This is a genomic window from Rhizobium sp. 3T7 (assembly GCF_020166565.1).
Taxonomy (GTDB): Bacteria; Pseudomonadota; Alphaproteobacteria; order Rhizobiales; family Rhizobiaceae; genus Rhizobium.
In genome coordinates this window covers 57,672-113,514 of record NZ_JAIQXS010000008.1, presented here as the reverse complement: position 1 = coordinate 113,514, position 55,843 = coordinate 57,672, and the positions used below count along the sequence as shown (strand labels likewise).

The following is a 55,843-nucleotide window of genomic DNA, read 5'->3' as shown; positions in this document are numbered from 1 at the left end:
CGTAGCCGATGGCCTTCTCGCGATTGTCGGGTGAGGCGGCAACAAGGCCGTTGAAGTAATCGGTCGTCGTATCGTCGAAGCGGATGACGTTGAAGCGGTCGTCGGGGTTGAGCTTCGAGATGGCGAGCGCCAGGCTTTCCTTCGCCTGCGCGATCGACGGGCCGGACATGGAGCCGGAATTGTCGATGACGAAGACGACTTCGCGCTTGGCTGCCGGCGACGATGTATCGGGCGTTGCCGGCGGTGTGACGAAGGCGAGCAGGTAGGTCTTGCCGTTGATGACCTCGCGGAAAAGCCCGGCACTTGGCGTCTTGCCAGGCGCGGCCTTCCAGATGAGTTCGAAGTCCTTGTCGGCCGGAACGCTCTCTCCCGTAAGCGAGATCGTGCGGCTCTGGTCGCCGTCCTGCTTGATGTCGACGTCATGGAAGGAAGATTTCACGTCGCCCAGCGGAAAGCCGGCCTTGAGGTCGACGGTGAGCGCAACGGGGTTAATCTTGGCGTTCTCACGCGCATCGAGAACCGGCGCCTCGATCTTCTCTCGGTTTTCCACCGGGTCGGTCGGGACCGCGAAGCCGGCCCCATTGTTGAATTCCACGGTCTGGACGATCGGCGCCGGATTGTAGCGAGGGGCGACGACCATCGGGAAGCGCAGCGAGAACTCGCCGCCGGACTGGTGGACAGCCTGCTGGTACTCGATCTGCACGACAATCGTTTCGCCGGGGCCGATGTTGGCGACCTGGTTGGTGAAGATGTTGGGTCGCTGCTGCTCGACAAGGGCGGCCTTCTTGCCTTCCGCCTTTGCCTGCTCGTAGATCTCGCGCGCCTCCTGGCGCGGCTTGATCTGGCCCTCGATGAAGCGCTCGCCGATCTGCATCTTCAGCACGTCGACGGCTGAGTTTTCCGGAAGCGGAAAGACGTATGTGCCCTCGACCCAACCCTTGCTCGGGTTCTGGAAGCGCTGCGTGACCTTGACGCGGGCGATGGGGCCGGAGACGTCCATCTGCACATCGGTCTTCAGGCGCGGTGCCTCGACAAAGAAGCCGGGTTCCTTGGCGGGAAAGAGGAGGGAGCCGCTGTTGACGTCGTTTGGCCGAACGAGGCCGGCGAGCTGCTCGACCTTTTGCTGGCTTTCTTCGGCGTAAACCGTCGTGACGAGCCCGAATGTCATAAGGATCGACGCGGCGAAAGCCACGAATGCAACCAGCAATGAGATGGATACGCGACTGGCGCGAAGGCGCCTTATGACAAACTCGTCTTCCAAAAACATGGTATGCCCTCAATAACCAATGTCGGATGCACCAAGATGCGGCTTCGATCTCGGCGCGCTCGCGACCGAATTGCGGCATGCCGCGGCATTTGTTGCGGCCAATTCGTGGCAAAGCCTGAAAAAGGCGAAGTTTTTGATTTCAGGGCGTAAATCGGGTTCTCTTCAGAAATCGATTCAAGTGCTTCGCAAAATGATTCATCGGGCCGAGTGGGCGATGTCGCGAATCGACAATCGCATGAGCCAACCGATCACGAAGAATCATTGGCACCATCACGCCTTTGCGCTTGAAATGCCTGCTCACATTGGACATAGAGCTTAACGCAGAATTCCGGTCCCGGCTTTCTGCCCAAATCAACCGTATAGGACCGATATCATGGCCTTTCTTGCCGATGCTCTTTCCCGTGTGAAGCCTTCAGCCACCATCGCCGTTTCCCAGAAAGCGCGCGAGCTGAAAGCGAAAGGACGCGATGTGATTGGCCTCGGCGCCGGCGAGCCGGATTTCGATACGCCAGATAATATCAAGAAGGCGGCCATCGACGCGATCAACCGCGGCGAGACAAAGTACACGCCAGTTTCCGGTATCCCTGAACTGCGCAAGGCGATTGCCGCGAAGTTCAAGCGCGAGAACGGCCTGGAATACTCCTGGGAGCAGACGATTGTCGGCACCGGCGGCAAGCAGATCCTCTTCAATGCCTTCATGGCGACGCTGAACCCGGGCGATGAAGTCGTCATCCCGGCGCCGTACTGGGTGTCCTACCCGGAAATGGTGTCGCTGTGCGGCGGCACCCCTGTCATCGTCTCGGCGACGCAGGAAAACAACTTCAAGCTCCAGGCCGCCGATCTCGACAAGGCGATCACGCCGAAGACGAAGTGGTTCGTCTTCAACTCACCGTCCAACCCGTCGGGCGCTGCCTATACGCATGCCGAACTCAAGGCACTGACGGACGTGTTGCTGAAGCATCCGCATGTCTGGGTGCTGACCGACGACATGTACGAGCATCTGACCTATGGCGACTTCAAGTTCGTCACGCCTGTCGAAGTCGAGCCGAAGCTCTACGATCGCACGCTGACGATGAACGGCGTCTCCAAGGCCTACGCGATGACCGGCTGGCGTATCGGCTATGCGGCAGGTCCGATCCAGCTCATCAAGGCGATGGACATGATCCAGGGGCAGCAAACCTCGGGTGCGACGTCGATCGCCCAGTGGGCTGCCGTCGAAGCGCTGAACGGCACGCAGGATTTCATTCCCCAGAACAAGAAGATCTTCGAAGGCCGCCGCGACCTCGTCGTGTCGATGCTGAACCAGGCCAAGGGCATCACCTGCCCGTCTCCGGAAGGTGCGTTCTACGTCTATCCGTCCTGCGCCGGCCTGATCGGCAAGACCGCACCCTCTGGCAAGGTCATCGAGACGGACGAGGACTTCGTGTCCGAGTTGCTTGAAAGCGAAGGTGTAGCCGTCGTTCACGGCTCGGCCTTCGGCCTTGGCCCGAACTTCCGCATCTCCTATGCGACCTCGGAAGCGCTGCTTGAGGAAGCCTGCAAGCGCATCCAGCGCTTCTGCGGCGCCTGCAAGTAAGCAATTCAGGAACGACTGCGTGAGCCCGCCGGAAACGGCGGGTTTTTGTTGGTCGGACGTTGCCAAGGCGCTGAGATGAAAAGTCTACCGAATTCCCGGTCACAAGTGCCATGTTGCGTACCCAGTACCGCAAGGCGAGGGCCGGCCCGCTGGGATCGCTTCAACCAACCAAGGGTCCCAAATGTGCGACAAGTGTCCCTTGGTCATTCCTTGATCGGCGTTGCATGGGAAGACTTCCCGGCCCGCGCGTGCGCTTCTTGCTCAAGGCGCATCGCTCTCAGTCGAGCGGTCTTCTCATCTCTGGCGGTCGCGACGGCGTCGATTTTCAATGCTTCCTGCGTGCGGGACAACATCTGTGTCTGTGTCAATCCGAACGCCGCTTCTGCGCGTTCGCGGCTTTTGCTCCATGGTTCATGCATCCGATGGTCCTCGTTGTAGGGTTGGTTTTCGGTACGGGCTTTGGTGTAGGAAAAAGGAAACTGCGATCGATCTGCTATTGGAAATCCGACAGTTTCAGGACGATCAAATTCTCTCGTTTAGAGCCATAGACGCGTTTGGCGACATCTAGAATTCGGGTTCGAAGCCCGTCAAATCCCGCGAGATAGTCGCGTTCCGATGTTGCTGCCGGGCAAGGTCCCTTCGTCAGCACGTCAATATCCATCGAGAAACGAATCTCGAACATACCATCATGGCCGAGGAAGCGGATGCGCCTGGCGGTTTCGTCATAGCTTCTGGCGCGGTTGGGAAATGCGATTGCCATAGTGCTCTTCTTATTCCTCCGGAACGCGTTGTCGAATGGCGGCCGCTCGTTAGCCGCAACGCTCGGTTGTACTGGCATCCTTGGCCAAGGCTGTTTCAATTTCCTGCGAAGGCACACTCAATCGCTGCCTGGTGCCGCTATCCGTTGCAATCGCCGGTATTTCGAGATGGGTATTGGTTCTCCTGAAGGCGCAGAATGATAGGCCTTCGATCTCTTCTTCGTCGACAATCAGCCGATAGGTCCCCGCTTCCAACGGGACTACCAGCGAGCTCAGAACGAAGGGGTGAGCAAACGTTATTTCAGTTTCTCTGGTGCGCTCTGCCATGGTGACCTCGAATGAAAGGGCCCTCGGTAATGAATTGTGGGTTCACAACGGCTGCTCCTACCAAAGGACACCGCGGAACGTGACATAGGCGATGAATGCCAGGCTGACTGCCGGGGTCGACTTGATAAGAAAATCGACATAGCGGAAGCGCAGAGCTTCCCGCATCACATTTTCCATAAACTGTATGCTGGAGGCGGAAGACATGCTGTCCTCCTTCGTTGGGGCTGGAACGCTTCTGATCGTCCGCACCCGGCAGCGCCCGTTTCAGATGCTGCCGATACCATAAAGATGGTGCGCGCGTATACGAATTGCAAGGTGCGATCTCCTGGCCGTAGCGACAGAACGATCGGACAGGTTCCACAGAATCAAAGTCCCAATGCCGACAGCATCAGGAACGTCGCGAAGAGGATGAAATGCGTCATGCCTTCGATGGCATTGGTTTCACCGTCGTTGAGGTTGATGGCTGCCGCAATCAGGGTGATCGCCACCATGACAGTCTGGACCGGTGTCATGGCCATGATGAAGGGTTGACCGGTATAAAGCGCGATCGCCTCCATCACCGGAACCGTGAGGATGACAGTCGATAGTGAAGCACCCATGGCGATATTGACGGTCGCCTGCATGCGGTTGCGCAGCGCTGCACGCAGCGCCGTCAGGATTTCGGGCGCCGCGGAAATCGCTGCGACGACGATGGCGGTCAGGGCAACGGGAGCGTCGGTATCCCGCAGGCCCTCCGTCATGAAGGTGGACATGAACTCCGCAAGGAGGCCGATGATGACCACGCCGATCAGGATCGTGGCGATCGAGGCGGCCGTGGAATCCTCGGTCGAATGCTCCTGCGGATCGGTCTTCTTCCGCTCGCTGCGAGGATAGGCATAGCTGAAGAAGTAGCTATGCTGACCCACCTGCATACGCAGGAAGAGGCCGTAGAGGGCGACCATAGCCAGGATGGTGAAGGCGGAGTAGTAGTGCCACTTATGCGCCGGCACGAATTCCGGAACGATCATCGAGATGCCCATGGCAGTGAGGATCATAACGCCATAGGTCTTTCCCGAGTTGTCATTGTATGGCTGCTCTCCGTGTTTCAAGCCACCGAGCAGGGCGGCGAGGCCAAGGATGCCGTTGATGTCGAGCATCAGGGCTGCATAGATCGTGTCGCGAACGAGCGTGGGGGAGCTTTCGCCACTCATCATGATCGCGAGGATGATCACTTCCACGGCAACGGCCGACAGTGTCAGGATCATCGTGCCATAGGGATCGCCAACCTTGATTGCCAGGATCTCCGCATGATGGGCGACGCGAACCGAGGCAACGACGATGGTGGCGACAAGCGCTGCGGCCGCGATGAGCGATATGCCGCGGCCCATCTCAAGAACCGTATGCTCCGACAGGTACGCGAAAGCGGCGACGACCATCGCCAATACCAAGAACATTTCGTCTTTCAGTCGCGACACAATTTTCACGGAAAGCTCCGATCTTGATTCATCTGGAAAGTCTAAAGCGATGATTTTGCATGGCAAGCGAGCATGCGGAGAGGTGCGTTTGCAGTCTTGAGAATTTAATGGAATACTAACGCATCGGTCAGCCGGAAGCATATCGCGGCGCCCACTCGTCTCTTGCAACGCGGCCCGCGCAGAACTGGATGCAATCCGGTCAGTGTTCGGGCGCGAACAAGAAGAGGAGTGAAATGCATGGTCAAGGTGGTCTACGAGGTCGTTCCTCACGACGGGGGCTGGGCCTACCGGTTGGGCAATGTCTATTCCGAAGCATTTCCCACACACTCCGAAGCACTCGAAGCAGCCCGTATCGTTGCGGCCGAACAGCAGGTTGGCGGTGATTCCGCGGAGATCAGCTGGCAGGATGATAAGGGCAAATGGCATGAGGAGTATGCCGAAGGCGGGGACCGGCCGGAGACCGAGGTTGTCGACGGCACCTGGAAAAGCCATTCCAGCGAAGCCTCGCCCCGCGCATGAGCCTGCGTTTATCATGCATGCGATGATCAGCCCGGGCGTTTGCGCGCCGTTCCGCTCACGTAATTCATCAGGCCGTCTACCAGCGCGTCGAACGTGACACGGTAGCGGCGCGCCGTTTTGATCCCCGCATGCATGACGACCCAGGTGTCGAGAGGTATCCGGAAAAGCTCCGGCAGGACGGGCAACAGATCCGGGTCCCGTGCCGCAAGGCCCGTCTGGCAGATCCCAATCCCCAGGCCGGCGCGAATTGCCGAGATCTGCGCGAGCGGGTTATCACTTTTAAAAGCGAAGGCGAGCCCGTCCGGCAATGGAAAGCGCGCCATCATGGTCCGGATATAGGCCGTTTGCCGGTCGAAGCCGACAAGGCGGTGTCCTGCGAGGTCAGCGATCTCCTCCGGCATGCCATGTTGCTCGATGTAGCGACGATGGGCGTGAAAGCCGAGCGGTATTTCTCCGATGCGGCGGCCGAGTAGCTGATCCTGAGCCGGCTCTGCCATCCTACGGCGATATCCGCCTCCCGATTGAGTAGATCCTCGATGGCGTCCGACGCCGAGAGCTCGATGTTGAGGTCGCGATGGGCCGCCATTAGTGGCGCGAGGATCGGTGGCAGAACCTCGACACCGATGACCTCGCTGGCACTTATCCGGACTGTGCCAGCGACCCGCTCTCGATGTCCCGATGCAGTTCGCAGCAGGGCGGCGGATGTCGCCGCGAGCGTTTCCGCGTAGGGCTTCAATTCGAGCGCCGCATCGGTCGGCAATAGACCGTTCGGCGAGCGGACGAAGAGCTGCGAGCCGATTGCGTCCTCGAGCGCATCGATGTGCCGCCCGACCGTCGGCTGCGTCAGGCCCAGTTCACGGGCCGCCGCCGAAAGCGATCCTTGCTCCAGGACGGTCAACAGCGTTCGGTAGACATGCCAGTCCGGTTCTCTGTTCATGCATTCATGTATATCTGCGCAACGAATTTCGTCAATTTTGTTTGTGTCGGAACATAGGCATGATCGGCTTCAGTCGAAATTGACGGAGACCATCATGACGGAACAGTACGGACGGGTTGCTCTGGTGCTCGGTGCAACGGGTGGGATCGGAGGCGAGGTCGCGCGCAAGCTCGCCGCACGCGGCTGGCAGGTGAGGGCGCTGAACCGGGATGCAGCCAAGGCCCGCGCGAAAGCGCCGAATTTCGAGTGGCTCCCGGGCGATGCGATGAACGCCACCGATCTGATGACGGCGGCGCAAGGTGCCAGCCTTATCATTCACGCCGTCAATCCGCCGGGCTACCGCGATTGGGAAAAGCTCGTCCTCCCGATGCTCGACAACACCGTCGCAGCCGCGAGTTCGGTCGGCGCATGCATCGTTCTGCCGGGCACAGTCTATAATTTTGGACCGGATGCCTTTCCGGTCCTTCGGGAAGACAGCCCGCAGCATCCCGTGACGAAAAAGGGAGCGATCCGTGTCGAAATGGAACGACGCCTAGAGACTGCCTCGCGAACCGGCGCGCGGGTCATCATTGTCCGTGCTGGCGATTTTTTCGGACCGGGGGCTGCCAGTAGCTGGTTCTCACAAGGCATGGTCACGCCGGGAAAGCTGCTGACCACCGTCAAGAATCCAGCGCGGTGCGGCGTCGGGCACCAATGGGCCTATCTGCCTGATGTTGCCGAAGCGATGGTCCGTCTCGTCGAATGCGGTGATCGCCTGCCATCCTTTGCCGTCTATCACATGGACGGCTTTTGGGATGCCGATGGTTGTCAGATGGTGGCTGCTATCAAACGGGTGGCGGGCAGCACCATAAAGACGCAGGCCTTTCCCTGGTGGATCGTGCCGCTGGCCGCTCCATTCGTCACTTTCATGCGTGAACTGAAGGAGATGCGCTACCTCTGGCGGGAGCCGCTGCGGATGTCGAATGAACGATTGATCACCGAGCTCGGCAGCGAACCCCATACGCCGATCGACGAAGCTGTTCGCGCGTCGTTGGTCTCGCTCGGCTGCCTGCCGACAGCTGGTCAGGAGGGCGAAGCACGCGTTTCGGTACAGGCTGTTCACTAGCTCAAAGCAGCGGCGCACTGGGCGAACGATGCGCCTAGTCCCGCTGTAATTCAGCTAGCGCGATGCGCGCCACAGCGAGTGGACTTTCGGCCAGTGCCGTCGATCCATCGCTAAGAAACCAGGCGGCTGACAGGCCCGAATAGGCGGCAATCCATTGGAGCAGTCGCTTCGGCTCAAGGCCAGCCTCGGAGGCGACAAGTCGAAGCTGTCTCTGCAGACGACCGGGAGCGCTTATTGTCGGAAGGTCTTCGTTGGCGAAGATATTGGCGTAATCAAAGCCGCGTTCGCCGATCAAGCCTTTTGGATCAATCGCCAACCAGCCGTGCCGTTCGAAATCGAGGATGTTGCTGTGGTGAATGTCGCCGTGCAGGACGACGGGATCGCGCGGATCGGAAAGCAGTGTTCTGGCAATCAGGTTGCACTGACCCAGTATGTGGCCATGAACCTCTGCCGCCGACGCAAGGTCGCGAAACCAGCGGGTAAGCGCAATGAGCTCCGGCCGGGGCTTTTCGCGTGGGGTGTGAAGCTTTGCGACTGTGCTGCAAATAATGCGGGTTGCCGCATCGTCCGCACCGTCTATCGCCATTGGCAGAAGCGAGCGGTGGCCCATCGCGCGCTCGAGCAGAACGGCCTCGCCGTCGTGCGCGTAGACCCTTGCCGCGCCGATGCCGTCCCACCATTGCATCAGGGCGCCACCCGCCCGCTCAGCCCAGTCCTTGGATATTTTCAGCATCGCAGGTCTGCCGTCCCACAGAACGGGCAGGAGATGGCTGGAATGGGTGATGATCGGTTCGCCGTCGATCGTCAGTCGCCAGCGCTTGATGTGCGATTCGAACATGGTGACATGCTAACCAGGCGCTGAAAAAAGAAAATCCCGCCAGATGGCGGGATCTCCGTTGGTAGGTGTAGGCTCAGGCGGCTTTTTCTTGCGTTGGATAGTCTACGTATCCGGCAGCACCGCCACCATAAAGCGTTGCCTGGTCAAGGCCGGCAAGCGGCGTGTTGTCCTTGAGGCGCTGAACGAGGTCCGGATTGGAGATGAACGGTTTGCCGAACGCAACGAGGTCGGCGCGGCCGCTTTCCACGGCGTCGATCGCCATGTCGCGGTCATAGCCGTTATTGACCATCCAGTTCGCCATGCCGCCAGCCTTCTCGTAGGCGTTGCGGAGCGCCTTGTAGTCGAAGGGCTTGTCGCCTTGCTGATAGTTGCGATCACCGCCGGTCGCGCCCTCGACGACGTGGATGTAGGTGAGGTCATACTTTGCCAGACCTTTGACCACATAAGTGAAGATCGATTGTGCATCCGGGTCGGACGAATCGTTTGCCGGCGTCACGGGTGAAATGCGGATGCCGGTGCGGCGGGCGCCGATCTCGGCCGTGATCGCATCAACGACTTCAAAGAGGAAGCGTGCGCGGTTCTCGACCGAGCCACCGTACTGATCCGTCCGGTCGTTGATACCGGAGCGCAGGAACTGGTCAATCAGATAACCATTTGCAGCGTGGATCTCGACGCCGTCGAAGCCGGCTTCAATCGCGGCGCGCGCGGCCTTCCGATAGTCTTCAACGATGCCTGGGATTTCCGAAGTTTCGAGGGCGCGCGGTTCGGACGTCGGCACGAAGCTTCCTGTGCCATCCGGGTTGACGAGATAGGTCTTGGATTTTGCGGCGGTATTCGTCGAGGAGACCGGCTTTCCGCCGTCCGGCTGCAGCGTCGTGTGCGAGATACGGCCGACATGCCACATCTGAACGACAATCCTGCTGCCCGCCGCATGCACGGCATCGGTCACACGCTTCCAGCCCTCGATCGCTTCCTTGGAATAGAGGCCGGGAACATCTGCGTAACCCTGGCCCTGATGCGTAATGGCCGTTGCCTCAGTGACGATCAGCCCAGCCCCTGACCGCTGGCGGTAGTATTCGACGTTGAGGTCGTTGGGAACGGCGCCCGGCGAGCGGTTACGCGTAAGCGGCGCCATCACGATGTGGTTCTTGATGGCGATATCGCCAACCGTTGTCGGTTCGAAAAGCTTGCTCATGGGAGTCCTTTCTTGGGTTCTGGTCTTGGGTGCTGGAAAATCACTCGGCCGTGGCGGACGCGCCTGCCGTTCGACCAAGGGATAGGGGAGGGTGGTCCTAACGCGCCCGATCAACGGACGGGGCGCGCTGGTGGTGCGAGTTGCGCAGGAGCCTGTGTTAGAAAGCGGTCCTGTCGCTCTGCGTTCAACGCAGCGAGCATGAGCGCGCTCAGGCAGTGCATCGCAAAGCCGACCGGGCACCTACAGATCCTTCGACAGTTGCTTCAAGAAAGCCGCGATGGTCTCCTCGTTGCGTTTGTAGAAGATCCACTGGCCGATGCGTCTTGTCGTCACGAGGCCGGCGCGGCTCAAGGTCCCGAGATGTGCCGAGACGGTCGACTGCGAAAGGCCGCAGCGCTCGAACTGGCTTGCGCATATGCCCATCTCAAGCGGGTGCTCCTGCGAGGAAAAGTGCTCCTCGGGGTTCTTCAACCAGCTTAAGATCTCCATCCGTGTCGGGTGGGCTATCGCCTTCAGGATCTCGTCTTTTTCCATCGCCGTTCATCGAATTATAAATCGTCTTCAGGCGATATATGGATTTACCATTCTCGATATGCAAGTCACGACGGCGTGAATTGTTGCATTTCCCGGCCTGGCTAAATTTTGGGCAAAAAAAGAGGGCCACCGAAAGATCGGGGCCCTTTAAAGGTGTGAAGGTCAATAAACCTCCAGAGGGGAACAGCTAACGCGGTGGCACTGGGAGAGAAGCCACCAAATGCATCAGCTGAGTGGGATATGATGCTTTGAGAGGCAGATTTCAATGCATGTTTGCGCATGCCTGCTATGCGCTGCACAATTTTCTGCTGCGGTGCGAAAAAATCGGGCAAAAAAAGAGGGCCACCGAAAGATCGGGGCCCTTGTAGGTGTGAAGGTCAAAACCTCCAGAGGGGAACAGCTAATGCGGTGGAACTGGGAGGAAAAGCCACCGTGTGCATCAGCTGTAAGCGATATGGTGTTTTAATAAGCAGACGGCAACCCCAATTTATGCATGCCAGACATGCATGCATTGCACGGCTTGTATTTCCGGGCCGAGCAACTAGAAGTTCCAGTTGCGCGCCTTGCTGACAATGAAGTCGCGGAATGCCTTCAGCTTCGCCGCATTCTTCATCTCGTCGGGATAGCAGAAGTAGGTGTCGAACGACGGCACGTCTGCGTTGATCGGCAGCTGGATGAGGCCAGGGTCGCGTCCGACGATGTAGTCGGGCATGCAGGCGATGCCCATTCCGAGCAGGCAGGCGCGCTTGATCGAGGTTTGGCTGTTGATCTGCAGATGCGGGATGCGCTTGTTGTCGGACGAGCGTCCGGCGACCTCAAGCCAGTTGACGTCAAGCAGGTAGCTCGGTGCGGGTTCGCCGAATGTGATGATGCGATGGTTGTCGAGGTCTTCGACCGTCTGTGGCTCGCCATGGCGGTTGATATAGGAGGGGGCCGCATAGACGTGCATGTGAACGGTGAACAGCTTGCGCTGGATCAGATCGGATTGAACCGGTTGCCGCAGGCGGATGGCGCAATCCGCGTAGCGCATGTTGACGTCCACTTCCTCGTTGTCGAGGATCAGTTGGATCTGGACGTCCGGATAGAGCTGCATGAACTCCTGGATCTTGTCCGTCAGCCACCCTTGGCCGAGACCGACCGTGGTGGTGACGCGCAGCTTTCCGGTCGGCGTTTCCGTCGTTTCGGTCAGCTGCATCTTCACCGTTTCCAGCTTCAGCAGCACGTCGTGAGCGGTCCGATAAAGCAGTTCACCCTGTTCCGTCAGGATCAGGCCGCGCGCATGGCGGTGGAAAAGCTTGGTGCCGACATCCTGCTCGAGCGCGCTGACCTGACGGCTGATCGCAGACTGGGACAGATGCAGTTTATCCGCCGCATGCGTGAACGAACCCGCTTCGGCAGCCGCGTGAAAGATACGCAGCTTGTCCCAATCCAATGGCATTCCCCCACCCCTCATAGCCGATCCTACTCCGCGGCAACGGCGACGGGCATATGGCCCGTCAGATATCGTTCGGCTTCGAGAGCTGCCATGCATCCCAGACCGGCGGCGGTAATCGCCTGGCGGAACGTATCGTCGGTCACGTCACCTGCGGCATAAACGCCCTCCAGGCTGGTTGCCGTCGAATCCGGCGCGGTCCAGAGATAGCCGTTGTCCTTCAGCTTCAGCTTACCCTTGAAAAGCTCGGTCGCCGGCGCGTGGCCGATCGCAACAAAGACGCCGTCAACAGCGACCTCGGTCGTCGCACCGGTCCGCGTGTCACGCAGCCTAGCGCCTGTAACGGACGGCGGCATCGGCGGCTTGGCCGGCGTGCCGGTGATCTCGGCAACCTCGGTGTTCCAGAGCACTTTGACATTCTCCTTCGAGAACAGACGTTCCTGAAGGATTTTTTCCGAACGGAAGCTGTCGCGACGATGCACGACCGTCACCGACTTCGCGATGTTGGACAGATAGAGGGCTTCCTCGACGGCGCTGTTGCCACCGCCAACGACGATCACATCCTTGTTTCGGTAGAAGAAGCCGTCGCAGGTCGCACAGGCCGAGACGCCGAAGCCCTGGAAATGCTGCTCGCTTTCGATGCCCAGCCACTTGGCCTTGGCGCCGGTTGCGATGATCAGCGTATCGGCCGTCCAGACCTGGCCGCTATCCGTGCGCGCCACGAACGGGCGCTGGTTCATTTCGACTTCGGTGACGATGTCGTTGACGATTTCTGCGCCGACATGCTTTGCCTGCTGCAGCATCTGGTCCATCAGCCAGGGCCCCTGGATGGGATCGGCAAAGCCTGGATAATTCTCCACGTCAGTCGTGATCATCAGCTGTCCGCCTTGCTCCATCCCGGCGATCAGCACGGGCTTCAGCATTGCACGGGCTGCATAGACGGCAGCCGTGTAGCCGGCAGGGCCGGAGCCGATAATGAGCACCTTGGTATGGCGGGCGGACATGGGTATTTCCTTTCGACTGTCGGGAGCGGCGGCTAGAAAGCGAATAGGGCCGTTTCCATTCGCCATTTATGAACGTCCAGTGCTTTTATTCAAGGGCAGCCTTGCGTTACCAACAAGGCTTTGTCGACACACTGTGTAACAATCCATCGCTTAGGTGAAACTTTCTTGCGTATTGCGCCGCTTTATATAGAAGCTGGCAGCCACGAATTAAAGGAAGGACAGGATCGTGCTTCGCGCCGAACTCGATGCCATCGATATAAAGATATTGCGTGAGCTGCAGGCGGACGGCCGCATGACCAATGTCGAGCTTGCCGACCGCGTCGGCATTTCGGCGCCACCTTGCCTGCGCCGCGTGCGAAAGCTCGAAGAGACTGGCGTCATCGAAGGCTACCATGCGATGCTGAATAGCCCGAAGCTCGGCTTCGATCTCGTCGCCTTCTGCATGGTCGGCCTCAAGCATCAGTCGGAAGCCAATCTCAAGGCGTTCGCCGCCGCGACGGCGCAGTGGCCGCTGGTTCGTCAGGCCTGGATGGTTTCCGGAGACAGCGACTTCCTCCTCCATTGTGTTGCAGAGAACCTGACGGGGTTCCAGGACTTCGTCATCGAGGTGCTGACGGCCAACGAGCACGTGGATACGGTGCGCACGATGCTGACAATCCGGCAGGTCAAACGCGTGGGCCTGGTCGAAGTCTGAGCGGCCAACGAGCAAGCGATGCTCTATGAATGGAACGGCTTATGCCTTAAGGAAGGCGCTTTGCTAGCCGATCGCCGCGGATGAAGATACGAAGATCATTCCATGACCAAATTGCCCATTTCCGCGTTCATCATTTGCCTGAACGAAGAAACGTATCTCGGCAATTGCATCGAGAGCTTGGATAGGTGCGCGGAGATTGTTGTGGTCGACTCCGGTTCGACGGATGGCACGGTCGCTCTGTTGCAGTCTTACATCGACCGGGGATGGCCGATCCGGCTGTTTCACGAGAAGTGGCGTGGTTATGCCGGGCAGAAACAATTCGCGCTCGATCGGTGCACTCAGCCATGGCGCTTGAATGTCGATGCCGATGAGCGGCTCGATGCGTCCCTGCGAAAGCTTCTGCCGGAGCTGATTGCCGCTTCTGAGGATATTGTCGGATGGCGCGTGGCGCGTCGTCCCTACCTCATCGGTTACGGATACACGCCTGAATATGTTCACGAGAGAAAGAATCTACGGCTCATCCGCAAGGGCAGAGGTGCCTATGATCTCGCGCAAGCCGTTCATGAAGGCATCGTGCCGACCGGGCGCGTGGAGGATGCGAAGACAGGTAGCCTCCTTCACTACAGGCCACTGGTCATTGATGAACAAATCCTGAAAGAAAACAAATACTCGACCCTGAAGGCTGACCAGCACTTCGACCTGGGCGAGGGGACGACGTTCGTCAGGCTTCTTTTCAGTCCGCCAATTTATTTCCTACGGCTGTATTTCCACAACGGTTTATGGCGCTGTGGGCCGTCGGGCTTTATCGAGGCTATGACCGGCGCTGTGTACGCCTTTCTCACCCAAGCGAAGCTGTATCAACGTCAGGTCGCGCAGCGGCACCCGAGCTTTGATGACGCAGGAAGACATTAAGGTCCAACCGCGATGAAAGTGATGCATATTCATTTCGGCAAGGAGGGCGGAGCGGAGCGCTTCTTTGTCAACCTCGTCAATGCGCTCCACGAGCGCGGGATCGAGCAGCGCGCGCTCATTCGGCCCGATCGCAGCTGGCGCAAGGACATAGAAAAATGCGGCGAGGTTTACGAGGGTACATTCCGGCGCATTTCGCTCTCGCGTTTTGTCTTGTCGGCGCGCATGCGCGCCATCCTTAATGAATTTCAGCCTGATGTGATCATGTCGTGGCAATTGCGCGCGAGCCGCTTCATGCCGCGGTACAAGAACGCTCGGCGCATTTCGCGGCTCGGTGACTATCCGGAACACCTCGGCTACTATCGCAATTCCGAAACGCTCATCTGCATCACGCCTGATATTGCCAGGCGAGTGCGCGAACTTGGTTGGACGCGTGGCGTCGAGGTGATTGCCAACTTTACGCGTTCCGCTCCCAGTGCGCCGATCGCCAGGGAAGCGCTGCAGACGCCCGCGGACGCTTTCGTTGTGATCGGCATGGGGCGCTTTGTAAAGCGGAAGGGCTTCGACGTTCTTATAAAGGCGATTGCAAGAACGCAGGGCGCGTTCCTGTGGTTGCTGGGCGACGGACCGGAGCGGGAGAACCTTGAAAAACTCACCGACGATCTCGGCCTTGGAGACCGCGTGCGGTTTGCTGGGTGGCAGACCAACGCCTATGCCTATCTTGCCTCCGCGGATGTCTTTACGGTCACCTCGCTTCACGAACCGCTTGGCAATGTGTGCCTCGAGGGCTGGGGGGCAGGGAAACCTACCATCGGCTCTCGCGCCGAGGGGCCGAGCTGGGTGATGACCGATGGCAAGGATGCGTTGATGGTCGAATGCGGCGACGTCGAGGGGCTTGCCGATGCGATCGCGCGTGTTCGCGACGAGCCGGCCTTGCGCTCCTCGTTGATCGAAGGCGGCCAAGACACGCTCATGAGCCGGTTCTCCGAGGATGCGATCACGCAAGCCTACATCCGCTTGTTTGAAACCGGGAAAAGCGAACCGTGAGGGTGATGCATTTTCATTTTGGCAAAGATGGGGGAGCCGAACGCTTCTTCGTGCATCTTGTCAATGCTTTGGCCCGGCGCAATGTCGAGCAGAGCGCTGTTATCCGGCCCAGTCGGATCTGGCGCAAGGATTTGCCGGCCTCGGTCAGGGTTTCCGAAAGCAATTTTCGTAACATTTCGCTGGATCGGATTCTTTTGCCGCTGAGAGTTGCTCGCGATGCGCGACGGATTCGACCGGATGCGATCATGGCCTGGGCACCTCGTGCGAGCGAGCTGATGCCTGACTACAAAGGATGCATTAAGATCTCCAGGCTCGGGGACTATCCAACCAATCTGAGGTACTTCAAAAATTCCGACATTCTCGTCTGCAATACGCCCGGCATCGCCGAACATGTGCGCGAGCTGGGTTGGACGCGGGGCGTAGAGGTGATCTCGAACTTCACGAGCACCGGACAGGTTACCCCGGTCGACCGCAAAGCGTTCAACACACCAGCGGATGCGCCTGTTGTGATGTCGATGGGCCGTTTCGTACCGCGCAAGGAGTTTGCGCTGCTGACTTCGGCGGTTGCGACGATTCCCGGTGTCTATTTGTGGCTCGCCGGCGAAGGCGAGGAGATGGAGAACGTCAAGAAGGTCGCGGCGGATCTTGGTGTGACGGACAGGGTGCGGTTTCTCGGTTGGCAGAAGGATACGCGGCCTTTCGTGGCGGCTGCCGATATTTTTGTCATGCCGTCAAACCACGAGCCGCTTGGCAATGTCATCCTGGAGGCATGGGCGCAGAGCAAGCCGGTCGTTTCCAGTCGCTCCGAAGGCCCCTCGTGGTTCATGCGGGATGGCGACAACGGGCTGCTGGTTGAAATCGGCGATACCGATGGTTTTGCGCAAGCCATCGAGCGGCTGATCAACGACCCGACGCTTGCTAAAAAGGTTACCGCGGGCGGTCGCGAGACGCTGATGAAGCAGTTCTCCGAAGACGCGGTTGCCAATGCCTATCTTGAGCTCTTCAAGCGCAAACCTGATGCTGCCGCCTACACCGACCGGTAGACGGCGCTGAGCTTGCGCGCTTCCCCTTCAATAGTGAAGGCATTCATCACGTGGGTGCGCGCGCGAACCGATGCGAGCTGTCGGCGGCTTTCGTCGTCCATGAAGAGACCGCAGGATTGAACCATTGCATCGAGATCGTCGCGCGGGACAATGGCGCCGGTTTCCTTGTCGCCGGTCACTAGCAATTCCGGAAACGCACCGACGTCAGTGGCGACCACGGGGACAGCGCTTGCCATTGCTTCGAGCGGCGTCAGGCCAAAACCTTCCCAACGCTGCGGAGCGATAAAAAGATCGAGCGTACGATACCAGTCGTTGATATTGGTGTGCTCACCGACAAAGAGAATGCGATCGATCAAGCTGGCGGCAGCGACACGCGCCTTCAGTTCCTTCTCGTACTCGACGTGCTGGGCGGTTGCGCGCCCGGCAATAATGGCGATCCAGTCCGGTCGAGCTGGCAGCAGGCGGATCATGCTGTCGACGAAAAGGTCCGTGCCCTTTTGGTGGCGAACCCGGCCGAAACAGCCGGCAATCTTCATCGTCGCGTTGAGACCAAGCATCTGTTTGGCTATTGCCTTGTCATCTGCCGGAGAGAAGCGGGCCGTGTCTATTCCGTGCACAACAACGGTGTTCGGCACTTCGAGATAGTCGGCCGTTTTGCCGCTTGTTGCGATCACGGCGTCCATTTTCGAAATCAGCCATTTCGTCCAGCCCGTGTGGCGGCGCTGAGAAGCCGAGGTGAAGACGATCTTTAACGGCATGCGCAAGACATCGCGCATCACAATGGCCGGAAGCATCTCGATGTTGCGGCGAGCGTGCCATATGCGGAAAGGCAGGCCGCGGGGCGTACGCCAAAGCTTCGGCAGGTCACGAAAGCGAATGTGCGGCAAGGATGCCGGAAGACCCGGTCCGAGAGCCGCAATCTTCTCGCCGAGTGCGCGCTGGACCGGGATCAGCTGAATGATGGTCGAGGTGACGCCGGAGAGCCGCTTCTTGAAGTTCGGCGCAATAATCTCGACGTCACTGACATTGACGATAGCCGGTTGGCCGCGACCTTCCACGGGTTAATCAGCCCCAAGAAATGGAAAGAACTTCGTAAGCCTTGGAGCCGCCGGGTGCATTGACCTCGATGGAGTCGCCGACTTCCTTGCCGATCAGCGCACGCGCGATCGGAGAGGAAATCGAAATGCGGCCGGCCTTAACATCGGCTTCCTGGTCGCCGACGATCTGGTAAGTCTTTTCTTCTTCCGTGTCCTCGTCGACGAGCTTCACCTTGGCGCCAAACTTAATCTTGTCGCCAGACATCTTGGACAGATCGATGACTTCGGCCCGTGCGGTCAGGTCTTCAAGCTCGCTGATGCGGCCTTCGTTGTGGCTCTGCGCTTCCTTTGCTGCATGGTATTCAGCGTTCTCGGAAAGGTCGCCGTGCGCGCGCGCCTCTGCGATCGCTTCGATGATTCGCGGGCGCTCTTCCTGCTGACGCCAGCGCAGCTCTTCCTGCAGCTTGACGAAACCACCCTGTGTCATCGGTACCTTATCAACCATTTTTCTGTCCTTCACTCCCTGCGTCTGCTTAGCTGCAGACACAAAAGAAAACAGGTCCCGAAGGGGAACTTCGGAACCGTGCAACAATCCTAGTTACTCGGCTTATAGCAGATCGCTACCGGCGATTTCCATAAAATTCGTATTCACTGGCAGCAGCCGGTCCGCCCGCACATCCTGATAGCGCAGGCAAGAGGCGGATCAAGCATGGCGGATCGCAGAAGGGGATTCTAGCCGCTAGGGAACGAAATGAGGGTTGGCGGGCAGGTTCGGTGGATCGTAGGAGCTTGCATCCTTGCGCTCTTTGACCGAGATATGGATCAGCGCATCGTCCGGAATGAAACGCCGGTCGCTCAAAGGGAAATAGATCGCACTCCGGCTGCCGTGTTTGCGCCAGGAGTTTTCCGGTACCCGCCGCGGGATACATTCAAGGACTTTCCACCCGGCGCTCATGGAATCATGGAGGGGAACGGTGGCGTCCAGCGGCACATATTTCTTCCCGCTTTTTCCAAGCACGATGTCGTTGACGGTGCGGCTGCGATAGAGGAGCCCGGCGGGCTTCGTTTCCTTGATCATCCAGGCGAGGGGGATTTTGACCGCCCCGCTCTGTGCTTCTGGATAGCCGCCGCCGATATCGCCATGCACGCCGGCAAACCACACTTCCTCGAAGTTCTGCCTTGCCGGCACCTTTGGGCGGAATGGGCGCCCCCAATACTCTTGATCCGGCATCCAGAGTTCCGGCTGGAACATCGTTCGCCGTTCATCGATCGCGACGGCGTGGCGCACCCACTCGACGCTCGGATTTTTGCGGGTGAAAGGGTGGGTCTTGAATTGCGGATGCCATTTGCCGGCCTCGATCACCGAGGCCACTGTGTCGAAGAGGCCCAGCAGCTTGATCGGCGGGCGGTCGTTTCTGAGGGTGCGCTCATAGAGACGCATGGCAGCGAAGGCCGACGGGGCATCCTCGCCGCCATCTTCTGCCGCGCCGCCAAGCTGCTCCTCCTGCGCGGGAATCCCTTTATAAGTCCTGTAGGCATAGTCGAGCAAATTGAGATGATACCGGCTCGTCAGGCCGAAGGCATGGATGAAGCCCGCCAGGACGCGCGCCGAATAGGCACCGCGGCTGAAGCCGAAGATGTAGATGCGGTCGCGATCCGGATGTCGTCCGTCCGCGTCAGGCGGGCCGCGATCGTAGTTCTCCACAAGGAAGCGGTAGGCCTCCTTGACGTTCTGATCGAGACCCCAGCCGGTCGCAAGCCCGAAAACCTCGTAGGATTTGCGAAGCAGTCTCGACCAGGCATTGGTCGCGCCGAACGTGCCGATGCCCGGATCGTAATAGACGATCTGCTCGTCCGAGCGTTTCAAGGTGCCGAATAGCCTGAGGACATTGGTCCGGTCGGCCGAAATCTCGTTCGACGTGCCGTCAAACAGAATGACAATGTTCTTTGCCATCAACCGCTCCGGATGCGCCGCCGCAAAGGTAGCATCCGGGCGGTCTTACCGCAACTTTCGGTCGTTTTAGCTTAGAAGTAGCTCTGCAGCGGACGAACTTCCAGGTTGCCGGCCCGCAGTGCCTTGATCGCCTGCGCGGCGGCCTCGGCTCCGGCCATCGTCGTGTAGTAGGGCACCTTCTGCATGAGGGTAGCCCGGCGCAGCGACTTCGAGTCGGAGATTGCCTTGTTGCCGTCGGTCGTGTTGATCACGAGCTGGACCTGGCGGTTGCGGATGGCGTCTTCGATGTGTGGGCGCCCTTCCAGGACCTTGTTGATTTTCGTCGAATCGATGCCGTTTTCAGCCAGAAAACGCTGCGTGCCGCCGGTTGCGAGAACCTTGAAGCCTTCGCCGACCAGAACGCGGATGGCCGGCAGGACGCGCGGCTTGTCCTCGTCGCGGACGGAAACGAAGACAGTGCCTTCACGCGGCAGTTCGACGCCGGCACCGAGCTGCGACTTGGCGAAGGCCAGTGCGAAATCGGTGTCGAGACCGATGACTTCGCCGGTCGAGCGCATTTCCGGGCCGAGCAGCGTGTCGACACCCGGGAAGCGAGCGAACGGGAAGACGGCTTCCTTGACGGCGATGTGCTTCAGCGTGCGTGGATCCGGCTTTTCGCCGTAAGCGGCAAAGGTCGCGTCGAGCTTCTCGCCGGCCATGACACGCGCGGCGATCTTGGCGATCGGCGCGCCGATGGTCTTGGCGACGAAGGGCACGGTGCGCGAGGCGCGCGGGTTGACTTCAAGCACGTAGACGGTGCCGTCCTTGATGGCGAACTGCACGTTCATCAGGCCACCGACGTTCAGAGCCTTTGCCATTGCCTTGGCCTGGCGCTCCAGCTCGTCGATCAGTTCCTTCGAGAGAGAACGCGGCGGCAGCGAGCAGGCGCTGTCGCCGGAGTGAATGCCGGCCTCCTCGATATGCTCCATGATGCCGGCGACGTAGACGTCGTCGCCATCGCAAAGGCAGTCTACGTCGACTTCGATGGCGTTGGTTAGGTAGCTGTCGAAGAGCAGTGGGTTCTTGCCAAGCAGCGTGTTGATCTGGCCGGTCTTGTCGTTCGGGTAGCGCTGCTTGATATCCTCAGGCACCAGCTCCGGAACGGTGTCGAGTAGGTAGGTCTGCAGCTGGCTCTCGGCGTGGATGATCTGCATGGCGCGGCCGCCGAGAACATAGGATGGACGCACGACCAGCGGGAAGCCGATCTCAGCGGCGACGAGGCGGGCCTGCTCGACCGAATAGGCAATGCCGTTGTTCGGCTGGTTGAGGTCGAGCTTCATCAGGAGTTTCTGGAAGCGGTCGCGGTCTTCGGCAAGGTCGATCATGTCAGGCGCGGTGCCGAGGATCGGGATGCCGTTCTTTTCGAGTGCTTCGGCAAGCTTCAACGGTGTCTGGCCGCCGAACTGGACGATGACGCCGACGACTTCGCCCTTTTCCTGCTCCGCGCGCAGGATTTCGATGACGTCTTCGGCCGTCAGCGGCTCGAAATAGAGGCGATCGGAGGTGTCGTAATCGGTCGAGACCGTTTCCGGGTTGCAGTTGATCATAATCGCTTCGTAGCCGGCATCCTTCAGCGCGAAGGCGGCATGGCAGCAGCAATAGTCGAATTCGATGCCCTGGCCGATGCGGTTCGGACCGCCGCCGAGGATGACGACCTTCTTGCGGTCGGAAACCTGGGCTTCGGAGCGTGCTGCGCCGACGAAGGGGGTCTCGTAAGTCGAGTACATGTACGCGGTCGGCGAAGCGAACTCGGCAGCGCAGGTGTCGATGCGCTTGAAGACCGGACGGACGTTCAGGCGATTGCGCAGCTCAGCGACTTCCTTCGGGCGCTTTCCGGTCAGCGTTGCGAGGCGGGCGTCGGAGAAGCCCATCGCCTTCAGGGTGCGCAGGTTTGCAGCGTCGGTCGGAAGGCCATGCTCGCGGATACGCGCTTCCATGTCGACGATCGCCTTGAACTGGGCGATGAACCAGGGGTCGATCTTCGAGCCTTCGTGCACTTCTTCCGGGCTCATGCCCATGCGCAGCGCCTGGGCAACCATGCGCAGGCGATCCGGCGTTGGCGTACCGATGGCGGCGCGAATGGCGTTCTGGCTGGATTCACCTTCCTCGACATCCGGAATTTCGATCTCGTCGAGGCCGGTCAGGCCGGTTTCGAGACCGCGCAGCGCCTTCTGCAGCGATTCCGCGAAGGTGCGGCCGATCGCCATGACTTCGCCGACGGACTTCATCGCGGTCGTGAGCACAGGCGAGGCGCCCGGGAATTTCTCGAAAGCAAAGCGTGGGATCTTGGTAACGACGTAGTCGATCGACGGCTCGAACGAGGCCGGCGTCGCGCCGCCTGTGATGTCGTTTTCCAGTTCGTCCAGCGTGTAGCCGATCGCGAGCTTGGCGGCGACCTTGGCGATCGGGAAACCGGTGGCCTTCGAGGCCAGCGCCGACGAGCGCGAGACGCGCGGGTTCATTTCGATGACGACGAGGCGACCGTCCTTCGGGTTGACGGCGAACTGGACGTTCGAGCCGCCGGTCTCGACGCCGATCTCGCGCAGCACCGCGATCGAGGCGTTGCGCATGATCTGGTATTCCTTGTCCGTCAGCGTCAGTGCGGGGGCGACAGTGATGGAGTCGCCGGTGTGAACGCCCATCGGATCGATGTTCTCGATCGAGCAGATGATGATGCAGTTGTCCGCCTTGTCGCGGACGACCTCCATTTCATACTCTTTCCAGCCGAGCACGGATTCTTCGATCAGCACTTCAGTGGTCGGCGAAGCATCGAGGCCGCCGGAGACGATCTCGAAGAATTCCGAGCGGTTGTAGGCAATGCCACCGCCGGTGCCGCCAAGCGTAAAGGAGGGGCGGATGATGGCTGGCAGGCCGACGTGATCGAGCGCCTGGGCGGCGATCGCCATTGCGTGACTCATGTAGCGCTGCTTACGGTCACTTTCGCCGAGGTTCCAGTGATTCTCCAGTTCGTCCAGTGCCTTGTCGAGGTCGGTGCCGGAGAGGCTTCCCTTCAGCTTGTTACGCTCGGCCTCATGCGTCTTGCGATCGGTATCCTTGATATCGGTGGCGTTCGCCAGCATCGAGCGCGGTGTTTCCAGGCCGATGCGGGCCATGGCCTCGCGGAAGAGCGCGCGGTCTTCGGCCATATCGATTGCAGCGGGCTTCGCGCCGATCATCTCGACATTATAGCGGTCAAGGACGCCCATGCGCTTCAGCGACAGCGCTGTGTTCAGTGCCGTTTGGCCGCCCATGGTCGGCAGCAGCGCGTCGGGGCGCTCCTTGGCGATGATCTTGGCGACAACTTCAGGAGTGATCGGCTCGACGTAGGTGGCATCGGCGAGGCCCGGGTCGGTCATGATCGTTGCCGGATTGGAGTTGACGAGGATGACGCGGTAGCCTTCCTCCTTCAGCGCCTTGCAGGCCTGGGTGCCGGAGTAGTCGAATTCGCAAGCCTGGCCAATGACGATCGGTCCCGCGCCGATGATGAGGATCGATTTGATATCTTGGCGCTTGGGCATCGTCTTTTTCCGTTTCCTAGCTGCGCAGAAAGCCGGCCAGGGTGGGAGGCACCGGCCGGGTCGCGCATGTGATGGTCTTTTCAGGCTAGAAGCGGCTTATAGGCAAATGTATTTGTAAACGGAACCCCATAAATTGCGGAATCGACAGGAATTGGCGGAGCTTGTGAAGGCCTAGTCAATGTCCGGTACGACAAGCGTCCTGATCTCGCCCCGGCGGGCGGGACTGGAGATTGCTTCTACGGCGTCATTGAAGCCGATCCGGCGGGAGATCAGCGGCTCGACCTTGATGGTCCCCGATGCGATGAAATCGGCCGCGCGCTGGTGAGTGAACGGGTTGAGGAAGGAGTTCACCAGCTTGATCTCGCGGAAGAGGAGGTCGAAGGGCTCGACCCCGATCGTCATGCCCCGGGGCATGACGCCGAGGATGACGACGGTGCCGCCGCGCCGCGCAAGGCGGGGTGCCTGCTCGATCGTTTCGGCAACGCCCGCGCATTCGATGACGACGTCGGCGCCGCCCGGCAACAAACCGTCTGCCGCGATCAAGCGTGCCACGATATCGCCGGTCGAGGGATCCGCACTCGCGGTCGCTCCGAGCTTTTCGGCAAGCGTCCGCTTCTCCTCAGTGCGGGTAACGAGCACAACCTTGGTCGCTCCTGAAAGCCGGGCCAACTGCACGATGAGCAAGCCGATCACGCCGCCGCCGAGGACGACGACCGAGGCGCCTGTTCGGATTTCGGCAAGGTCGACGCCGTGGATGCAGCAGGCGAGGGGTTCGCAGAAGGCTCCGTGGAGGGGATCCAGTGCCGAGGGCAGTTCGAAGGCCTGCTGCTGCGGAATGCAGACATATTCGGCAAAACCGCCGTCGCGATGGATGCCAATCGCCTGCAGGTTATGGCAGAGATTGACGCGGCCGCGCCGACATTCGGGGCAGCGGCCGCAGGCAATGTTCGGATCACCGGTCACGCGCATGCCTGAACGAAAGCCGCTCACACCGTCGCCTACCTTTTCGATGATGCCTGTAAATTCGTGGCCGAGCGTAACGGGTGGCTTGGAAGGAAACTCTCCAAGGAACAGGTGGCGGTCGGTGCCGCAAATGCCGCAGGCCTCGATGCGAACAAGCAATTCGCCAACACCGGGTTCCGGACGCTCTACCTCGCGCAGGGCCAGCTTTCCTGTCGCTTCGAGCCGTACCGCCTTCATCGTTCGTCTCTCCTCCTCAGACTTCTTCGTGCAAGCAGGCCCGAATGGCGATATCTCGTCAAGTGGCTGCGCGTGTCGCGCTTGGTAAGCATTTATTTGCCCTGCATTTGCGAAAATATCATCGGGCCGACCTTCTTGGCGGTGCCGGTTCGTGAAAATTAATAAATAGCGCGCTTTCTATTTATCATTGCAAACCAGCAGGGCGGTTTGCTTGCAGGGGCGTCTTGAATTGACAATGTCTCAGCGTGATAAAAAGCTTGCGAGGCAGAGAACGTGGACTTTGGAGTTGCTATCGCACCTCAAGGTCCGGATGACGGCGGACGTTTGGCTCTATCTCGCCGTAGCAGTCTATTTCGTGATTGGCGTCGTGTTGCTGATCGCCGATGGCCACGCCGAGATGATGTCCTTTGGGCTGTATTTCGACCAATGGACCTATCTGTTCCTGTTCTTTATGCCTTTGATGGCGATCATCTTCGACTATGCATGGATTTTCTTTCGCTTCGACGATAGGCGAGCGCTGGCCGTGCGAAGAGCATTTTCGCCTCAGCGTTTGGCCCATCTCTTCTCGGGCATGGCGTTGCTGATGGCGCTGATGATTTTTCAGGGCACGTTCACATCGATCAAGAATCTGGCGCCGATCATTCGCGGCGGCTTTCTCTACGATCAACGGCTCGCGGATCTCGATGCCCTGCTGTCGTTCGGCCCCGATCCCTGGAAGGTCCTGCTCTCGATCGCTGGCCACGACGCCATCATCAAGATCGTGGATTGGAACTACAGCGTCTTGTGGTTCGTGGTCTGCTTCGGAACGCTCTTCTACGTGGCAACCTCGCCGCGAGCAGCGTCGATACGTGTCCGCTATATCAGCATGCTCATGCTCGTCTGGGTGGTCTGCGGAAATATTCTTGCCGGCATCTTCATATCGGCCGGGCCTGTCTTTTATGGCGCGGTGACCGGTGATGAGCGGCGCTTTGCGGAGCTGGCCACTTTTCTGACCTTGCCCGATGGTCCTACAGCCGCCAATCTGTTTCAAAGCTATCTTTGGTCGCTTCACGCGCACAGCACGTCCGGGTTCGGCTCGGGCATTTCGGCCTTTCCCAGCGTACATGTGGGGCTGATTGCCTTGAACGCATTCTTCGCGGCGGAGGTCTCACGCAGGCTGGGTATCATCGCCTTTTGTTACACCGCATTCGTAATGGCGAGCTCCGTCTATCTCGGCTGGCACTACGCAGTCGACGGCTATGCTTCGTTGCTGGTCGTTGGGATCTGCCATTTTGCTCTTAGAAGGCTGCTTGAGCGCAAGCCAGGATCGGTCGCAACCGCGCTTCACGGTGCGGTCGCAACCGCTTGACCGTTTGAATAGCGAAGGCCGATTCCTCCGTCGTCGGCGGCCACAAGCGCTCTCCCGGGTAGCTGGAATTTCCCAACCGCCGAGATATATACATAGCGACCGAAGGTTTAGCCCGGGGGAACCGTCATGGAATGGAAAGGCCGGCGCCAGTCCGACAACATCGAGGATCGTCGCAGCGATCCTTCCATGGGCGGATTGGGCAGAGGAGGAGGCTTCAGTTTTCCATCCGGCGGCGGCATGGGTCGACGTGGCGGCGGGCTGAGCATCGGCACCATCATCTTCCTCGTCGTCATCTATTTTGTCTTCAAAGCCATGGGCATCGACCTGCTGCAGATCATGGATGGCGGCATGACAACAGGCGGACCGGGTTACGAGCAGAGCGAATCGGGAAGCCAGACGCCCGCCAATGATGAAATGACTGCATTCGTTCGTACAGTGCTTGCCGAGACTGAAGACACCTGGAATGGGATCTTCCAGTCTCAGGGGCTTCAGTATGAGGAGCCTCGCCTCGTTCTCTTCTCCGGACAGACGCAGTCTAAATGCGGTTTTGCCTCGGCAGCGACCGGGCCGTTCTACTGCCCGAGCGACCACAAGGTCTACCTCGACACGGCCTTCTTCAACCAGCTAAGCCGCCAGTTCGGCGCCTCCGGCGATTTTGCCGAAGCCTATGTGGTGGCCCATGAGGTCGGCCATCATGTTCAGAATTTGCTGGGCATCCTGCCGAAATTCAATCAGGCGCGTCAGCGCATGAGTGAGGCGGACGCCAACAAGATGTCGGTTCGCGTCGAACTGCAAGCCGACTGCTTTGCCGGCATCTGGGGCAAATTCACCGAGCAGAAGGGCATTCTCGAGGCCGGCGATCTGGAGGAGGCGTTGAATGCAGCCCAGCAGATCGGCGACGACACCTTGCAGAAGCGCAGCCAGGGCTATGTGGTGCCGGAAAGCTTCAACCACGGCACCTCGCAGCAGCGGGCCCGATGGTTCAAACGCGGCTTCGACAGCGGGCAGTTGTCCGCCTGCGATACGTTCTCAGGGCCGATCTGAAACAGCCTCTTCTGAGCTGGCCGCCGCTCGGGGGCATTCGTCGATTTCGTCAGGCGCGAGCAGCGCAAAGGCCGCACAGGTCTGCCTTTGTTCCGGTTCTCGATCAACATAAGTCGTGAGCCTATCAAAAGATTTGAAATGTTCACGGATTGTTTCGCTAATGTACGTGAGCTATGTAACATGACCGGCGACGAGATCGTCTTTTCAGAAAACAACCTACTGTAGAGATGTCTGATGCTCGATCCGAAATTCGTTCGTCGCGGCCTCTTCCTCGTCTTCATGATCCTGTTTCTCGACGTGATCGGGATTGCGATCATCATGCCGGTGTTGCCGGCCTATCTCGAGCAATTGACCGGCGGGTCCGTGAGCGACGCAGCTCTCGATGGCGGCTGGCTGCTTGTTGTCTACGCAGTCATGCAGTTCCTGTTCGCGCCATTCCTCGGCAATCTCAGCGACCGCTTCGGACGGCGCCCCATCCTGCTTCTGTCGGTCTTGACGTTTGCGATCGACAACTTCATCTGTGCGGTGGCGACGAGCTTCTCGATGCTCTTCATCGGTCGCGCGCTGGCTGGCTTCAGCGGCGGCAGCTTTGCGACCTGTTCCGCCTACATCGCCGATATTAGCAATGATGACAATCGCGCTAAGAATTTCGGCTTGATCGGCATTGCGTTCGGCGTTGGTTTCACGATCGGGCCTGTCATCGGCGGTTTCCTCGGAGAGTTCGGCCCCCGGGTGCCGTTTTTCGGGGCTGCGGCTCTTTCGTTCGCAAATTTCGTTGCCGCCTACTTCATGCTTCCCGAGACCTTGGAGGCAAGGCATCGTCGGGCGTTTGAATGGAAGCGTGCCAATCCGCTCGGCGCGCTGAAGCAGATGCGCAGCTATTCCGGTATCGGGCCGATCTGTGCGGTCATGTTCCTTTTCTGGCTGGCGCATGCCGTCTACCCGGCTGTCTGGTCCTTCGTGTCGACCTACCGCTATGGCTGGAGTGAAGGCCAGATTGGGCTCTCGCTCGGCATTTACGGCATTGGCGCCGCCTTCGTCATGGGCGTCATCCTGCCGAAAATCGTGCCCGTGCTCGGCGAGTGGAAGACAGCCGTCCTTGGCCTATCTTTTTCCGTCGTTGGACTGACGGGCTACGCCTTCGCCTGGGAGGGCTGGATGGTTTACACGGTGATCGTGCTGACTGTGATGGAGAACGTCGCTGATCCGCCGCTGCGAAGCATAGCAGCCGGCAAAGTGCCGCCGTCGGCGCAAGGTGAGCTGCAAGGGGCGCTTACAAGCCTCAGCAGCATCACCACGATTATCGGACCACTGATCTTTACGCAGCTGTTCGGCTACTTCACGAGGCCAGAAGCACCGGTGCCGTTTGCCGGAGCGCCGTATCTGCTGTCGGCGATCATCATCCTGATCGCGGCCATCGTGTTTTTGGCGAGGGTGCGTACGGTCAAGGCCGCAGACGTCGTCGGGCAGCCAGCCGAATGAGCCATCAGAATTCGTGATGCGATGATGAATTTTTCATCATTTGCATAGTTTTGAGTAGTTCTTTGCGGGGCTTTGATCTAATCCGTCTTGATGTTTTGCCGCAATTGCGGCCGTCACCGATTCAATCACAGGAAAAGTGTCATGGACACGCCGATCGACGCGCGCAAGCTTGCGCCGAAAACCGATAACCATTGGGCTGCGCATTTCCGCGCCACGCTGGCGCTCGGAATCCCGCTGATCGGCGCGCAGTTGGCTCAGCTCGGCATCCATACGACCGACGTGATGATCGTGGGGCGCCTCGGCGCTGAAAGTCTTGCCGCAATGGTGCTTTCGGCGCAGTTCCTGTTCACGATCCTCGTCTTCGGCTCGGGTTTCGCCATCGCGGTCATACCGATGGTTGCGCAGGCCTACGGCAGGGGCGACGTCGTCAGCGTGCGCCGGTCGCTGCGCATGGGTCTTTGGGTCGTGCTCGCCTATTGGGTGATCATGCTGCCGGCGTTCTTCAACTCCGAGCGGATACTGCTCGCCGCCGGGCAGAAGCCCGAAGTGGCGGCACTGGCGCATGGCTACATCCTGATCGGTCAGTTCGGTGTGTTGCCGGGCCTGCTTTACAACGTCATGCGCTCGCTCGTCAGTGCGATCGGCAGAGCGGCGGTCGTTCTCAACGTGACGATCGCGATGCTGGTGCTGAATGCCTTCTTCGCCTATGCGCTGGTGCTTGGACATTTCGGCTTTCCGGCAATGGGCCTCGAAGGAGCAGCGATCGTTTCGGTCGCCGTGCAGACTGCCGGCTTCCTGTTTATCGTTGCCTATGTGCAAAGCAGGGAGGACACGCGACGCTACGAGATTTTCGTGCGGTTCTGGCGTCCCGACTGGAAGGCATTCTGGGAGGTCGCGCGTCTCGGTCTGCCGATCAGCGTCACGCTCCTCGCCGAGGTAAGCCTCTTTACGGTTGCCTCGTTGCTGATGGGGCATATTGGAACGATCGAGCTTGCGGCCCATGGTATCGCGCTGCAATGGGCTTCGATCGCCTTCATGATCCCGCTCGGCTTGTCGCAGGCGGCAACCGTTCGGGTTGGTGTGGCGCACGGGCAGGGCGACTACACTGCGGTCGTTCGAGCCTCGATCGCAGTGGTCGTCATCGCCTGCCTGATCGCGAGTGCCGGAGGCATCCTGTTTGCTGTCGCTCCTGAGTTCCTGGGAAGCTGGTTCCTCGATACGAAGCTGCCGGAGGCGCCGCAGGTGCTTGCCTATGCCGGGCCGCTGATCGTCGTAGCAGGGCTCTTTCAGTTGGTCGATGGCCTGCAGGCAATCGCCAATGGCCTGCTGCGTGGGCTGAAGGATGCACGCGTGCCGATGATCCTAGCACTGATTGCCTATTGGCCGATCGGCTTCTTCCTTGCCTGGGCCTTTGCGTTCCCGCTTGGCTTCGGCGGTATCGGCATCTGGTTCGGCTTTTTGGTCGGGCTTGCGGCGGCAGCCGTGATGCTTTGCGCGCGCTTCTACCTGCTTCTGCGCAGCGAGAAGGATATGGCCGGCGCCTAGCCGGCCAATTCGGATCAAGCCGCGATCGGCTTGTAGTTGGCGATGTCGGCACGAATGCCGAGCCGTTCGAATAGCGCTTGCGGATCGAAGTTTCGCGCACGGTGGGCGGCCTGCACCACGGCCCTTACCCGGTCGATCACCTCCGCACTTTCCCATTGCGCGATCGTCACGAAGTTGAACTCGCCTGGTCCTGAAACCTGCTCCAGCACCTGATGGCTGATGAAGCCTTCTTGCGCCTGCAAGACTTCGTGCGTTTTCAGCACGTTCATCAGGAACTCCTCGCGCGCTGCCTCCGGAACAGCAAACTTGTCGATCCGGTAAAACGCTCCGCTCATCCTTGTCTCCTTTGCCTGGATGTCACCAAGGCGGGTGTAATTCCTCAAGTTAAGTTGAGGTCAATAGGCCGAAACGAAAAGACCCGCTCGATAGCGGGCATTCAAACTGCGCGAGATGGACGGTCGCTGCGCTCGGCGAGCGCCTCCTTTCACCCTCAGGCGCGGCTGCCGCTGCTAGTAGTTATACATCGACATCGGATCATTGACGCAGGCGTAGTCCAGGAGACACTGCCGCCCGGTGCCGTCCCGCAAACTGGCAGTACTCAGCTTGTCTCCAGGCCCGCATTGGGCGGGCGGATAGCGGAAGTTGCGGCCCCCGAAGCCGAGGCGCACATAAACCTTCTTAGATTGGCGGATAATCTGCGCAAGCTGAGCGCAGCTGTAATCCTTTGCATCGACCTTCACGGGCCCGGCGGCAAGAGATACCGTCGGGAGCAAGCACGCAACTGCCAAGATTAAGCATCTCATGGCTGCCTCCCTGACCGAAGGTCAGTAAATCAGCACTCTCGACACTATTCAAACGGATATCGCGTGGCCGCAGCCATCGTTAAGCGCAACAGCTCAACAAAGAAAAAGCCCGCTCGCATGCGGGCTCTCGAATTGCTGGAACGGCTGTGTCTCAGCGCTCGGCGAGGGCTTCCTCGCCCTTCTTCGCACGCACCAGATTGATGAAGCGGCGGAAGAGGTAGTGGCTGTCCTGGGGCCCCGGGGAGGCTTCCGGGTGATGCTGCACCGAGAAGATCGGCTTGCCGGCGACGCGCAAACCGCAGTTGGTGCCGTCGAAGAGAGAAACGTGAGTCTCCTCAATACCCTGTGGCAGAGACTTCGTGTCGACCGCGAAGCCGTGGTTCATCGAGACGATCTCGACCTTGCCTGTGGTGTGGTCCTTCACCGGATGGTTGGCGCCGTGATGGCCCTGATGCATCTTCTCGGTCTTGGCGCCGAGAGCGAGGCCCAGCATCTGATGGCCGAGGCAGATACCGAAGACCGGGATGTCGGTCTTGATCAGCTTCTGGATGACGGGAACGGCATATTCGCCGGTCGCGGCCGGGTCACCCGGGCCGTTCGACAGGAAGATGCCGTCCGGCTGCATGGCCAGCACGTCCTCGGCGCTCGTCGTTGCCGGCATCACCGTGACCTTGCAGTCGAGGCCGGCAAAGAGGCGCAGGATGTTGCGCTTGACGCCGTAGTCGAGGCAGACGACGTGATACTTGGCATTTTCGGAGGCGAGCTCGCCGTAGCCCTCGTTCCAGATCCAAGGGGTCTGCGCCCATTGCGACGATTGGCCGGACGAGGCGATCTTGGCGAGGTCGAGACCTTCGAGGCCGCTCCAGGCCTTGGCTTCCGCCTTTAACGTCTCCACGTCGAACACCCCGTTCGGGTCGTGGGCGATGACGGCGTTCGGCGAGCCGTTCTCGCGGATCCAGGCCGTCAACGCGCGGGTGTCGACGCCGCACAGGCCGATGATGCCGCGGGCCTTCAGCCACGCATCGAGATGCTTGGCAGCGCGGTAGTTGGACGGCTCGGTGATGTCGGCCTTGAAGATGACGCCGACGGCGCCGTGGCGTGCCGCGGGCGTCAGGTCTTCGATGTCTTCGTCGTTGGTGCCGATGTTGCCGATATGCGGGAAAGTGAAGGTGACGATCTGGCCGAGGTAGGAGGGATCGGTGAGGATTTCCTCGTATCCGGTCAGCGCTGTGTTGAAGACCACTTCGGCCTGGACCTTGCCGGTCGCGCCGATGCCCTTGCCTTCAATGACGGTTCCGTCTGCGAGAACGAGCAGGGCGGTCGGCTTTTCGGTTGTCCAGGGTGCAGTTGCGGTCATCTTCATCCCGTTTCCGGCAGCCATACGTCCTTGGGCAACGTTGGCCGGCCATTTGGTTCGCAAGCATATGCGCGCGGCAAGGCACGCGCTCTCAGGCCTGATCACGAATTTTTGGTGCAGGTGGCGGTAAATAGCCACGCTAATGCGCGAGGTCAATCTTTGTAGCGCACATTGTGCCGGTTTTCTCGCGCTTTCTGCCGCCTGTTTCCGCAATTTATTTGATCCCATGCATTCGCGTGGTTTATGAAGCGGCATTCAAACAGGAGTGATTACAATGTTGCGCGATCAACTCGCCGCCGCCCTCAAGGATGCCATGAAGTCCAAGAACGCCGAACGGCTTTCGACCGTTCGCCTGATCCAGGCAGCGATCAAGGACCGGGATATCGCCAATCGCGGCGCCGGAAAGGAAGAGGCTGGTGACGACGAGATTCTGCAGATCCTCGCCAAGATGGTGAAGCAGCGCGACGAATCGGCGAAGATCTATGAGGAGAACGCGCGGCCGGAGCTGGCCGCGAAGGAGCGTGCCGAGATTGGCGTGCTTCAGGACTTCCTGCCGAAGCAGCTTTCGGACGCGGAAGTGCGCACCAACATCGCCGCGATCATCGCTGAGATCGGTGCGGCGGGCCCGAAGGATATGGGCAAGGTGATGGCCGTTTTGAAGGAGCGCTATGCCGGCCAGATGGACTTCTCCAAGGCATCCGGCGCCGTCAAGGAACAGCTGAACTGATCAGCGCAGGCTCGCCGTCTTCCTGGCGGCGGGCCCCAGGACCGCCTCTGCGGCGGCATCGACAACCGTGAATTTTGCCGCCTGATATCCCCAATATTCCATGACAAAAGCGCGCGATATCCAAGTGTCGCCCTTATAGGGCGGCTGGGTCCAGCCCACGCTTCCCATTTCGCACGCCTGCGTCAGCAGGCGCTTCAGATGCGTGTTGGAGATCATGAACTGGTCACGGATTTCCTTGAGCGACAGCGGCCCGATGTAGGCCCGCTCCGAGCTGCGATCGAAGGTGTCGATGCGGCTCATGAGGTAGTCCATGATCAGGCCGCCGGAATTGGCCCAGTTGAACAGGCTGTATGTTGCGCCGGGGTCGCGCACGGCGTCGCTATCGATGATCGCCTTGGAAATCAGCGGCTGTATCTTGGAAAAGGCTGCCGGGTCGGCGTTGATACGGTCCAGCCGGTTGCTGCCGTCCAGACTGTCGAGAATGAAAAGATGCGTGGCGAGCCACCTGAAAAAGTGCTCGTGGGCAGTTTCCGTTGGCTCCAACAGGCGCGTGCGCTTGTCGCTTGTACTCTCGACCGGGCGAAGGAACCGGTATGTGAGCATTTCCTGGATAAAGGCTGCGGCGGTGTTGCGGCTGGCAATCTTGTTGGCCACGACGAAGGCGATGAAACGGCCGGAATAGAGGCCGAGTTTCGGTTCGCCAGGGTAGCCGAAATGAAGGGCGAAGCCGGCATGGGCCATCAGCCAGCGCTGTTGCGCGGCAAAGATCGATGCGATGCGCGGGCTCTCGCGATAGATCGACAGCATTTCGCGGGCGCAATGCAGCACGGCCACGAAGAAGGCGTCGCTTTCTAAAAAATCTTCAACTTTATGTGGCATGCGACCATCCCGATAGGTCGCTTTCATTAGGCATCGGACGATAACTGTCAATGCCTTCCGCGGTCGATAGTGGCGGCGGAAATATCAAAAATTAAACCCTTGGGTGAAATTAAAGAAGGCAGGAGCTGGGGGTGCTCCTGCCTTCTTGCTCTTTGCTTCCGGTGGCGACGCAGGACCGAGATCCAAGCCAACGGTACTTGCAAAGACACCCTTGCGAGGCGGCGCCGGGGGTAGGGATGGTGCCTCGCACGGGGATCGCTGTGTTGGCTGTGAAGTTATTGCGACGCGGCAAGTGATTCAAATTACAAAAAAATAATGATTGGCGAGGGAGGCTGCCTTAGATGTGTCATTCGTGCCTGAGGCTGTGGCATTGCGACGGGCAATCATCATTTCGAGCAATTGCGAAGCTGTTGTTCCGTCATCGATTTTTGACGATTGGCAAAAAACGAGTGGCCGGAACGCTGGACTGGCATACACGCAAAACGCGGGTTGCGGTTTTCAGTGTCGCACCCCATGTCGCAGGGGTGGTAACGTATTTTTGAACGCGCATTCCTGGAGATTTTTCAAGCCGCGAAGCCCTGTGAATAGCGCGTCCTTTGGCCAAATGCCGTGGCATGTGCCGATGAACCTGCTTATATGGACCCAGCTAAGAGGTTCACATGCGCTTTTCCAACTCCTTTCTCGACGAGATACGCGATCGTGTGCCGATTTCGGACGTGATCGGCCGTCGTGTGAGCTGGGATAAGCGCAAGACCAACGTCTCTCGCGGCGATTATTGGGCCTGCTGCCCGTTTCACGGCGAGAAGTCGCCGAGCTTTCACTGCGAGGACCGCAAGGGGCGCTACCACTGCTTTGGCTGCGGCGTAACCGGCGATCACTTCCGATTCCTGACAGATCTTGAAGGACTGAGCTTCCCGGAGGCCGTGCAGCAGATCGCCGATATGGCAGGCGTTGCTATGCCGATTGCCGATCCGGTCATGGAAAAGCGCGAGAAGGAGCGCACCTCGCTTCTCGACGTGATGGAGCTTGCGACCAAGTTCTTTCAGGATCAGCTACAAACGGCAAACGGCGCGCGGGCGCGCGCCTATCTCCGCGATCGCGGGCTGACTGGGCGGACGATTGAGACGTTCCGGCTTGGCTTCGCCCCCGACAGCCGCAATGCCCTGAAGGAGTTTCTGGCAGGCAAGGGCGTTGCCAAGGAGCAGATCGAGGCTTGCGGTCTGGTGGTCCACGGCCCCGACGTGCCGGTCTCTTATGACCGTTTCCGTGACCGCATCATGTTTCCGATCCTGTCGTCCCGCGAGAAAGTGATTGCCTTCGGCGGGCGGGCCATGTCTGCCGACGCGCCGGCCAAATATCTCAATTCCAACGAGACGGAGCTCTTCCACAAGGGCAATGTGCTCTACAATTTCGCGCGCGCCCGCCGGGCGACGCAGGGCGCCAACGGCGAGGGCACGATCATCGCCGTCGAAGGCTATATGGACGTGATCGCGCTGCATCAGGCCGGCGTCGAGAATGCCGTCGCGCCGCTTGGCACCGCATTGACCGAGAATCAGCTCGACCTCCTCTGGAAGATGACGCCGCAGCCGGTGCTTTGCTTCGATGGCGACGGCGCCGGCATTCGCGCTGCCAATCGCGCCGCCGATCTGGCGCTCCCGCATATCAAGCCGGGGCGCACCGTTCGCTTTGCCCTGCTGCCAGACGGCAAGGATCCTGACGATCTGGTGCGCAACGAGGGGCGCGCGCCCTTCGACAAGGTGATGAGCCAGGCCAAGCCGCTGGCTGAGATGATCTGGGGCCGTGAAATCAATACTGGGCAGTTCGAGACGCCTGAAGCGAAGGCGGAGCTCGAAGCGCGGTTGAAGCAGCTCGTCGCCGTCATTGCCGATGAGAATGTCCGCCGTCACTACCAGCAGGACATGCGCGACCGGCTGAACGGCTTCTTTCAGCCGCAATTCCAGAATCGTAGCAACGAGCGGCGAAGCTTCGATCGCGGCGCCGGCCAATCCCGCGGCCGTGGCGGGGAGGGCGCGCGCGGCGCGCGCCTGTCCGGCGGCGGCATTTCCGATCGGCTGGCCCGCTCCGGTCTGGTTCGTGGCCATCAGGAAACACCTGCCTTGCGAGAAAGCGTGCTGGCGCTGACGGTCATCAATCATCCAGCCTTGATGCAGGACGAATATGACGAGATCGCCTCGATCGATTACGACAACCGCGAGCTTCAGCGGCTCTGGTCCGTCATGCTCGGGGCTGCGGCCGCCGTTGCCGGGCCGCATCTGACGCGTGAGTATCTGCTGGAGCGCATGGAAGAGCAGGGTTTCGGTCCGTTGCTGCAGGGGCTTGAGCAGCAGATTCGCAATGCCCGCCTCTGGATCGCTACATCGGAAGCGGCGATGGAGGATGCACGGGAGGGGTATCGGCAGGCTCTCGCCTTCCATAAGCGTGCCAAGGCTTTGCGCTTTCAGAAGATCGAGCTTGAGCGCGAGATCGCCGAGGCGACCGAAGCCGGCAACGGCGAGGTGATCGACCAGTTGATGCGCGCTTTGCAGGAGGTCCATTTCGAAGGGCTTCGCCTTGAGAACCAGGAAGCGATCATCGATGGTTTCGGCGTGCTTTCCGGCCGCGTCAAGGGAGCGGCGAGCCATTGATGGGTTCGGCAGATCGGGGACGCGACGTTCGGCTTCAGCTTCCTCACTGTGCCGACAACCGCCAACAGACAGTCGACGGCGGGCGGCACTTCATTCCGAATCCGAAATGATTTCCATAAACCGGCGGCCGTATCGCTCGAGCTTGGTCGCGCCAACACCTGAGATCGACAACATTTCGTGATCTGTCGTCGGTCGCTCGGTTGCAAACGCGATGAGTGTGGTATCCGGGAAAATCACATAAGGAGCGACGCCCATTTCCTTGGCGATGGACAGCCGTTCCGCTCGCATCGCCTGGAAGAGCTGCTCATCGCGACCAGACAGGCCAGTACCCCTTGTAGCCTGCGGCGTCCTGCCTTTGGCCCCCTTGCCAAATTTTTCCCGGTAATCCTTGCGCAGGACAACGTTGATTTCCTTCTTGAAGACCGCACGAGCTGACTGATCGAGCTTTATGGCTCCAAACTCGTCATGGGCGACCGAAATGAAGGAATGGGCGAGCAACTGTCTAAACACAGATTGCCAGGTGCTGGCCGGAAGGTCTTTTCCTGCGCCGAACACGGGCATCTCGGTATGGCCGAACTTCGAGGTGCGATCCGTTAAGTTGCCGGTCAGCACGTCGATCAGATGAGCCACGCCGAAGCGCTCGCCCGTTCGATAAACGGCCGCCAATGCTTTGATAGAGGCTTCGGTGCCATCCCAGGTTTCGACCGGCCGGTTGCAGGTGTCGCAATTTCCGCACCGCGCGGACGCCGCTTCGCCGAAGTGGCCAAGGATCGCCTTTCGCCGGCATCCCGCCGTCTCGCAGATTCCCAGAAGGGCGTTCAGTTTCGCCCGTTCTATGCGCTTGATCTCGTCCGTCGCTTCGCCTTCGTCGATCATGCGCTGACGCTGGACGATGTCCGCCATGCCGTAGATCATGAAGGCTTCAGACGGGAGACCATCGCGACCTGCGCGTCCAGTTTCCTGGTAATAGGCTTCGACCGAAGAGGGGAGGTCAACATGCGCCACGTAGCGAACGTTCGGCTTGTTGATGCCCATCCCAAAGGCCACGGTCGCGACGAGGCAAAGGTCTTCTTCTAAACGAAACGCGTCCTGGTTCGCTGCCTTCTCGTTCGGATCCATCTTGGCATGGTATGCTTTGGCCTTGATGCCGTGATTGTTTAGCCATTCAGCGGTCTCTTCGACCTTCTTCCTCGATAGGCAATAGACGATCCCGCTCGATCCCTCGTGCCGCTTCAGGAAGCGCAGGAGCTGACTTCTGGCATTGTCCCGCTCCACGATCTCGTATGAAATGTTCGGGCGGTCGAAGCTATCCATGTAAACGGCGGCGTCATCCAGTTCCAACTGCCGGATGATGTCAGCCCGTGTATGAGCGTCCGCGGTCGCCGTCAGCGCAATTCTGGGGACATCGGGGTAAAGCTCCTTGAGCTTGCCAAGTCCGAGGTAATCTTTGCGAAAATTATGTCCCCAGGAACTGACGCAGTGGCATTCGTCGATAGCGATCAGGGAAATCGGCACGCTTCCGAACAGGTCGGCAAAGCCAGGCATCACAACGCGCTCTGGCGTTACATACAGGAGCTTGATCTTGCCAGCTCGTAGACTGGACCGGAGACGGCGGGATTCTTCTTCGGATTGCTGCGACCAGAGGCACTCGGCTGCCACGCCCAGCGACTTCAGCTCCTCAACCTGATCCCTCATCAACGCGATGAGCGGCGAGATGATAATGGTCGTTCCCGGCAGGCAAACACCGGGTATCTGGAAGCACAGGGATTTGCCCTTGCCCGTCGGGAATAGCACGAGCGCATCGCCTCCAGACATGACATGGCGAATGACGTCTGCCTGCTTTCCACGGAAGCTGTCGTACCCCCAGACGCGTTTCAACACTTCCTCGGGGGAAGCGCGGTCGTCGAACAGTGCGCAAGACGCGGAGCGTTGGCTGGCAGCAGGCATCCTTGAACGCCTTGCGAAAGGTTCCGGGGCTGATGGCGTTTTTGTACGAAGAAAACTCATGGCGTAGGGATACTACGATTCGCATAAAGCATGCCGCGAGAAGCTGAGGTTTCCCCGCTTCGTGACATCCATAAGGCTTTCAAAGGATGCTTCGAGATCCCGACGAGCGACGTTTGCCAGGTGTTGCTGCTCATGCGGACTGCCGCATTCATGCTCATCGCCGTGGTTTCATACGATGTCCACGGGATGGCAAATCCTGTGGGCATGCGGTTGTGGCCTTCAACAGACGTCATCGTCCGCGACTGCTATTCGGGCTGGCGGCTACAAGGCCAGACGAAGCGGTTCGGGATTCAGTCGTTCAATGTGGACGGGGAGCGGTCCCGGTGCGTTCCAGGCTGAAGTCCATCGGGGCGCGCCCGGTTCAGTCGCGGAAGTCTACTTTTACCCCCGGTTTCACCATGCTGGCGAGTTCCTCGACGTCCCAATTGGTAAGCCTGACGCATCCGTGTGATCCAGCCTTGTCGATCAGATTGGGCTGCGGAGTTCCGTGAATGCCATAGGTTGGCTCGGAGAGGTCGATCCAAACCGTTCCGACTGGGTTGTTGGGGCCGCTTGGCAGTTCAAGTTTCTTTTTATTTTTGCCCTGCTGGAAGTTGAGCTTGGGATTGTAAACGTATTTTGGATCGCGAGCGACGCCAATAACCTTGTGTCGCCCGATGGGAGAGGGGTTGTCCTCGCTGCCGATAGTGGCGGGATATACGGCCAAGATGGATCCGTCCTTAGCATATGCGATCACCTGACCACTCTTGCGTCTCGCTTCGATCAGTTTAACGCTCCCGGTTCTCGGCGCACCTATGACTGCGACCGAAATTGTTTCGCCCGGGATGAATTTTTTCTCAGGGTTCAGCGCTTTCAACAGGTTAGTGTCCATGTGGAATCTCTCTGACAGCCTCTCAGCTACGCTGGTGTAGCCAAGATGCTGCATTTCAGCCTGCTTGGCGTAGTCCTTCGGTATGTTCTCGACCAAATCCGCGGCGTCATCCGGAGCGATCACATAGGGTCCGATGATATGGTGATCATCGTTCAAACGCTTGGCCACCTCCGGATCTGGCTTCCCATCGACGGGCAGACCCTGCATTGCTTCGAAGCCAGCGACAGCCTTCGTCAGGTTCTCCCCGGGGAGCCCGTCGATTACGCCCGGCGACGAACCCGCTCGATCGAGAAGAACCTGAAGGTGGACGAGGGCCGGGTCCGGCTGCGGTGATCGCTCTGCCGGTTGGTCGGAGATGCTGGCTGTCACGGCATCGTTGACGGCTTGGGCCGAAATTTCCTGCCCGTTTCCGATACCGTGGACCAGAAGCGAGATGAATCCGCCGATCAGTAGGGTTTTTATCATGTTCCTAGAAACGCTGAGTGATCAAAAGGTTCCGCTGCCAACCCTCACTGGCGATACGACGCTCATTGCCTTCGCGACCGAGCGGCCGCGCACGCACAAGGAGATGCTCGCCATCTCGGGCGTCGGCCAATCGAAACTCGAGCGCTACGGCGATGCGTTTCTAGACGTGATCCTCAGCCACGACGGCTAGGGTTTGACCGCAGGTTTTAACAATGGCATCTTCCATGCCGCGACACATCAAGGCATCCCGCGATGCACTGTTCGCATGGTGCCTCCTTTTGCCTTCGGTCCATAGCTTGCCATTGCCGCCATCGTTTCCAGCAACCGTCGGCGGAGAGAATGAAAACATCCCACAGACATTGCCTTGAACGCGCAAGTTAACAGCGGAGAATGTTGGATGCCTGACCCGTCGCAATCGCAGCCGCATTCTCATCTGGGATCTCTGGTCATCATCGCTGCTGTGGTCGCCATCGGAGCAGGGGCGTTCGCTTACACTGCAGGATGGTTCTCGCCCGGGCGTCTCACCCCGACGAAGCTCGTCGGTGCGCTGGCGCCACCCGATGGGCCGGCGCTTGGCCATCGGCGAAATCACGCAAAAGGCATCTGTTTCACCGGCATATTTGAAGCGAACGGGAATGGCACGGCTCTCTCCCGTGCGACCGCTTTCGTTGCTGGGCAATATCCGGTTGTCGGACGATTCAATCTTGGTACGCCTGACCCGAGTGCAACCGACGCCACAGTTCGCGTGCGGGGGATCGGAGTTCAGATTTCGACCCCCGACGGCGACGTTTGGCGCATGGCCATGATCGATCCGCCAATCTTTCCGGTCGCCACGCCTCAGGCGTTCTACGAGCTGCTCGAAGCGTCGAAGAGCAAGGATCCGGAGGTCATGAAAGCTTTCGCCGCAGCGCATCCGGAATTTGCGGCATTCGGCAAGTGGGCAACGACTGCGCCGTGGACCGCCAGCTACGCGGAAGTGGCATTCAATAGCCTCAACGCCTTCATCTTTACCGATGGTGCCGGCGCAGACCACGCTGTCCGCTGGTCGCTGACGCCGCAAGCGCAGGTCACGCCGATTTCCGCTCCTGACCTGGAAAAGCTTGGTCCCAACCACTTGGACGAGGACATCATGGACCGCGTCAGCAAGGCGCCGCAGCGCTGGACGATGGTCTTAACGCAAGCCGACCCATCGGACCCAACCTCGGATCCGACGAAGGCGTGGCCACCGGAGCGCAGAACTGTTCAGGCCGGCACGCTGGTCGTGCAGAAGATCGAGGTGGAGGCAGACGGCCCTTGCCGCGACATCAACTTCGATCCGACCGTCTTGCCTGATGGCATCAAGGTGTCCGACGATCCGTTCCCGGCAGCGCGCTCGGCAGCTTATGCCAAGTCTTATGACCTGCGTACTTCGGAAGCGAGTTACTACCCTCGAACCGCCGGGAGCACAAAGCCATGAGCCGCACCAACACCGAGTTCACCGCGCTTCAGCGCTCATTGCACTGGCTGATGGCAATCTGCATTCTGGCAATGCTTTTTATCGGCGTCGGGATGGTGTCCACGATCGGGCGGCAGTACACCCCTTTGCTGGCTACCCATAAGACGCTCGGCATCACAATTCTCGTACTGGCCCTGATCCGCCTTGTGGTCCGATTTATCTATGGCGCGCCGGCGCTGCCTGTCGATCTTCCCGAACCGATGAAGCTCGCCGCGCACCTGTCGCACCTTGCCTTGTACGCACTGATGATCGGCATGCCGCTGATTGGCTGGGCCATGATGTCTGCAGGCGCCTATCCTATTGTCCTTTACGGTCAGATACGGCTTCCTGCGATCCTGCCGCAGAGCGACAGCCTGCACACACTGCTGTGGAACGCGCACTTCTATCTGGCCTTTGCCTTTTTCGCGCTCGTCTTGATGCATCTTGCGGCCGCGTTGTTTCATGCGCTTGTCCGGCGCGACGGGGTCTTGCAGACCATGCTGCCGGTCGGCAACAATGATGTGCCACTGAAACCCCAACGGAACGAACATTAGAGCGCCTCGCGAAGGAGCAGCTCGATCTGCCAGCGTCGGCCGCTTGTCGAGCATGCAGCCGAGATCGCCTGGAATGTTGTCATCGCCGGCACGGCGCCCGTGCTCATCACAAGCGTCTCGGATGCCCGTCGTGGACGCTGACCGGTTCTGATCTTTGTCAATCCACACAGTGGATATGATTTGACGATCTGCGTCCGCAAAACCAGGCTTGAGGACGGCAAGACAGGCGCTTGGCTATGTGCTAGTGCAGGGCATCGGGAAACATCACAAGAAGGGCATTCAATGACCTCGCAATTCCTCTCCCACCTACGCACCGAACTTGCCGCACTGAAGGACGCCGGGCTTTACAAGTCCGAGCGCATCATCACGTCAAAGCAGGGGGGCGAAATCGCCGTTACCTCAGGCGAGCGGGTTTTGAACTTCTGCGCCAACAACTACCTCGGGCTCGCCGACAACGAGGAGCTTGCCGAAGCGGGCAAGAAGGCGCTCGACCGCTATGGCTATGGCATGGCCTCAGTGCGCTTCATCTGCGGCACGCAGGAGGAGCACAAGCAGCTCGAGGCGCGCATTTCCTCCTTCCTCGGCATGGAAGACACCATCCTCTATTCCTCGTGTTTCGACGCTAACGGCGGCCTGTTCGAAACGCTGCTCGGTGAGGAAGATGCGATCATCTCAGACGCGCTGAACCATGCCTCGATCATCGACGGTGTGCGCCTCTCCAAGGCCAAGCGCTTGCGCTATGCCAACAATGACATGAAGGCGCTGGAGGAAGAGCTGAAGAAGGCGGAAGGCAGTCGCTTCAAGCTGATCGCCACCGACGGTGTCTTTTCGATGGACGGCATCATTGCCAATCTGCAGGGCGTTTGCGATTTGGCCGAGAAGTATGGCGCGATGGTCATGGTCGATGACAGCCACGCCGTCGGCTTCGTTGGCAAGCACGGGCGCGGATCGGCGGAGCATTGCGGGGTCGAAGGCCGGGTCGATATCATCACCGGGACGCTTGGGAAGGCGCTCGGCGGTGCTTCCGGCGGCTATACCTCGGCCAAGGCGGAAACGGTCGAGTGGCTCCGCCAGCGGTCGCGTCCCTATCTGTTCTCGAATACGCTGGCGCCCGTGATCGCCGCGGCGTCCCTCAAGGTCTTCGATCTCATCGAGAATGGCGATGCACTGCGCGAGCGGCTGGCGGCCAATGCGACGCTGTTCCGCTTGGAGATGACGAAGCTCGGCTTCACGTTGGCGGGAGAGGGGCATCCGATCATTCCGGTCATGCTCGGCGATGCCAAGCTGGCGCAGGACATGGCGGCGCTGATGTTGAAAAAGGGCGTCTACGTGATCGGCTTCTCCTTCCCGGTTGTGCCGAAAGGGCAGGCACGCATCCGCACGCAGATGTCGGCCGCGCATTCGCGTGCGGACGTCGAGCGGACGATCGCAGCCTTCGCGGAAGCTGGCCGCGAACTCGGTGTCATCTAAAGGGTTTGGGAGAGTAAGATCATGTCGAACATGATGAAGGCACTGGTCAAGGCAAAGCCGGAGGTCGGGCTTTGGATGGAGCATGTTCCCGTTCCCGAGGTCGGGCCGAACGATGTGCTGATCAAGGTGAAAAAATCCGCGATCTGCGGCACCGATGTGCATATCTGGAACTGGGACCAGTGGGCGCAGAAGACCATTCCGGTGCCGATGGTGGTTGGCCACGAATTCTGCGGCGAGATCGCACAGATCGGCTCGGCGGTAACGAAATATCATGTCGGCGAGCGGGTCTCCGGCGAGGGACATATCGTCTGCGGCAAGTGCCGCAACTGCCGTGCAGGTAGAGGGCATCTGTGCCGCAATACGCTGGGCGTCGGCGTCAATCGCCCCGGTTCCTTCGGAGAGTTCGTCTGCATTCCCGAGGCGAACGTGGTGCCAATCCCGGATGATATTCCCGACGAGATTGCCGCGATATTCGATCCATTCGGCAATGCGGTGCACACGGCGCTGTCCTTCGATCTCGTCGGCGAGGACGTGCTTGTCACCGGCGCTGGGCCGATCGGCATCATGGGGGCGCTGGTCGCCAAGCGATCGGGGGCGCGCAAGGTCGTCATCACCGATATCAACCCGCACCGGCTCGCGCTCGCCCGCAAGCTTGGCATCGACCATGTCGTCGACGCCTCGAAGGAGAACCTTGCCGATGTGATGAAGTCGATCGGCATGACCGAGGGCTTCGACGTCGGACTGGAAATGTCCGGCGCGGCACCGGCGTTCCGCGACATGATCGACAAGATGAATAATGGCGGCAAGATCGCCATCCTCGGCATCGCACCCGCCGGCTTCGAGATCGACTGGAACAAAGTCATCTTCAAGATGCTTAACCTGAAGGGCATCTACGGCCGCGAGATGTTCGAGACCTGGTACAAGATGATTGCCTTCGTGCAAGGCGGGTTGGATCTGTCGCCTGTCATCACGCACCGGATCGGCATCGATGACTTCCAGGAGGGGTTCGAGGCGATGCGCTCCGGCAACTCCGGCAAGGTGGTCATGGATTGGAACTGAGGGGGACTTATGATTTACGAGGGAAGCTGCCATTGCGGCAAAATCGCATTCGAAGTGGACGGGGAGTTCACCTCCGCCCTCGATTGCAATTGTTCACTTTGCCGGCGGCGCGGCGGGCTGCTCGCCTTCGTTGCGCGCGACAAGTTCACGCTGAAAACGCCGCGTGAGACCCTGTCGACCTATACGTTCAATACGCGCACCATTCAGCACCGCTTCTGCGACACGTGCGGCATTGCTCCTTTCGCCGAAGCCAAAATGCCTGATGGCGCCGAGATGGCGTGCATCAACGTCCGCTGCATTCCCGCTGTCGATCTTGCAAGTCTAGAGATCCAACCCTGGGATGGGCAGTCGCACTAAGCTTTCGACCCGGATTGAACAACTGGTGGCGGACAGACGAATCTTGGCGGCAACTTTGCCGTTCAAGAAGAATGCCTGCTGCTCTTGTCTTCTTGTGGTGACATCCTATCTATGCTTGGCAATCGCTTGAGCGGTTCCGGGCCTGTGGATAAGGCTTTTTCCGGGTTTTCTGAGGCTTTTTTGCTAGAAAAGCTTGACGAGAACAAAAAATATGGGAATCACCGTTCGACTTGGAAAGCGGTGAACTGGGTCAAGGGCGGATCGCACAACCATGGCCGGACATATGATGACTTTTGAGCTCTGTCGTCCGTCGCCGGCAATCGTGGTTAATCAGGCATTAAATCTCATCCCGTTAGGTGGGACTAGGTGATTCGAGACGGTCGTATGCGGCGTATCGGCTGCGTGCGGCCGTTTACTGCGGCGAGTTTGAATAGCGTCAGGAAGGCGACGACATAAATGGCAACCAAGGTCAAAGAGAACGAAGAAGCGGAAGTCGAACGCGACGGCGGCACCGACGGCCCTCTTCTCGATCTTTCCGATGACGCGGTCAAGAAGATGATCAAGGCCGCGAAGAAGCGCGGCTATGTGACGATGGACGAGCTGAATGCTGTCCTGCCGTCCGAAGAGGTGACATCCGAGCAGATCGAAGACACGATGTCGATGCTGTCCGATATGGGCATCAACGTCATCGAGGACGAGGAAGCCGAAGAGGCCGGCGCTAGCGGTGGCGACGACGACGATTCCAGCTCCGACGACGAAAGCGAAGGCGGCGAACTGGCCCCTTCTGGCGGTACCGCCCTTGCGACCGCCAAGAAGAAAGAGCCGACCGACCGTACCGACGATCCGGTGCGCATGTACCTGCGCGAGATGGGCTCGGTGGAGCTTCTGTCGCGCGAAGGCGAAATTGCGATTGCCAAACGCATCGAGGCCGGCCGCGAAACGATGATCGGCGGCCTCTGTGAGAGCCCGCTGACGTTCCAGGCGCTGATCATCTGGCGTGACGAACTGAACGAAGGCACGACGCTGCTTCGCGAGATCATCGATCTCGAAACGACCTATTCCGGCCCGGAAGCCAAGGCTGCACCGCAGTTCCAGAGCCCCGAGAAGATCGAGGCTGACCGAAAGGCTGCTGAAGAAAAGGAAAAGACGCGCCGCGTCCGTTCCGGCGACGACGACATCACCAATGTCGGCGGCGAGGGTCTGCCTCCGGAAGAGGAAGAAGAAGACGAAGACGAGTCCAACCTGTCGCTGGCCGCTATGGAAGCGGAACTGCGTCCGCAGGTCATGGAGACGCTCGACATCATCGCCGAGACCTACAAGAAGCTGCGCAAGCTTCAGGACCAGCAGGTCGAGCAGCGGCTTGCTGCCACCGGCACGCTGTCGTCCGCCCAGGAGCGCCGCTACAAAGAACTCAAAGATGAGCTCATCAAGGCCGTCAAGTCTCTGTCGTTGAACCAGAACCGCATCGACGCCCTCGTCGAGCAGCTCTACGACATCAACAAGCGTCTCGTTCAGAACGAAGGTCGCCTGCTGCGTCTGGCCGAATCCTACGGTGTCAAGCGCGACTCGTTCCTCGAGCAGTATCAAGGCGCCGAGCTTGATCCGAACTGGATGAAGTCGATCGGCAATCTGGCCGCACGCGGCTGGAAGGAATTCGCCAAGGGCGAAAACACGACGATCCGCGACATCCGCCAGGAGATCCAGAATCTTGCAACGGAAACCGGCATCTCGATCTCGGAATTCCGCCGCATCGTGCACATGGTGCAGAAGGGCGAGCGCGAAGCACGCATCGCCAAGAAGGAAATGGTCGAAGCGAACCTTCGTCTCGTCATCTCCATCGCCAAGAAGTACACGAACCGCGGCCTGCAGTTCCTCGACCTCATTCAGGAAGGCAACATCGGCCTGATGAAGGCGGTCGACAAGTTCGAATACCGTCGCGGCTACAAGTTCTCGACCTATGCGACGTGGTGGATTCGTCAGGCGATCACCCGTTCGATCGCCGACCAGGCCCGCACGATCCGTATTCCGGTGCACATGATCGAAACGATCAACAAGATCGTTCGCACGTCGCGCCAGATGTTGCATGAGATCGGCCGCGAACCGACGCCGGAAGAACTGGCCGAAAAGCTCGCAATGCCGCTCGAAAAGGTCCGCAAGGTTCTGAAGATCGCCAAGGAGCCGATCTCGCTCGAAACCCCCGTGGGCGACGAGGAAGATTCACACCTCGGCGATTTTATCGAGGATAAGAACGCGCTTCTGCCGATCGACGCCGCCATCCAGGCGAACCTGCGCGAAACGACGACCCGTGTTCTGGCATCGCTTACGCCGCGCGAAGAGCGCGTCCTGCGCATGCGCTTTGGTATCGGCATGAATACCGACCACACGCTCGAAGAAGTCGGTCAGCAGTTCTCGGTCACCCGCGAACGTATCCGTCAGATCGAGGCCAAGGCGCTGCGCAAGCTCAAGCATCCGAGCCGCTCCAGAAAGCTCCGCTCGTTCCTCGACAGCTAAGTTTTCATCTTCGACCAAACGCATTCGAGAGCCGGGCCTTGTGCCCGGCTTTTGCTTTTGGCCCGCATCCGCGGGCCGTGGTGTTTCTTGTTGTCGAATGGGGACAGGAGTAAGGTATGCTCCACGGGGGACAGGACCGACCACAGCGCATGAGCGAAGGTCGCCATAGCCTGTTGCGTAGGGCCAAGACCCTCCGGTGGGAGGTGTGCAATGACCACTTACATCGTGCTTATCAATTGGACGGATCAGGGCATTCGCAACGTTCGCGACTCGACCAAGCGCCTGGACGCGGCAAAGAAGCTGCTTGGCGATATGGGCGGCTCCTTCCAAAGTTTTTTCCTGACGATGGGCGATCATGACCTCGTCGCCGTATGCGAGGCGCCCGACGATGCCGTGATGGCTCGTTTTAACTTGTCTCTCGGAATGGCTGGCAATGTGCGCACGCGGACATTGAAGGCATTTCCGGAGGCCGCCTATCGCGAGATCATAGGTTCGCTGGGCTGATTTACCGCGCCGCCGGGCCTGCTGCTGGCAAATATGTGGATCATGTCCTGCGCTGACGCATTGCGTCGGTGGAGCGCGAGGCTTTTTTGTTTTATGGCTTGATGATGCCTTCTTAAAAGGCCACATCGGTAGCGTGGCGTAGGGCATCGTTCGTAGGCATGCAGCAGGTTTCGGCAAAAAAATGGGGAGCGTTGGGCTGGGGCATCTTTGCCTCCGTGGTGTTGCATCTTGCCGTCGTCGCCTTCTTTCTCGTGAAGCTGCCCGTGCCTGCTCCCCAGCCGGAGGAAGAAACTGTCAGCGTCGATCTCGTGCCGCCGCCGGAGGAGAAGAAACCCGAGGAAAAGCCGCCGGAACTGAAGGTGCCGGAAGAGCCCAAGCCCGAGGAGCCGAAACCGGAGGAGAAGAAGGCGGAAGAAAAGCCGGCCGAGAAGCCTGCGGAACCGCCGAAGGAAGCAAAGTCCGAGCAACCGCCGCCTCCGCCTCCGCCTCCGCCACCACCGCCGCCTCCGGCGGAGGAGGCAAAAGCGCCGGAAGAGAAGCCACCGGAAAAGCCGCCCGAAGCCCAGTCCAAGGAACAGGCTGGCAAGTCGCAGCCCCTGTCGGTGCTGCGCCCAGTGGCGGAATTTGGCGACAAGGATACAGGACCAGAAAAATCGACTGAGGGGGATGCGTCCGTCGCGGGTGTGAAATCGGATACGCCGAAGCCTTCACCAGAGCCCAGACCGGAACCCCAAGAAGATCAAACGAAGCCAGAGGAAATGGCGGAAGCAGCCAAGGCGCCCGAAAGCAAGGAGCCACCCGCTAATCCGGTTCCGGAGGATGTCGAACTCCCGCAGGTCGACCTGGCCGATAACCATGCCGAGAAGAACGGCCCTGCCGCGGGAGCCGAAAGCGAGGCCAAGACGAGCTTCGAGCAGGGAAAACCGCCCAACTCAACAAAGCCCGATGCGACCGCAACCGCCCAGGCGGACAAGCCCATCGAACTGACGGAGGCGAAGACGTTGTTTTCGCAGAAGATGACCAACGATCCGGTGGCGAGAACCGCAATGGGCGATCTGCCGCGGGGTGCCCGTGTGGCGGAGCTTTGCAGCACTGAGCTTCGACAGCAACTGATACATGGATCTCCAGCATATCGGCCGGAAATCCTGCCGTCCTACAGTCTTTCAAAGGGTACAGTCCTTCAAGCCAGCAACGCATTTCGGGCATCTGGTCGGTGGTACGATGTTCGCTTCCGCTGCGAGGTGGACGACGGGGCGACAAAGGTGAAATCCTTCGGCTTTGCTGTCGGCAATCCAGTTCCGAGAAGCGAATGGGCGCGCCGCCGCTTCCCGATGGACTAGCGTTCACAAGTTCGGCACAAGACAGCCGGGATAGCTTTGTCTCATCGCCACATGTCGGTGGTGCGTGAAAGGACAATGAGATGTCGAACGAGATCGAGCGCTTCTTCGAATTGCAGGATGAGGCAACCAAGGCTGCCTTTGTCGAGAATCGCGGAGACGAGCTCACCGACATCCTGGTCGCCGCGCTCGAGGATGTCTTTGCGATTCTTGCCGACGACGATTTTCGCGAAACGATCCATTGATCAGCCAAGCCAATAAGCATTGATCGCTGACGCGCTCGCGGCGTCCGGCCGACTTACCGCTGCATTGTTTTCAGTGGCTCGCGCTGGCACTATACGGTGTCACCTCTGGAAGCGCACGCATGGCCCGCAGTCAATTTCGCATGTTCAGGTCGGTCGTTCCCGGCATCGAGGCGGTGGCTGCGGATAGCAACCAAAGCTTCGCCCGCCATACGCATGAGCAGTTCGGCATCGGGCTGGTTTCGTCAGGTGCGCAAAAGTCCCTGAGCGGCCGCGGGATGGTCGAGGCGGGTGCCGGCGATATCATCACGGTCAACCCGAACGAAGTGCATGATGGCTCGCCGATCGGCGAGGGGAGGTCGTGGCGGATACTCTACTTCGATCCCGAGATGATCGCTGCCAATGTTTCCGAGATCACGGAGGGACGGCGATCGGCTGTCGAGATTTCCCATCCGGTACTGCATGACAAGGCGATTGCCGCGCGCTTCGAGGTAGCCTTTGCGCTAGTGACCAGTGCGGCAGAGCATCGACTGCGGCTTGAGGAAGTCCTTCTTGAACTCGTCGCCCGTGTCGTTGTGGAGGTCGTGCCGAATGAAGGCCAGGTTGGTCCTCAGTCCATTCGAACCGCGCAGGACATGATCGACTGCGATCCAACTGCGGCAATCTCTCTATCGGACCTTGCCCGCGCAAGCCGGCTCAGCCGGTTCCAGGTGTTGCGCGGTTTTGCCAAGGCGACCGGCATGACACCACATGCCTATCTGGTCCAGCGCCGCATCCATCTTGCCCGACACTTGATCGCCGGCGGCGCGCCCTTGGCTGAGGCTGCCGTTGCCAGCGGCTTCGTCGACCAAAGCCACATGACGCGGGTGTTTGTGCGCAAGTACGGAGTTTCGCCGCGCGCCTATGCCAATGCGGTCGCCTGACTGCGCTGCAATTTCATACAAGATCGCCGTGCGGTTTTCGTCTTTCTTCTGCGCAAACAGGAGAAGACGATGCAGCGACATTTGCAAGGTTACCTCTATCTGACTTTGGCGATGATCACAGTCGGCAGCACGGTCATCGCAAGCCGGGTCATTGCTTCAGGCATGCCGCCACTTACCGCAACAGCTCTGCGCTTCGCCATAGCCTTCCCGTTCTTCATGCTGTTGATGTGGATGACCCGGACGCGCTTGCCAGGCTTGCCGCCTCGCGACTGGATTATCCTCTTCGTTCAGGCCGGTGCGGGTAGCGTTGGCTACACAACCTTGCTGATCTCGGGCCTGAGGCTGACGACAGCCGCCGACGCCGGCGTCATCATTGGAACGCTGCCGGTCGTCGCCGGGGCGCTTTCCGTTGCGGTTTTGGGCGAGCGACCACATTCATCGATGGTGTTGGCGATCGCGCTGGCGGCAGCCGGTGTTCTCTTCATTGCTCTTTCGCCCGACGCAGGGAGTGGATCCCTACTTGGCAACGCGCTGGTTTTCGGGGCCGTGATTTGCGAAAGCCTGTTCATTCTCCTGAACAAGAACCTCAGTTCACCGATCCCGGCGCTGACGCAATCCGCGTTGATGACGGGGATTGGCTTCCTTGTCGCCATGGTCGCGGCACTTTTGGCGGAGGGCGTGCCAAGCGCATTGCCTGCCGGTGCAATGTCGGCGGTGATCTATTACGCGCTGGTGCCGACTGTTGCCGGCTTCATTCTCTGGTATGCCGGGGCGGAGCGTGTGAGTGGGGTTGAGGCCTCGCTTTTCACCGCAGTCGCACCGGTTTCGGCGTTGCTTATGGCCTTCGTGATGCTCGGTGAACCGCTACATTTCTACCAAGTCGCCGGCGTCGCCTGCGTGCTGGCGGCGGTCGCTGGGCTTGGGTTGTTTCAGCGACGGGCGACAATGGCGAGGTAGAACGTGGCCAAGGCACATAGGATGAGCACAGATTCGCCACTCGGATCACGCAGCGCAATTCCGTTCGTCTGACCGGCTCATGAAATTCGGTACGTCGGTTCCTATATCTGGTTTCTGGCCGAAAGGAGCTGCCGATGTCTGCCCAACCGATGAAGATACCTGGTCCCGATCATCCAATTACCGTCAGGCCCAATCCGGCGCGCGTCGTCGTAAAGCTTGGCGGTCAGGTCATTGCCGACAGTCGCAACGCGTTGACGCTGAAGGAAGCGTCCTATCCCGCCGTGCAGTACATACCGCGCGCTGATGTCGACATGGCGCTTCTGACCCGAAGTGATCACCACACCTATTGCCCCTATAAGGGGGAGGCGTCGTATCTCAACATCGTTTCGGGTGGTGACATCGCCGGGAATGCGATCTGGACCTATGAAAATCCGTATGCTGCGGTCAGCGAGATCAAGGAGCATCTCGCCTTCTACCCCGATCGGGTGGACTCTATCGAGGAGTTCCCGGGTTAGTGCGGCGCAAGCGCCCATCGAGGTGAGTTGACGCAGCGTTCGATATCGGAACCGCTCGGCCCTATTGCATCCCATTAATCGAGATATCTTGCTGCGGAAGCGTGGCATGCTTGGGAGGAAAAGCAAGGACGGTCCGGCAGGGAAACCGGACCAGTCCCCGTAACTGATCGGAGGTCAATCGGATCAGAAAACGCAATACTGGGCGGCGCCCAAGGTTGATCCAGGGCGCCGGGACTTTGAATTAGAACGCGCGCTGCAGGCGGAAGAAGCCCTTGGTCACTTCGTCGGCGTCGTCCGGATCGGTGTAGTCGACCGTTGCCTTGGCGTAGAGGTTGTCGACAATCTGATAGTCGACGGTAATGCCGACCTTCCAGGCATCGCCCAGACCGTCGAAAGAATCGCCGTGGAAGGTGTCAAGATCAGGAACGTAGTTACCGAAGTACTGGGCCATCGGGGTAATCGTCCACTTGTCGGTAGCCTTGATCGCGTATTCGCCGGCAACCGTCCATTCCGACTGCGAGTAGTAGGAGTTCGGGCCAGACGCATAGATAGCCGCCAGGCCGAGCGTGCCCGGGCCGATATCAGCGAAGAGCATGCCGCGGACAGCGCCTTCTTCGTTGTCCGTGTCGTAGCCGCCGATAACCTGGTAGCTCACGACGCCAGCCTTGCCGCCAACGCCGAAGGCAACGCCGACGTTGTTCGGGTTTTCGCCGGTCTTGAAGTAGCCGTCTTCCAGTTCGTCTACGCTGATGCCGGCATAGAAGTCACCGTTTTCATACTGGTAGCGGATGGAGTTGTGCAGCGTTTCAAAGCTGGACAGGACGTCCGGCTCGCCAGAAAGATCGTCATCCCACCAGGAGTAGAACAGACCAGCGCGCAAGCCCGCGATGTCGATGTATGCCGAATCCAGAATGGTGCTGGTCGAACTGTTGTCGCCGTTGTTGCGGAAAACGATGACGCCGGTCAGCGGGCCATATTCGGTGTCGCTCTTGGCGGTGAACTGTACCTGGGCGCGTGTGAAGGCGTTCCAGTCGGACGTACCCTTCTCATCCGGACCGCCGTCAACCTGGAAACGAATGTAGCCATTGATCTTGAGGCAGGTTTCGGTGCCCGGGATGTAGAAGTAGCCCGAGCCGTACGCGTCGCAGACGCGGACGTATTCAACCGGCTCGGGTTCTGCTGCAACGATTGCGTCAGCAGCAAAGACCGGCGAGGACGCAGCAGCAAACGCTGCGGCGGAGGTCAACAATGCCATCCGTATATTCATTTGAAATCCATTTCCTTTTCGATTGAACCGCCGCCAGGGGAGATGGGGCCGTTCCGATAGTTTGCCTTTCGGCTGGCGGATCAGCGAACCGCTGAAGCCTTAATTTCATCCTCGATTAAATCTATCAATTCTCCCGGTAACAAAATCCCTGTTTGCGACTGTTCTTTGATGTTATCTGTTGTTTTTATGTAACAATATCAAATACTTAAGCATACGACTCCTATGCGCCGCATTTGTGCGGCGCATAGCGATCGTCATGCTGTTCTCGGGGGCTCGCAGGAGCGTGTCTGACGCCATCATTGCAATGGTGCCAAAGAAAATCTCACCGCAGATAGTCCCGCCGAAGGCCGAATTGAAGGGCACTGATTGGAACGCAGTGTTCCAAATTTGGAACGAATTCTCGTTCCATGCGGTTGGCATCACCTCTTAGTAGCGATAAGCGATAACGGTCGCAGGCCTATCGTGCTTACTGAAAGGGGTGCCCGATGCTGAACGCAGAGGGTGTTTTCCAGGACCTAAACGATTTCGTCTATTTTGCCGCAGTCGTTCGTCACAATGGCTTTTCCGCCGCCGGGCGGGTGCTGAACATGCCGAAATCGAAGCTCAGCCGGCACATAACAGCGCTGGAGGCAAGACTCGGCGTTAGGCTACTGGAGCGGACGGTCAATCGATTCCGCGTGACGGAAATCGGACGCGCCTTCTACAATCACTGCGAAAACATCCTGCGTGAAGCCGATCGTGCCGCCAAGGCCATCAACGATGCGACCGGCGAACCGCAGGGGCAGATCCGCATAAGCGTGCCTCACGGATTGCTGGATGGCTCGCTTGGCGCCATGATCCCGGAGTTTCTCAACCGTTACCCCAAGGTTCAGCTGCAGATACTCAGTACGGATCGACGGGTCGACATCATCAACGAGCGCCTCGATCTCGCGGTTCGCGCGCAATTGGCCGAAGAGACGGACTCCGAACTGACGATGCGTGTGCTCAGCAAGGTGGATCTGATCCTTGTGGCGAACCAGAAAGTTGCGAGTTCGCTGCCGTCGATCGACGGTGTCGAAAGTCTTATCGACGCTCCGACGGTGTCGTTTGCCGGGCCGCTGACGGAGTGGCAGGACTGGGACGTCTGGGAGTTCACCGGACCCGATGGCACTCGATACCGGCATCAGCACAAGCCGCGCATGAGCTGCCGCAGCGTCGCGGCGGTGCTGGAAGCGATATACGCCGGGGTAGGGGTCGGGCTTCTGCCCGACCATATCTGCGCCGAGGGAATTCGCGATGGCAGGCTCGTGCGCCTTTTGCCAAATCACCGGATGTCCCAGGCGACGATCTACCTTGTCTTCACCGCAACGCGAGGTCTGCCGACAGCAGTTCGGGCGCTCGTCGATTTTCTCGTCGAGCAGTTTCGCAGCCTGCGCGTCACCACGCAGTGCCAGGCGGCCGAGATACAGGCGAAGGATCGGACCCGGCCTATCGAGATGTCCGGCGCTCAGCCTGCATAGGCTTCGTCGAGCGCCGCGATATCGATCCTCACCATCTGCATCATCGCGGCCTGCACACGCATGGCCCTTTCCGCGTCCGGATCGTTGAGATAGCGCATCAAAGCGTCGGGTATGATCTGCCAGGAGACGCCGAACCGGTCCTTCAGCCAGCCGCATTGCTGCGGCTTGCCGCTATCGAGCAACCGTTCCCAGTAATAGTCGACCTCTGCCTGATCCTTGCAACGAACGAAGAATGAGACAGCCTCACTGAACTTGAACTGAGGGCCTCCGTTCAGGCCCATGAACTGCTGGCCTTCGAGCTCGAACGTCGCGGCAAATGCCTTTCCATCCGGGCCTCGCTTCACCTGCGGGTCCCCGGCGTTCTTGAATATCGCCCTATAAAAGCTGATGGCGTCGTCGAGCTGGTTATCGAACCAAAGGCAAGGTGTGATCTTCTGCATCGGTTGTCCTCCTGGCGCTTAATCTGTGGCAAGGACGCTGAAAGAGCGGGCTTGCCGACAACCGGCAGCGAATTATTCCTGATCGGAAGTTGGCGGCAATTCACTTGCCTATCGCCGATCCTGCCTAATCTTAATTTGAAGAGGGATGTCGGTCCAAGCCAACTCCGTTCGTCCTTGGACTTGCAACAACGCAAAAGGGAGAAAAACATGTCCTATGTCGATGGGTTCGTCGTGGCTGTGCCGCAGAAGAACATTGAGGCGTACAAGGCCTTTTCCGCCACGACCGGCGCAGTATGGAAGTCCTACGGCGCGAAAGAGTTTGTGGAATGCATCGCCGACGACGTGCCGTATGGGGAACTGACCTCGTTTCCGCGCGCTGTGCAGGCGGCGGACGACGAAGTCGTGGTTTTTTCCTGGATCGTTTATGGCTCACGCCAGGAGCGCGATGACATTATGACGAAAGTGATGGCGGACCCTCGTCTTCAAGGGGACGCGTGGAAGTCGATCTTCGATGGCAAGCGGATGATCTTTGGTGGGTTCGTTCCCTTTCTGCAGCTTTGAGCAGCGGTGCGCAAGCCGCATTGACATGAGGGCAGCTCAACGCCACGTCTCGTAAAAGAGACGTAAGCGGAATCGTAGCCATGGCCCAGAAGATCATCAGTATTTCCACCACAGGCCAGGGCCTATACGAATTTACAGCCGAGGCAGCGTCCTTTGTTCGCGCCGATGGCGCGGCCGAGGGCCTGCTGACCGTTTTCGTGCGCCACACCTCATGCTCACTGCTCATTCAAGAAAATGCCGACCCGGACGTCCGCACCGATCTCGATGCGTTCTTTCGCCGACTGGTGCCTCCTGCTTCCGACCCCTCGATGCGCTGGATTGTTCATACCACCGAAGGACCGGACGATATGCCGGCGCATATCAAGGCTGCGTTGACGCAGGTTTCCATCGGCATTCCGGTTGTCGGCGGGCGCCTCGCGCTCGGCAAGTGGCAGGGGATTTACCTGTTCGAACACCGCGACCGGCCGCATCGGCGCGAGATCGTGCTGCATCTGAGCGGCTGAACCGGAACTGAACGGCCGGTTCGAAGATCATTCATTTTCAGAGGGTTATGGTCACCACAATCCCGGGTGGGAGATATAAGCAACCGTTCAGAGAGTAGTGTCATGACCCA

54 protein-coding genes and 1 pseudogene (2 of these 55 only partly in view) are annotated in these 55,843 nt (G+C 59.5%); 31 read left to right on the top strand and 24 right to left on the bottom strand.

The genetic code is table 11. The features are described from left to right. Positions 1-1,267 carry the 5' portion of a marine proteobacterial sortase target protein gene (locus K9B32_RS13970; protein WP_224563047.1) on the bottom strand. It extends 1,067 nt beyond the left edge of the window, so the window shows 1,267 of its 2,334 coding nt (coding positions 1-1,267); its start codon is at positions 1,265-1,267; its stop codon lies beyond the left edge, outside the window. Between the two features lie 19 nt (positions 1,268-1,286). Between K9B32_RS13970 and K9B32_RS13965 the strand changes: the two genes are divergently transcribed. Further along, positions 1,287-1,586, top strand: coding sequence for a hypothetical protein (locus K9B32_RS13965; protein WP_224563045.1), 300 nt, complete (start codon positions 1,287-1,289; stop codon positions 1,584-1,586). A gap of 54 nt (positions 1,587-1,640) precedes the next feature. Beyond that, positions 1,641-2,843, top strand: a complete 1,203-nt coding sequence (locus K9B32_RS13960; RefSeq protein ID WP_224563043.1) for a pyridoxal phosphate-dependent aminotransferase — start codon at positions 1,641-1,643, stop codon at positions 2,841-2,843. A 493-nt stretch (positions 2,844-3,336) separates the two neighbouring features. On the opposite strand, the gene K9B32_RS13955 is transcribed toward K9B32_RS13960, so the two are convergent. The 4 genes from K9B32_RS13955 to K9B32_RS13940 all read right to left on the bottom strand — a co-directional run bounded on the left by K9B32_RS13955 (position 3,337) and on the right by K9B32_RS13940 (position 5,391). Then, on the bottom strand, positions 3,337-3,603 hold the full coding sequence (locus tag K9B32_RS13955) for a DUF1488 domain-containing protein (RefSeq protein WP_224563042.1): 267 nt from the start codon (positions 3,601-3,603) through the stop codon (positions 3,337-3,339). 49 nt (positions 3,604-3,652) lie between these two features. After that, complete coding sequence (locus K9B32_RS13950; protein WP_224563040.1) at positions 3,653-3,928, bottom strand: hypothetical protein; 276 nt, start codon at positions 3,926-3,928, stop codon at positions 3,653-3,655. Positions 3,929-3,985: 57 nt separating this feature from the next. Then, positions 3,986-4,132 carry a hypothetical protein gene (locus tag K9B32_RS13945; RefSeq protein WP_224563037.1) on the bottom strand — a complete coding sequence of 49 codons (147 nt, stop codon included), beginning with the start codon at positions 4,130-4,132 and terminating at the stop codon, positions 3,986-3,988. A gap of 161 nt (positions 4,133-4,293) precedes the next feature. Further along, entirely contained in the window at positions 4,294-5,391 is a 1,098-nt protein-coding gene (locus K9B32_RS13940) for a calcium:proton antiporter (RefSeq protein ID WP_224563034.1), read from the bottom strand. Positions 5,392-5,619: 228 nt separating this feature from the next. On the opposite strand from K9B32_RS13940, the gene K9B32_RS13935 reads away from it, so the two are divergent. Then, on the top strand, positions 5,620-5,901 hold the full coding sequence (locus tag K9B32_RS13935) for a DUF2188 domain-containing protein (protein ID WP_007790042.1): 282 nt from the start codon (positions 5,620-5,622) through the stop codon (positions 5,899-5,901). Positions 5,902-5,927: 26 nt separating this feature from the next. On the opposite strand, the pseudogene K9B32_RS13930 reads toward K9B32_RS13935, so the two are convergent. Continuing rightward, a pseudogene (locus tag K9B32_RS13930) lies at positions 5,928-6,838 on the bottom strand (LysR family transcriptional regulator). Between the two features lie 94 nt (positions 6,839-6,932). On the opposite strand from K9B32_RS13930, the gene K9B32_RS13925 reads away from it, so the two are divergent. After that, positions 6,933-7,943 (top strand): NAD-dependent epimerase/dehydratase family protein, encoded by a 1,011-nt coding sequence (locus K9B32_RS13925; protein WP_224563032.1) that lies wholly within the window; start codon positions 6,933-6,935, stop codon positions 7,941-7,943. Between the two features lie 34 nt (positions 7,944-7,977). Here K9B32_RS13925 and K9B32_RS13920 read toward each other — a convergent pair whose 3' ends face one another. The 5 genes from K9B32_RS13920 to trxB all read right to left on the bottom strand — a co-directional run bounded on the left by K9B32_RS13920 (position 7,978) and on the right by trxB (position 12,946). Next, on the bottom strand, positions 7,978-8,781 hold the full coding sequence (locus K9B32_RS13920; RefSeq protein ID WP_224563030.1) for an aminoglycoside phosphotransferase family protein: 804 nt from the start codon (positions 8,779-8,781) through the stop codon (positions 7,978-7,980). A gap of 73 nt (positions 8,782-8,854) precedes the next feature. Next, the gene (locus K9B32_RS13915; protein ID WP_224563029.1) at positions 8,855-9,976 is read right to left on the bottom strand and encodes an alkene reductase; all 1,122 of its coding nucleotides are present in this window, start codon (positions 9,974-9,976) and stop codon (positions 8,855-8,857) included. Between the two features lie 240 nt (positions 9,977-10,216). Beyond that, the gene (locus K9B32_RS13910) at positions 10,217-10,510 is read right to left on the bottom strand and encodes an ArsR/SmtB family transcription factor (RefSeq protein ID WP_007790053.1); all 294 of its coding nucleotides are present in this window, start codon (positions 10,508-10,510) and stop codon (positions 10,217-10,219) included. A 541-nt stretch (positions 10,511-11,051) separates the two neighbouring features. After that, positions 11,052-11,948, bottom strand: coding sequence for a LysR family transcriptional regulator VtlR (locus K9B32_RS13905; RefSeq protein WP_007534166.1), 897 nt, complete (start codon positions 11,946-11,948; stop codon positions 11,052-11,054). A 23-nt stretch (positions 11,949-11,971) separates the two neighbouring features. Further along, entirely contained in the window at positions 11,972-12,946 is a 975-nt protein-coding gene (gene trxB, locus K9B32_RS13900; protein WP_224563028.1) for a thioredoxin-disulfide reductase, read from the bottom strand. 226 nt (positions 12,947-13,172) lie between these two features. On the opposite strand from trxB, the gene K9B32_RS13895 reads away from it, so the two are divergent. From K9B32_RS13895 to K9B32_RS13880, 4 genes are all read left to right on the top strand, one after another. Then, positions 13,173-13,640 (top strand): Lrp/AsnC family transcriptional regulator, encoded by a 468-nt coding sequence (locus K9B32_RS13895; protein WP_007790058.1) that lies wholly within the window; start codon positions 13,173-13,175, stop codon positions 13,638-13,640. A 102-nt stretch (positions 13,641-13,742) separates the two neighbouring features. Further along, positions 13,743-14,552: a glycosyltransferase family 2 protein gene (locus K9B32_RS13890; protein WP_224563027.1), complete on the top strand. Its 810-nt coding sequence runs from the start codon at positions 13,743-13,745 to the stop codon at positions 14,550-14,552. A gap of 12 nt (positions 14,553-14,564) precedes the next feature. Next, positions 14,565-15,596, top strand: coding sequence for a glycosyltransferase (locus K9B32_RS13885; protein ID WP_224563026.1), 1,032 nt, complete (start codon positions 14,565-14,567; stop codon positions 15,594-15,596). Further along, the gene (locus K9B32_RS13880) at positions 15,593-16,639 is read left to right on the top strand and encodes a glycosyltransferase (protein ID WP_224563025.1); all 1,047 of its coding nucleotides are present in this window, start codon (positions 15,593-15,595) and stop codon (positions 16,637-16,639) included. Before K9B32_RS13885 ends, K9B32_RS13880 begins: the two co-directional genes overlap by 4 nt. Here the strand turns inward: K9B32_RS13880 and K9B32_RS13875 are convergent. The 5 genes from K9B32_RS13875 to K9B32_RS13855 form a co-directional block, all read right to left on the bottom strand. Then, positions 16,624-17,673 (bottom strand): glycosyltransferase family 4 protein, encoded by a 1,050-nt coding sequence (locus K9B32_RS13875; protein ID WP_224563264.1) that lies wholly within the window; start codon positions 17,671-17,673, stop codon positions 16,624-16,626. The genes K9B32_RS13880 and K9B32_RS13875 overlap by 16 nt on opposite strands. A 31-nt stretch (positions 17,674-17,704) precedes the next feature. Next, positions 17,705-18,181, bottom strand: a complete 477-nt coding sequence (gene greA / locus K9B32_RS13870) for a transcription elongation factor GreA (protein WP_018857193.1) — start codon at positions 18,179-18,181, stop codon at positions 17,705-17,707. Between the two features lie 234 nt (positions 18,182-18,415). Then, complete coding sequence (locus K9B32_RS13865; RefSeq protein WP_224563024.1) at positions 18,416-19,630, bottom strand: T6SS phospholipase effector Tle1-like catalytic domain-containing protein; 1,215 nt, start codon at positions 19,628-19,630, stop codon at positions 18,416-18,418. A 71-nt stretch (positions 19,631-19,701) separates the two neighbouring features. After that, a complete protein-coding gene (gene carB, locus K9B32_RS13860; protein WP_224563023.1) occupies positions 19,702-23,187 on the bottom strand; it encodes a carbamoyl-phosphate synthase large subunit in 3,486 nt (1,161 codons plus the stop codon). A gap of 171 nt (positions 23,188-23,358) precedes the next feature. Further along, positions 23,359-24,387 carry a zinc-dependent alcohol dehydrogenase family protein gene (locus K9B32_RS13855; RefSeq protein WP_224563022.1) on the bottom strand — a complete coding sequence of 343 codons (1,029 nt, stop codon included), beginning with the start codon at positions 24,385-24,387 and terminating at the stop codon, positions 23,359-23,361. A gap of 310 nt (positions 24,388-24,697) precedes the next feature. On the opposite strand from K9B32_RS13855, the gene K9B32_RS13850 reads away from it, so the two are divergent. The 4 genes from K9B32_RS13850 (at position 24,698) to K9B32_RS13835 (ending at position 29,806) form a co-directional block, all read left to right on the top strand. Then, entirely contained in the window at positions 24,698-25,735 is a 1,038-nt protein-coding gene (locus tag K9B32_RS13850; RefSeq protein WP_224563020.1) for a phosphatase PAP2 family protein, read from the top strand. 126 nt (positions 25,736-25,861) lie between these two features. Next, positions 25,862-26,779, top strand: a complete 918-nt coding sequence (locus K9B32_RS13845) for a neutral zinc metallopeptidase (protein WP_224563019.1) — start codon at positions 25,862-25,864, stop codon at positions 26,777-26,779. Between the two features lie 234 nt (positions 26,780-27,013). Continuing rightward, entirely contained in the window at positions 27,014-28,261 is a 1,248-nt protein-coding gene (locus K9B32_RS13840; protein WP_224563016.1) for a TCR/Tet family MFS transporter, read from the top strand. Between the two features lie 141 nt (positions 28,262-28,402). Beyond that, positions 28,403-29,806, top strand: coding sequence for an MATE family efflux transporter (locus K9B32_RS13835; RefSeq protein WP_224563013.1), 1,404 nt, complete (start codon positions 28,403-28,405; stop codon positions 29,804-29,806). Between the two features lie 14 nt (positions 29,807-29,820). Here K9B32_RS13835 and K9B32_RS13830 read toward each other — a convergent pair whose 3' ends face one another. The 3 genes from K9B32_RS13830 to carA form a co-directional block, all read right to left on the bottom strand. Continuing rightward, the gene (locus tag K9B32_RS13830) at positions 29,821-30,141 is read right to left on the bottom strand and encodes an antibiotic biosynthesis monooxygenase family protein (RefSeq protein WP_224563010.1); all 321 of its coding nucleotides are present in this window, start codon (positions 30,139-30,141) and stop codon (positions 29,821-29,823) included. 174 nt (positions 30,142-30,315) lie between these two features. Beyond that, positions 30,316-30,609 (bottom strand): hypothetical protein, encoded by a 294-nt coding sequence (locus K9B32_RS13825; protein ID WP_224563007.1) that lies wholly within the window; start codon positions 30,607-30,609, stop codon positions 30,316-30,318. 151 nt (positions 30,610-30,760) lie between these two features. Further along, entirely contained in the window at positions 30,761-31,966 is a 1,206-nt protein-coding gene (gene carA, locus K9B32_RS13820; protein ID WP_183719336.1) for a glutamine-hydrolyzing carbamoyl-phosphate synthase small subunit, read from the bottom strand. A gap of 274 nt (positions 31,967-32,240) precedes the next feature. Here carA and K9B32_RS13815 point away from each other — a divergent pair, with 274 nt between their 5' ends. Next, positions 32,241-32,693 carry a GatB/YqeY domain-containing protein gene (locus K9B32_RS13815; RefSeq protein WP_224563004.1) on the top strand — a complete coding sequence of 151 codons (453 nt, stop codon included), beginning with the start codon at positions 32,241-32,243 and terminating at the stop codon, positions 32,691-32,693. Here the strand turns inward: K9B32_RS13815 and K9B32_RS13810 are convergent, their stop codons facing one another. After that, the gene (locus K9B32_RS13810; RefSeq protein ID WP_224563002.1) at positions 32,694-33,572 is read right to left on the bottom strand and encodes a hypothetical protein; all 879 of its coding nucleotides are present in this window, start codon (positions 33,570-33,572) and stop codon (positions 32,694-32,696) included. 659 nt (positions 33,573-34,231) lie between these two features. On the opposite strand from K9B32_RS13810, the gene dnaG reads away from it, so the two are divergent. Further along, positions 34,232-36,217, top strand: a complete 1,986-nt coding sequence (dnaG, locus tag K9B32_RS13805; RefSeq protein WP_224562999.1) for a DNA primase — start codon at positions 34,232-34,234, stop codon at positions 36,215-36,217. Between the two features lie 90 nt (positions 36,218-36,307). Here dnaG and recQ read toward each other — a convergent pair whose 3' ends face one another. Together recQ and K9B32_RS13795 are read right to left on the bottom strand one after the other, a co-directional pair. Beyond that, positions 36,308-38,164, bottom strand: a complete 1,857-nt coding sequence (gene recQ / locus K9B32_RS13800; protein ID WP_224562996.1) for a DNA helicase RecQ — start codon at positions 38,162-38,164, stop codon at positions 36,308-36,310. Between the two features lie 421 nt (positions 38,165-38,585). Next, complete coding sequence (locus K9B32_RS13795; protein ID WP_224562993.1) at positions 38,586-39,560, bottom strand: L,D-transpeptidase; 975 nt, start codon at positions 39,558-39,560, stop codon at positions 38,586-38,588. On the opposite strand from K9B32_RS13795, the gene K9B32_RS28950 reads away from it, so the two are divergent. The 13 genes from K9B32_RS28950 (at position 39,451) to K9B32_RS13730 (ending at position 51,463) form a co-directional block, all read left to right on the top strand. Continuing rightward, entirely contained in the window at positions 39,451-39,750 is a 300-nt protein-coding gene (locus K9B32_RS28950) for an HRDC domain-containing protein (RefSeq protein ID WP_318013339.1), read from the top strand. The two genes, K9B32_RS13795 and K9B32_RS28950, sit on opposite strands and share 110 nt — an antisense overlap. 207 nt (positions 39,751-39,957) lie before the next feature. After that, positions 39,958-41,016: a catalase family peroxidase gene (locus tag K9B32_RS13785; RefSeq protein ID WP_183719312.1), complete on the top strand. Its 1,059-nt coding sequence runs from the start codon at positions 39,958-39,960 to the stop codon at positions 41,014-41,016. Then, on the top strand, positions 41,013-41,588 hold the full coding sequence (locus K9B32_RS13780) for a cytochrome b (RefSeq protein WP_224562990.1): 576 nt from the start codon (positions 41,013-41,015) through the stop codon (positions 41,586-41,588). Before K9B32_RS13785 ends, K9B32_RS13780 begins: the two co-directional genes overlap by 4 nt. 282 nt (positions 41,589-41,870) lie before the next feature. Beyond that, positions 41,871-43,058 (top strand): glycine C-acetyltransferase, encoded by a 1,188-nt coding sequence (locus tag K9B32_RS13775; RefSeq protein ID WP_224562988.1) that lies wholly within the window; start codon positions 41,871-41,873, stop codon positions 43,056-43,058. 21 nt (positions 43,059-43,079) lie between these two features. Then, positions 43,080-44,117, top strand: a complete 1,038-nt coding sequence (tdh, locus tag K9B32_RS13770; protein ID WP_224562985.1) for an L-threonine 3-dehydrogenase — start codon at positions 43,080-43,082, stop codon at positions 44,115-44,117. Between the two features lie 9 nt (positions 44,118-44,126). Then, on the top strand, positions 44,127-44,474 hold the full coding sequence (locus K9B32_RS13765; RefSeq protein WP_007790107.1) for a GFA family protein: 348 nt from the start codon (positions 44,127-44,129) through the stop codon (positions 44,472-44,474). A gap of 456 nt (positions 44,475-44,930) precedes the next feature. After that, positions 44,931-46,985, top strand: a complete 2,055-nt coding sequence (gene rpoD, locus K9B32_RS13760; protein WP_007790109.1) for an RNA polymerase sigma factor RpoD — start codon at positions 44,931-44,933, stop codon at positions 46,983-46,985. A gap of 210 nt (positions 46,986-47,195) precedes the next feature. After that, positions 47,196-47,489 carry a GYD domain-containing protein gene (locus K9B32_RS13755; RefSeq protein ID WP_224562983.1) on the top strand — a complete coding sequence of 98 codons (294 nt, stop codon included), beginning with the start codon at positions 47,196-47,198 and terminating at the stop codon, positions 47,487-47,489. A gap of 158 nt (positions 47,490-47,647) precedes the next feature. Beyond that, positions 47,648-48,829: a DUF930 domain-containing protein gene (locus K9B32_RS13750; RefSeq protein WP_224562981.1), complete on the top strand. Its 1,182-nt coding sequence runs from the start codon at positions 47,648-47,650 to the stop codon at positions 48,827-48,829. Positions 48,830-48,909: 80 nt separating this feature from the next. Beyond that, positions 48,910-49,071 carry a hypothetical protein gene (locus tag K9B32_RS13745; RefSeq protein WP_167371551.1) on the top strand — a complete coding sequence of 54 codons (162 nt, stop codon included), beginning with the start codon at positions 48,910-48,912 and terminating at the stop codon, positions 49,069-49,071. 119 nt (positions 49,072-49,190) lie between these two features. Next, the gene (locus K9B32_RS13740; RefSeq protein WP_224562979.1) at positions 49,191-49,991 is read left to right on the top strand and encodes an AraC family transcriptional regulator; all 801 of its coding nucleotides are present in this window, start codon (positions 49,191-49,193) and stop codon (positions 49,989-49,991) included. Positions 49,992-50,060: 69 nt separating this feature from the next. Continuing rightward, the gene (locus K9B32_RS13735) at positions 50,061-50,948 is read left to right on the top strand and encodes a DMT family transporter (protein ID WP_224562977.1); all 888 of its coding nucleotides are present in this window, start codon (positions 50,061-50,063) and stop codon (positions 50,946-50,948) included. 134 nt (positions 50,949-51,082) lie between these two features. Beyond that, positions 51,083-51,463 (top strand): DUF427 domain-containing protein, encoded by a 381-nt coding sequence (locus K9B32_RS13730; protein ID WP_224562975.1) that lies wholly within the window; start codon positions 51,083-51,085, stop codon positions 51,461-51,463. Positions 51,464-51,704: 241 nt separating this feature from the next. Here K9B32_RS13730 and K9B32_RS13725 read toward each other — a convergent pair whose 3' ends face one another. Next, positions 51,705-52,730 carry a porin gene (locus tag K9B32_RS13725; RefSeq protein WP_224562974.1) on the bottom strand — a complete coding sequence of 342 codons (1,026 nt, stop codon included), beginning with the start codon at positions 52,728-52,730 and terminating at the stop codon, positions 51,705-51,707. 485 nt (positions 52,731-53,215) lie between these two features. Here K9B32_RS13725 and K9B32_RS13720 point away from each other — a divergent pair, with 485 nt between their 5' ends. Beyond that, positions 53,216-54,229, top strand: a complete 1,014-nt coding sequence (locus K9B32_RS13720; RefSeq protein ID WP_224562973.1) for a LysR substrate-binding domain-containing protein — start codon at positions 53,216-53,218, stop codon at positions 54,227-54,229. Here the strand turns inward: K9B32_RS13720 and K9B32_RS13715 are convergent. Continuing rightward, positions 54,217-54,669: a VOC family protein gene (locus K9B32_RS13715; protein ID WP_224562971.1), complete on the bottom strand. Its 453-nt coding sequence runs from the start codon at positions 54,667-54,669 to the stop codon at positions 54,217-54,219. The two genes, K9B32_RS13720 and K9B32_RS13715, sit on opposite strands and share 13 nt — an antisense overlap. Before the next feature lie 207 nt (positions 54,670-54,876). Between K9B32_RS13715 and K9B32_RS13710 the strand changes: the two genes are divergently transcribed. The 3 genes from K9B32_RS13710 to K9B32_RS13700 all read left to right on the top strand — a co-directional run. Next, positions 54,877-55,230, top strand: coding sequence for a DUF1428 domain-containing protein (locus K9B32_RS13710; RefSeq protein ID WP_007790135.1), 354 nt, complete (start codon positions 54,877-54,879; stop codon positions 55,228-55,230). 80 nt (positions 55,231-55,310) lie between these two features. After that, positions 55,311-55,733 (top strand): secondary thiamine-phosphate synthase enzyme YjbQ, encoded by a 423-nt coding sequence (locus K9B32_RS13705; protein ID WP_224562970.1) that lies wholly within the window; start codon positions 55,311-55,313, stop codon positions 55,731-55,733. Positions 55,734-55,835: 102 nt separating this feature from the next. Continuing rightward, on the top strand, positions 55,836-55,843 hold the start of the coding sequence (locus K9B32_RS13700) for a hypothetical protein (protein ID WP_224562969.1). 295 nt of this gene lie beyond the right edge of the window; 8 of the gene's 303 nt are visible here — the first part of the coding sequence; its start codon is at positions 55,836-55,838; its stop codon lies beyond the right edge, outside the window.

Bases quoted from the DNA above. Each gene is read 5' to 3' on its own strand.
- K9B32_RS13965 (WP_224563045.1), top strand. From the start codon at position 1,287: ATGTCGGATGCACCAAGATGCGGCTTCGATCTCGGCGCGCTCGCGACC.
- K9B32_RS13960 (WP_224563043.1), top strand. From the start codon at position 1,641: ATGGCCTTTCTTGCCGATGCTCTTTCCCGTGTGAAGCCTTCAGCCACC.
- K9B32_RS13955 (WP_224563042.1), bottom strand. From the start codon at position 3,603: ATGGCAATCGCATTTCCCAACCGCGCCAGAAGCTATGACGAAACCGCC.
- K9B32_RS13950 (WP_224563040.1), bottom strand. From the start codon at position 3,928: ATGGCAGAGCGCACCAGAGAAACTGAAATAACGTTTGCTCACCCCTTC.
- K9B32_RS13945 (WP_224563037.1), bottom strand. From the start codon at position 4,132: ATGTCTTCCGCCTCCAGCATACAGTTTATGGAAAATGTGATGCGGGAA.
- K9B32_RS13935 (WP_007790042.1), top strand. From the start codon at position 5,620: ATGGTCAAGGTGGTCTACGAGGTCGTTCCTCACGACGGGGGCTGGGCC.
- K9B32_RS13925 (WP_224563032.1), top strand. From the start codon at position 6,933: ATGACGGAACAGTACGGACGGGTTGCTCTGGTGCTCGGTGCAACGGGT.
- K9B32_RS13920 (WP_224563030.1), bottom strand. From the start codon at position 8,781: ATGTTCGAATCGCACATCAAGCGCTGGCGACTGACGATCGACGGCGAA.
- K9B32_RS13915 (WP_224563029.1), bottom strand. From the start codon at position 9,976: ATGAGCAAGCTTTTCGAACCGACAACGGTTGGCGATATCGCCATCAAG.
- K9B32_RS13910 (WP_007790053.1), bottom strand. From the start codon at position 10,510: ATGGAAAAAGACGAGATCCTGAAGGCGATAGCCCACCCGACACGGATG.
- K9B32_RS13905 (WP_007534166.1), bottom strand. From the start codon at position 11,948: ATGCCATTGGATTGGGACAAGCTGCGTATCTTTCACGCGGCTGCCGAA.
- trxB (WP_224563028.1), bottom strand. From the start codon at position 12,946: ATGTCCGCCCGCCATACCAAGGTGCTCATTATCGGCTCCGGCCCTGCC.
- K9B32_RS13890 (WP_224563027.1), top strand. From the start codon at position 13,743: ATGACCAAATTGCCCATTTCCGCGTTCATCATTTGCCTGAACGAAGAA.
- K9B32_RS13885 (WP_224563026.1), top strand. From the start codon at position 14,565: ATGAAAGTGATGCATATTCATTTCGGCAAGGAGGGCGGAGCGGAGCGC.
- greA (WP_018857193.1), bottom strand. From the start codon at position 18,181: ATGGTTGATAAGGTACCGATGACACAGGGTGGTTTCGTCAAGCTGCAG.
- K9B32_RS13865 (WP_224563024.1), bottom strand. From the start codon at position 19,630: ATGGCAAAGAACATTGTCATTCTGTTTGACGGCACGTCGAACGAGATT.
- carB (WP_224563023.1), bottom strand. From the start codon at position 23,187: ATGCCCAAGCGCCAAGATATCAAATCGATCCTCATCATCGGCGCGGGA.
- K9B32_RS13855 (WP_224563022.1), bottom strand. From the start codon at position 24,387: ATGAAGGCGGTACGGCTCGAAGCGACAGGAAAGCTGGCCCTGCGCGAG.
- K9B32_RS13850 (WP_224563020.1), top strand. From the start codon at position 24,698: ATGACGGCGGACGTTTGGCTCTATCTCGCCGTAGCAGTCTATTTCGTG.
- K9B32_RS13845 (WP_224563019.1), top strand. From the start codon at position 25,862: ATGGAATGGAAAGGCCGGCGCCAGTCCGACAACATCGAGGATCGTCGC.
- K9B32_RS13840 (WP_224563016.1), top strand. From the start codon at position 27,014: ATGCTCGATCCGAAATTCGTTCGTCGCGGCCTCTTCCTCGTCTTCATG.
- K9B32_RS13835 (WP_224563013.1), top strand. From the start codon at position 28,403: ATGGACACGCCGATCGACGCGCGCAAGCTTGCGCCGAAAACCGATAAC.
- K9B32_RS13830 (WP_224563010.1), bottom strand. From the start codon at position 30,141: ATGAGCGGAGCGTTTTACCGGATCGACAAGTTTGCTGTTCCGGAGGCA.
- K9B32_RS13825 (WP_224563007.1), bottom strand. From the start codon at position 30,609: ATGAGATGCTTAATCTTGGCAGTTGCGTGCTTGCTCCCGACGGTATCT.
- carA (WP_183719336.1), bottom strand. From the start codon at position 31,966: ATGACCGCAACTGCACCCTGGACAACCGAAAAGCCGACCGCCCTGCTC.
- K9B32_RS13815 (WP_224563004.1), top strand. From the start codon at position 32,241: ATGTTGCGCGATCAACTCGCCGCCGCCCTCAAGGATGCCATGAAGTCC.
- K9B32_RS13810 (WP_224563002.1), bottom strand. From the start codon at position 33,572: ATGCCACATAAAGTTGAAGATTTTTTAGAAAGCGACGCCTTCTTCGTG.
- dnaG (WP_224562999.1), top strand. From the start codon at position 34,232: ATGCGCTTTTCCAACTCCTTTCTCGACGAGATACGCGATCGTGTGCCG.
- recQ (WP_224562996.1), bottom strand. From the start codon at position 38,164: ATGCCTGCTGCCAGCCAACGCTCCGCGTCTTGCGCACTGTTCGACGAC.
- K9B32_RS28950 (WP_318013339.1), top strand. From the start codon at position 39,451: ATGCTGGCTGTCACGGCATCGTTGACGGCTTGGGCCGAAATTTCCTGC.
- K9B32_RS13795 (WP_224562993.1), bottom strand. From the start codon at position 39,560: ATGATAAAAACCCTACTGATCGGCGGATTCATCTCGCTTCTGGTCCAC.
- K9B32_RS13785 (WP_183719312.1), top strand. From the start codon at position 39,958: ATGCCTGACCCGTCGCAATCGCAGCCGCATTCTCATCTGGGATCTCTG.
- K9B32_RS13780 (WP_224562990.1), top strand. From the start codon at position 41,013: ATGAGCCGCACCAACACCGAGTTCACCGCGCTTCAGCGCTCATTGCAC.
- K9B32_RS13775 (WP_224562988.1), top strand. From the start codon at position 41,871: ATGACCTCGCAATTCCTCTCCCACCTACGCACCGAACTTGCCGCACTG.
- tdh (WP_224562985.1), top strand. From the start codon at position 43,080: ATGTCGAACATGATGAAGGCACTGGTCAAGGCAAAGCCGGAGGTCGGG.
- K9B32_RS13765 (WP_007790107.1), top strand. From the start codon at position 44,127: ATGATTTACGAGGGAAGCTGCCATTGCGGCAAAATCGCATTCGAAGTG.
- rpoD (WP_007790109.1), top strand. From the start codon at position 44,931: ATGGCAACCAAGGTCAAAGAGAACGAAGAAGCGGAAGTCGAACGCGAC.
- K9B32_RS13755 (WP_224562983.1), top strand. From the start codon at position 47,196: ATGACCACTTACATCGTGCTTATCAATTGGACGGATCAGGGCATTCGC.
- K9B32_RS13750 (WP_224562981.1), top strand. From the start codon at position 47,648: ATGCAGCAGGTTTCGGCAAAAAAATGGGGAGCGTTGGGCTGGGGCATC.
- K9B32_RS13745 (WP_167371551.1), top strand. From the start codon at position 48,910: ATGTCGAACGAGATCGAGCGCTTCTTCGAATTGCAGGATGAGGCAACC.
- K9B32_RS13740 (WP_224562979.1), top strand. From the start codon at position 49,191: ATGGCCCGCAGTCAATTTCGCATGTTCAGGTCGGTCGTTCCCGGCATC.
- K9B32_RS13735 (WP_224562977.1), top strand. From the start codon at position 50,061: ATGCAGCGACATTTGCAAGGTTACCTCTATCTGACTTTGGCGATGATC.
- K9B32_RS13730 (WP_224562975.1), top strand. From the start codon at position 51,083: ATGTCTGCCCAACCGATGAAGATACCTGGTCCCGATCATCCAATTACC.
- K9B32_RS13725 (WP_224562974.1), bottom strand. From the start codon at position 52,730: ATGAATATACGGATGGCATTGTTGACCTCCGCCGCAGCGTTTGCTGCT.
- K9B32_RS13720 (WP_224562973.1), top strand. From the start codon at position 53,216: ATGCTGAACGCAGAGGGTGTTTTCCAGGACCTAAACGATTTCGTCTAT.
- K9B32_RS13715 (WP_224562971.1), bottom strand. From the start codon at position 54,669: ATGCAGAAGATCACACCTTGCCTTTGGTTCGATAACCAGCTCGACGAC.
- K9B32_RS13710 (WP_007790135.1), top strand. From the start codon at position 54,877: ATGTCCTATGTCGATGGGTTCGTCGTGGCTGTGCCGCAGAAGAACATT.
- K9B32_RS13705 (WP_224562970.1), top strand. From the start codon at position 55,311: ATGGCCCAGAAGATCATCAGTATTTCCACCACAGGCCAGGGCCTATAC.